This is a genomic window from Colwellia sp. MB02u-10 (assembly GCF_014077185.1).
Classification (GTDB): domain Bacteria; phylum Pseudomonadota; class Gammaproteobacteria; order Enterobacterales; family Alteromonadaceae; genus Cognaticolwellia.
This window is the reverse complement of sequence record NZ_JACGVK010000075.1, coordinates 1-57,671: the sequence shown is the minus strand read 5'-3', so window position 1 is coordinate 57,671 and position 57,671 is coordinate 1. Positions and strand designations below refer to the sequence as shown.

The window sequence follows — 57,671 nt, the reverse complement described above, 5'->3', positions numbered from 1 at the left end:
ACATTAACATTTACTACAACCAATGATAATAATAGTCTGTTTTCAACCCAACCAACAATTGCAGCTAATGGAACATTAACCTATACAGCAGCTGCAAATGTCTATGGAAGTGCAACCGTTACTGTAAAACTACAAGACAATGGTGGTACAGGTAATAGTGGTGATGATACAACAACACAAATTTTTACTATCACTTTAGATTCTGTAAACGATACGCCGACACTGTCAGATTATACCGAGGTGACTAATGTAGCCGAAAACACATTAACCGGTTCAATTTCACTAGCAGATGTCGGTAAAGCTGATGTAGATACCAGCGATACACATTCATTCGTCGCGCTTACCAATGTGGCAACGACAGTCACCGATACTAATACAGTGGGTATAGGTGCAATCACCGTCTCTATGGATGCAGCGGGTGCATACACATTAACGGGCGCAGGCACTGAAAAGCTAGGCGCAGGTGAAAGTGCGACGGTCACGTTTGATGTTCAAGTTATCGATAATTCAGGCAGTGGAAACGCGACGTCAGTTGCAAAAACCATTACCTTAACCATTACTGGTACTAACGACCAGCCGACAATAGCAGGGCCTCTATCAACAATCGTGACCGACCCTATCACTGCTACAACAGATTATGTCCGTGAGACTGATTTTACCAGTTTTGTTGGTATGGCCATAGATAGTGTAACGGGCAAGGTATATGTTTCTGAGGGGCTTAATAGTAATAATACGGCAGTAAATGTCTATGACAATGTTCAAGACTTTGAAAGTGCTAGTCTATCTGGAACTATTAACCTTTCGAGTGGCGATATATTCGGCACATATTTTACCGCTGTTGATGGTGTTATCATTGGCCATAGCTCTAGCGGCACTTCACTTTCATCTTGGAATGCTCAAACTGGCGCACTAATAGATACCGCTTCTATACCTAATATTGACACGGGTGGCTTTAATTGGGGTGGCTATTCTGCTCTAAATACTTTTCAAAGTGATGCAGGTGTATTTGTATTAGGGTCTGGTACCAATAGTGGTGAGTGGGTTGTTACAGAGCTTAATGCATCGAACTTAAGTGTGGTTTCTCAAAGTACATTCAGCGCGGGTACTCTCGGTTATGCTTTTCTGGTAGGTGAAAACCTCTATCTTGGTGATTCATATTCCTCCAATCATATAAGCAAAGCATTTAATGTTACAGACGGTACACTTGACGATGTTGATATAACGTTATCCATTAGTGGCGTTTCGTATCTAAGTAATATGGTATATGACTCTGCTACCGATAGTCTTTATATCTCTAACAAGAATGGAACTAACCTACTAGAAGTTGAAAATATTTCAGCAGTATTATTTGAAGCATCTCCAGCGCTAATTGCTGAAAATAGCTTGAGTGGTTCAATTTCACTTGCAGATGTCGCTATCACTGATCTCGACACCAATGATTCACATGCGTTCGTTGTGCTTGAAGATGCAACAATGACTGTTGTTGATACCAACGCTGTGGGTATTGGTGCCATCACCGTATCAATGGATGCGGCGGGTAACTACACACTAGTCGGTGCCGGCATCGAGAAGCTTGGTGCAGGCGACAGTGCAACCGCAAGCTTCGATGTTCAAGTGGTCGACGATTCTGGTGCAGACAATGCGACGTCACTGGCACAAACCATTACCCTAATTATTGATGGATCTAATGACGCATCAGTTGCAGTAGTAGATACAGGTGCAGTAAATGAAAACTCAAGCGTAACAGTAGATGTATTAGCAAATGATACAGATATAGACAATGGAGCTACATTTACACTCGATACAGTATCGGCTCCAGTAAATAAAGGAACAGTTTCAATCGTTGCAAACAAATTAGTATTTGTAGCAAACGCAACTGACTTTGATTACTTGGCATTAGGTGTTACAGAAGATGTAATAGTTACTTACACCATGAGTGATGAGAGTGGAGCTACTTCAACATCAACATCAACGATTACCGTGATCGGGAACAATGATACGCCCACCATCTCTGCTTACACAGAAGCCGACAATGTTGCAGAAAACACCTTAACAGGCTCAATCTCTACAACGGATGTAGGTACAACAGACATTGATACCAACGATACCCATTCATTCGTCGCGCTGACCAATGTGGCAACGACAGTCACCGATACTAATACAGTGGGTATTGGTGCAATCACCGTCTCTATGGATGCAGCGGGTGCATACACCTTAACGGGCGCAGGCATTGAAAAGCTAGGCGCTGGTGAAAGTGCAGTCGTATTATTTAACGTACAAGTTAAAGATAATTCAACGTCAGGAGATGCTACCTCAGTTGCCAAAACAGTGACCTTAACCATTGATGGCAGTAACGATACGCCGGAAATTTCAGGTTACGCCGAGGTGACTAATGTAGCCGAAAATGTATTAACCGGTTCAATTTCACTCGCCGATGTCGGTCAAACCGATGTAGATACAAGCGATACACATGCGTTTATAGCGTTTACCGATGCAGCAACCACAGTAGTCGATACAAATAGTGTCGAAATAGGCGCCATTACTGTGTCGATGACAGACACTGGTGCGTACACATTAACGGGCGCAGGCATTGAAAAGCTAGGCGCTGGTGAAAGTGCAGTCGTATCATTTAACGTACAAGTTAAAGATGATTCAACGTCAGGAGATGCTACCTCAGTTGCCAAAACAGTGACCTTAACCATTGATGGCAGTAACGATATGCCGACACTGTCAGATTATACCGAGGTGACTAATGTAGCCGAAAACACATTAACCGGTTCAATTTCACTCGCCGATGTCGGTAAAACCGATGTAGATACAAGCGATACACATGCATTTGTCGTACTTGCCGATGTGGCAACGACAGTAACCGATACTAATACAGTGGGTATAGGTGCAATCACCGTCTCTATGGATGCAGCGGGTGCATACACATTAACGGGCGCAGGGATAGAGAAGCTCGGTACGGGTAAAAGTGCAGTCGTATCATTTAACGTACAAGTTAAAGATGATTCAACGTCAGGAAATGCCAGCTCAGTTGCCAAAACAGTGACGTTAACCATTGATGGCAGTAACGATATGCCGACACTGTCAGATTATACCGAGGTGACTAATGTAGCCGAAAATGTATTAACCGGTTCAATTTCACTCACGGATGTCGGTAAAACCGATGTAGATACAAGCGATACACATGCGTTTATAGCGTTTACCGATGCAGCAACCACCATAGTCGATACAAATAGTGTTGGAATAGGCGCCATTACTGTGTCGATGACAGAGACTGGTGCGTATACCTTAACGGGCGCAGGCATTGAAAAGCTAGGCGCTGGTGAAAGTGCAGTCGTATCATTTAACGTACAAGTTAAAGATGATTCAGCGTCAGGAGATGCCACCTCAGTTGCCAAAACAGTGACCTTAACCATTGATGGCAGTAACGATATGCCGACACTGTCAGATTATACCGAGGTGACTAATGTAGCCGAAAACACATTAACCGGTTCAATTTCACTCGCGGATGTCGGTAAAGCCGATGTAGATACAAGCGATTCACATGCGTTTATAGCGTTTACCGATGCAGCAACCACCATAGTCGATACAAATAGTGTCGAAATAGGCGCGATTACTGTGTCGATGACAGACACTGGTGCGTACACATTAACGGGCGCAGGCATTGAAAAGCTAGGTACGGGTGAAAGTGCAGTCGTATCATTTAACGTACAAGTTAAAGATGATTCAGCGTTAGGAGATGCCACCTCAGTTGCCAAAACAGTGACATTAACCATTGATGGCAGTAACGATACACCGACACTGTCAGATTATACCGAGGTGACTAATGTAGCCGAAAACACATTAACCGGTTCAATTTCACTCGCCGATGTCGGTAAAACCGATGTAGATACAAGCGATACACATGCGTTTATAGCGTTTACCGATGCAGCAACCACAGTAGTCGATACAAATAGTGTTGGAATAGGCACTATTACTGTTTCTATGACAGAGACTGGTGTGTATACCTTAACGGGCGCAGGCATAGAGAAACTAGGTACGGGTAAAAGTGCAGTCGTATCATTTAACGTACAAGTTAAAGATGATTCAACGTCAGGAAATGCCAGCTCAGTTGCCAAAACAGTGACATTAACCATTGATGGCAGTAACAATACGCCAGCGATACAAATAGTCGACGTAGCCGGTACAATCCTTGAAGGTACTACATTAACGGATAGTGGCTCAGTCACCTTTACCGATGTAGATTTAACCGATAGAGCAGTAGCAACAGAGGCAACAGCGATCGTTACCGCGTTGAATCAAGATGGTACGAAAGCGTTAACATTAACCGCACAACAACAAGCCGATATTGAAGCTGCATTTACTATTACTAATGTAGATACAAATACCCATGATGGCACGGTAACTTGGGATTACACCATCACTGAAGGTCAATTAGATTTCTTAGGTAAAGGTGAGGTGGTCACGGCTGTCTTTACACTTACCGTCACCGATGATGAGGGGGCAATAGATACACAAGATGTCACCATTATTATTACAGGAACAAACGATACCCCTGAGATACAAATAGTCAACGTAGCAGGAGCAATCCTTGAAGGTACTACCTTAACGGATAGTGGCTCAGTCACCTTTACCGATGTAGATTTAACCGATAGAGCAGTAGCAACAGAGGCAACAGCGATCGTTACCGCGTTGAATCAAGATGGTACGAAAGTATTAACATTAAGTGCACAACAACAAGCCGATATTGAAGCTGCATTTACTATTACTAATGTAGATACAAATACCCATGATGGCACGGTTGCTTGGGATTACACCATCACTGAAGGTCAATTAGATTTCTTAGGTGAAGGTGAAGTGGTCACGGTTGTCTTTACACTTACCGTCATAGATGATGAAGGGGCAATAGATACACAAGATGTCACCATTACTATTACAGGAACAAACGATACCCCTGAGATACAAATAGTCGACGTTGCAGGTGCAATCCTTGAAGGTACTACCTTAACGGATAGTGGCTCAGTCACCTTTAGCGATGTCGATTTAACCGATACATCAGTAGCAACAGAGGCTCTATCAGTAAGTGCTTTAGCTCAAAATGGTACTGATGCATTAACGTTAACAGCACAACAACAAGCCGATATTGAAGCAGCATTTAGTATTACTAATCCAGAATCAAACACCCATAATGGAACGGTTACCTGGGGTTATACTATCACTGAAGGTGAATTAGATTTCTTAGGTGAGGGTGAAGTGGTCACGGCTGTCTTTACACTTACCGTCACGGATGATGAAGGCGCAACAGATACACAAGATGTCACCATTATCATTACCGGCTCAAACGATACCCCTGAGATACAAATAGTCGACGTAGTAGGCGCAATTCTTGAGGGTACTACCTTAACGGATACTGGCTTAGTCACTTTTACTGATGTAGATTTAACTGATACACCAGTAGCAACAGAGCTTACAAAATCAGTTACGGCACTTAATCAAGATGGTGAAACAACACTTATTTTATCAGAGCAACAACAAGCCGATATTGAAGCCGCGTTTACTATTACTAATGTAGATACAAATACCCATGATGGCACGGTAACTTGGGATTATACCATCACTGAAGGTCAATTAGATTTCTTAGGTAAGGGTGAAGTGGTCACGGCTGTCTTTACACTTACCGTCACAGATGATGAGGGGGCAATAGATACACAAGATGTCACCATTACTATTACAGGAACAAACGATACCCCTGAGATACAAATAGTCGACGTAGCGGGTACAATCCTTGAAGGTACTACCTTAACGGATAGTGGCTCAGTCACCTTTAGCGATGTCGATTTAACCGATAGAGCAGTAGCAACAGAGGCAACGGCGACCGTTACCGCGTTGAATCAAGATGGTACGACAGTATTAACATTAAGTGCACAACAACAAGCCGATATTGAAGCTGCATTTACTATTACTAATGTAGATACAAATACCCATGATGGCACGGTTGCTTGGGATTACACCATTACTGAAGGTCAATTAGATTTCTTGGCCGAGGGAGAGGCAGTTACCGCGGTATTTACGCTTACTGTAACGGATGATGAAGGCGCAACAGCGACACAAGATGTGGTTATTACGCTAACAGGTAGCAATGATAAAATAGTCGCTTCAACGGACAATATTGATGCACTAGAGCAATCATTTGGTACTGACTTCACTATGGACATATCAACACAGTTTAGTGATATTGATTTAACTGATGAGATGACTTTCACAATTTCTGGCTTACCAAATGGCTTGGTATATGATCAAGATAGTGGTGTTATTTCAGGTAGATTAAACGATATAGGTAACTTTGCCATTGTTATCAGCGTGGATGATGGAGAAGCGCTAACAACAAAAACATTTGAGTTAGAAATTCTTGCTCCGGCAGAAGCCGTTGCGCCAACCATAGAGGTTGAAGTTGCAGAAACAACAGAAATTATAGAACAGCCATTTGACTTAGCAAGAGGATCATCAGGAGAGGACTTAATTCAAGATGCTTCTCAGAAATCAGCAGGAAGCGGCTCACAAGATAATGCAAACAATGCTGAAAATAACGAATCTTTGGCTATTTTGACGTCTCCTGGCAACAAGGACGTTATCAGTTATGATACTGATAACTCTGATAACTCGGTAGTAACTGCTGATGTAACAGTAAGTGTCGATGCAAATGGTCAACTTAGTTTTGATGATACCGTTGAGGCTATCGATTTTAAACTTCAAAATATCAGCTTCACATCAAATACAATCACCGTTGATATTAGTGATGAGCATGATTCTAAAGAGGAGGTTTTTTATCAAGGAAGTTATGGTGGTGGTAAAGCGTTACCATCAGGTTTAAGCATAAATGCTGAAACAGGTCAGATTACGGGGACTATTCCCGAAGATATGGTGGATGAAGAAGGAAATATTCAATTAGAAGTCTCTGCTTATAATGAAACAACAAAGGAGACAACAGTTTTAAAAATTAAAATAAATGTTAATGAAGTAAAAAATGCTGTTACACCTACCGCTGAAGTAGTGTATATACCTCTGAATGATCAATTAGAGATGCAAAGTGAGAATATAAATAACTATGGTCATGAGTTATCTAAACTGTTTGCCGTGTAGCTAGCATAAAAAATAGTGAGTGTATAAAATCGAGCATATTATCCAACTGAATTTCACCTAGATAATATGTTCTAAAATTTATTTTTTGTTCTAAACGGCAGAAGGAAGTTTAAAGTTTGAAAAATATTGCGCAGTTATTGCAGCTTGAAGAGAATTGTCGCAATTGTGATAGTGCAAAAGAATTAGGTTACATCATAGTAAATGAGACAAGAGATCTGATCTCTTATGATCAAGCTGCTCTTATATCACCCGATATAAGAGCGAAGTTGAGAGTACAAGAAATTTCTGATATTTCTGTCGTAGAAACGACATCTCCCTTTACTCAGTGGATTGAGGGTGTAGCAAATCACTTGCTTGACTTAGAAGATTCATCATCTTTACATGTCGTTAATATACAAAGCGATTTAACGCTTGCACAGCAAACTGAACTTAAAGATTTTAGTCCGTCGAATATATTATGGATCCCTTTAACAACTAAAAAAGAGATAGACGTTGAGTTTTATTTGATGCTGTTTAAAAACAGTTTATGGAGTGATAATGAAAAGTCGCTTTTAAAACATCTTGCCTCGTCATACAGTTATTTTTTATATTCATTACATAAATCTAGTTTTAATATATGGCTAAAAAACAGATCTTTTAACAGTAAGTATGTAAAAGTCGCATTAGCATTAATACTATTGCTAATGTTCGTCCCGATAAACTTAACCGTTTTGGCGCCTTTAGAAGTTAAGGCTAAAAACCCTCTTGTTATAACCTCACCATTAAATGGTGCTGTAGATAAAGTTAACGTATTCCCTGATCAAGTGGTAAAAAAAGGTGCTTTGATTGTTAAACTAAAAGATACCGAGTTTAACAATAACTATATTATTGCAAAAAGAACCCTCGAAGTTGCAAAAGCCCAACTTCATACGACGAAGCAAAATAGCTTTGTCGATTACAGTAAAAAAAGCCAAATTGCGACTATTGAATCAGAGGTACGGTTAAAAGAAGCTGAGATGGAGTTTGCAAAGTATGAGTTTGAAAAAACTAATATTTATGCAGAAGAGTCGGGAACGGTAGTTATCAATGATCCAAATGAGTGGGTTGGTAAATCAGTTGTTGTTGGGGAAAGAATTCTACTGATAGCGGATCAAAAAAGCATACAGCTTAAAATAATGCTGCCCGTAAGTGATGCCATCTTTTTAAATAAGGGGGCATTGGTAAAGATTTTCTTTGATAACGACCCTTTAAATACATGGAGCGGTAAAATATCTCAAATATATTATGAGCCTGAATTAACGCCTCAAACGGTTTTGTCTTATAAAATCATCGCTGATTTTGATAAAATTGATGAAAATGGATATATTCCTAAAATAGGTTTACGGGGAACTGCAAAAATATACTCAGAGAAGGTGACTCTGTTCTTTTATTTGTTTAAAAAACCTATTACGACAATAAGACAGTGGGTTGGTTGGTGATGAACCAAGAAAGTGAGAAAAAACTGCCCAAGTTAAGACAAGATTTAAAAATACTTCAAACCTCGGCGGGAGAAGATGGATCGAAAAGATGGCTTCTGTTTGACCCAATACAAAATAAATACTTCACTATTGCTCTGGATACTTTTGAGCTTATTTCTAAATGGAATGAAAACAAAACGGGCAGTGAATTTCTGGCTGATTTGCAAAAAGAGGGCTACGAATTTGACCAAGCGAGTCTAGATACTTTTATTCACTTTATAGTCGCAAGCGGTTTGACGGTTACTGACAACCACGAGGGTGTTTTAAGATTAGTAAATACGTCTGAATTGGCTAAAAAAAATATTTTTAAGTGGTTGATACATAATTATCTTTTTATAAGAATTCCTGTTTTCAAACCCGATAAATGGTTGAGTGATAATTTACGTTTTGTGCACTTTTTTTATAGCAATCTTTGGCGAAATATTGTCCTTTTCTTAGGGGGCATAGGCATTATTTTGGTGTTAAGAAATTGGGATACTTATGTTTCTACATTTCAACATTTTTTTTCCAAAGAGGGTTTGTTTTTTTACTTTATCACTCTCTTATTTATTAAGAGTTTTCATGAGTTAGGGCACGCATTTACGGCCAAAAAATATGGATGCAAAGTTCCCTCTATCGGGGTCGCATTTTTGGTGTTATTTCCTGTTTTATATACCGACACGTCCGACTCTTGGAAACTAAAATCAAAAAACAAACGTCTTAAGATTGTTTTTGCTGGTATAAAAGTTGAATTGTATTTAGCAATGCTTGCAACTTTTCTGTGGTCATTTACCCCTGATGGAATCATAAATAGCATACTATTTATGATTGCAACGACAAGTTGGATAACGTCGATACTTTTAAATATCAGTCCATTTTTGAAATTTGATGGCTATTACGCTTTATCAGATTGGAGCGAAAGTGAAAATCTGCAACCACGGTCTTTTGCAATGGCTAAATGGTATATAAGAGGTCTTGTTTTAGGGCTACAAGAAGAAGCACCGGAGTATTTAAGCAGTAAAAAAAGAAATTTTTTTATTATTTATGCAATATTAACGTCTATATATAGATTCTTTCTGTTTCTTGGTATTGCTGTTTTAGTTTATTATTTTGCATTTAAAGTCTTGGGGATCATCCTCTTTTTAGTTGAGATTATTTGGTTTATCTTATTGCCTATCTATAAGGAGTTGAAAATCTGGTGGAATAAAAAAGAGAAAATTACTCTGAATAAAAATAATAAAATATCTTTAGTCGTTATCTTAATGATGACTTTTATTTTCTTTGTTCCTTGGAATGCTAAAATAAATTTGCCGGCTATATTGCAAGTTGAAAATTATACGAATATCTATGCGAACAAAGAGTCACAAATAGTATCTATTAACTTCAAAAGTGGTGACCGTGTGAATAAAGGTGATGTGTTACTTTTATTAGAGTCACCAAACTTATCTCTCTCTATTGAAAAATGTAAACAAGAAATTGAGACGATTAAATTGGAGCTAAAAAAACAGGCGGGTTCAAAAGATATACTCGCAAAAATATTCTTACTTGAAGAGAATTTAATACGTAAAGAGAAAGAGTTAGAAGGGTTCCTTGGCGTTAATGCAAAGCTAACTGTAGTTGCTCCTTTTGACGGGTATATATACTTCAATGATACTTATGGTGTAAACCAATGGGTTAACCCTAAAGAGCCTATATTATCAATATACGATCCGAACAAGCTTAAAATAAGAGCCTTTTGCCCTGAAGAAAGAGTTCGAGATGTAGATATTAACTCAGCTTCATATTTTATATCGAATCTTAGTGAAGTTGATACTATCGATGTTGATATTAACTCTATTTCCGAAGTATCAACACCTTATTTAAGATATCCAGAGTTAAGCTCTGAATATGGCGGAGATATAGCGACAAGGCATGATTTTAATAAACGAATGTATAGTGAAAAGGCTTATTATCAAATAAATGCGGCGGTATTGAACAGTAATCGAATCTTTAAAATCAGAACAAAAGGCACGCTTGTTGTAAGCGGTGTAAGAAGAAGTATTGCTAAAATATTTTTACTTAAATTTGTCTCAGTTTTAATAAGAGAAAGTGGCTTTTAGACTTTTTGAAAACCTCTAAAACCGCGGCCCTTCATAATGTAGGGTTCAGCTGGAATTAGAAACGCCTTTAGGCAGGGAATAGTGTTACGTAACAATAGTGCTTTAAGTTGATATTTAACATCTTTTAAGTCTTTCATACCTGTTTCACGTGCTTGGGATAAATCGTGGAAATAAATAAGTTGCTAAACGAAAAAATAACAGTTTAAGTGGAGCATTGGTTTGTGTAATTGCTATAGAAATGTTGTTTTCGGGCCAAAATGATGTGATTGGTTCTGGATATGCAATTGCGCTTCAATATGGAATAATCTTTGTTGCAGAAGCAATTATTGGGTTATTTATATACGATGAAAAGAGCACATAATAGGCGCTTAAGCGGGCGTTAGACCTTCAGGAGTAAAAATGAACATTGTTGTAAATCGAGCGAAATTTGAAAATGTAAATGAAGTTAGTGCATTGTTTAATTCATATCGTGTTTTTTATAGTCAAAAGAGTAATTTAGATTTAGCAAAAGAGTTTATATCTGAAAGAATCAATAATAGTGAATCTGTTATATTTTATGCAATAGATAACACAGGCACTTATTTAGGTTTTACACAGCTTTATCCAAATTTTTCTTCTGTTTCAGCGAAGCGCAGTTGGGTTTTAAATGATCTTTATGTTTCTGAGTCGGCAAGACGGTTAGGCGTAGGAAAAAAATTAATGGAAGCCGCCAAATTTTTTGCAGAAAGCACGAATGCTAAGGGGATCGCTCTTCAAACAGCAGAAGACAATGTAAATGCTCAAACTTTGTATGAATCTTTGGGTTATAAAAAAGGTAGCGGCTTTTTTAGTTATTTTTTAAGTCTGCAACAGGCCTAACAATAAATTAAACAAGGACACAAAACAGTTGGCTTTTGCTCTTTCGTCGCTAGTTCTAGTCAACTATTTTATTGCCTCTTAACGAGGGGGTAGTCATTATTAAGGATATCTCAAATTATGGAAACTATTTCAAACTCGGGTTCGTATTTCGTTGGCTGGGGAACTTTGGCATTAATAAACGCTGGCTTAGCTCAAGGAAAAGGTCGTAAAGGGTTAAATTGGTTCCTTATATCGTTATTACTTGGACCTATTGCCACACTACTTCTAGTTGTAATGGAAGACTTACGTAGGTCTCAAAACTACTAATAAGAACATCAAATGTAAAATACAGTTGGCTGTTTTCACTTATGTAAGTGTTAGTTTTTTCAAAGTGTCTGGGTGCTTAAAAGGATTTTAGATGATGCATAAAATAGTAATTTTACTTTTAATATTAAGCTGTACTAGTTGTGTGGTATTACCTGAAAAGGATTACACACAAAAATACCAATGCGCACTATCAACAGAGATGAAAGTTTTAAAACTAGTAAATCTAACTGATGGAGATACTAGTTTTTACGAGTGGAATGATGAGATGTTGGCAATTATCAGTATACCCACATCGGCTATAATTTCAGCCAGCTATGTCTTGGTTAATAATATCTACCATATAGGTGAAAAACAGATAAAGTGTCACAAACCAAAAACTAGTAAGGCAATCAAGCAGGACAATGATCTCCCCCCGCTATAACGGACACCAAAATCTAACTAAAGATGAGATGTTCTATGCCCAAGTTGAACAATCCAAGACGAACTTGGCAGTATTCAAATGAAAAAATATACGGGTTCGTTATTTAATACTAATACTAGATATTAATTATTGACTTTAAAGCGGCCGACTAAATTTGTTAAATCTTTGGATAAAACAAGTAAGTCATTCGATCCATCGGCCAATGTATCAGCTGTATTAACAATACCTTTTGCCGATTGATTAATGCCACTAATATCGTCATTGATCAAGTCCGTTGAACTGCACTGTTGATCTGCGGCTTGAGTAATACGTGAGATATTTTCCTTCATTTGTCCAACTAAAGAACTGATTTCGTTAAATGATTGATTCGCTTGTTCAATTTTTTCGATAGTCTGTTTCGATTGTCCGACATTCACGGCCATTTGTTGAGAAACAACACGTGTTTTATCCAGCAAGTTCATCAATACAGCATCAATTTCTTCGGTAGCGCCTCGCGAGCGTTGCGCTAATGTTCTCACTTCATCTGCGACCACAGCAAAGCCTCGCCCTTGCTCACCAGCTCTCGCCGCTTCAATGGCCGCATTAAGTGCTAACAGATTAGTTTGTTCAGCAATGCTTCTGATAACATCTAATATTTTAGTAATATTCTCACTTTCCAGTTCAAGTGACTTCATCGATTGAGATGATTCACTTAACGATTTATTTAATGAACTCACTTCACTTACTGTGACAGAAATTAACGAAATTCCTTTTTTTGAGTACTCTTCAGTTTTCATAATAGTCGTTGAACTTTCTTGGCAGTCGTTTGATGTTTGATGTGCGATATCTGTCATTGTTGCGATAAGGTTATTGACATTATCTATTGATTGTTCTTGTTTATGGCTGACTGCTTTTACATCAGCGATTTGTATACCCGATTCATTAGCCGCCACATTTAATGTTGATGCACAGGTTTTAATATCAACAACAAGCTGATGAATCGAGTCTAAGAATTGATTAAACCATTGAGCTAATTCACTGACTTCATCTTGACCAATAATCTCTAGTCGCTTAGTTAAGTTTCCATCACCTTGTGCGATATCACGCAAACCTTCAGCCACACGGTTAATGGGTTGAACAATACGATTGGCTAACCAAAATCCCATGGCAATAAATAATGTCACCATGATTAAGGCAATCAGGGTAATGGTCTGACTCATACTATATGCAGGCGCTAAAATTTCATCGCTATGGATGACGCCAACAAAACGCCACTTTAGTTCTTTTGAATAATAACTGGCAACATCAACATCTTCACCTAAATGCTCGGTAGAAAAATGATCTTGATCTGGATTTTTTTGTAATATGGAAAATAATGATGATGAAAGATCTTTAATATTTTTGAAGTTATTCTCTGGTGTTTTGGCATCAGCTAATACGGTTCCTGATTCATCAATAAGAATGAGATAGCCGCTTTCACCTAGTTTTGTATTACTCAATATATCTGTTAATGTTGAAAGGGTAACATCTAGACCTTGTACGCCTATGATGTCGCCTTGCTTATTTTTGACCACTAACGCAGACGTTACTACAGGTTTCCCTATAACATCTTGATATGCTTCAGTAATAATTGGAACGTTGGGAGAGGCTAGTGCCTGTTTATACCAAGGACGTTGTCTTGGATCATAACCTCCAAGCACTTCTAATGGATACTGAACAAAGCCACCTTCTTTGGTGCCTGTGTATACGTAAAGTAAATCAGGGTGTGATGAACCAAAATCTTCATACAGCTTATATAAATTTAATTCTTCGACAGAATCATTTTTTGGCTCCATCATATGATCAGAGTCAATATAAGTATGCGTATTATCAGGAAGTTGGGCTGTCAATTTATTTTGAGCTAAAAATTTTACGTTAGCTTTGATTTGTTGAAAGAAGAGTTGAAAGCCGTTGTCTACTTGTCTTAACTCATCCTGAGTGCGTTCTACAAAGCTAGTTGAAGACTTAGAGATCGTCATTGATATGCTGACAATCGCAATAGCAATAATAGGCAAAATAACCGTAGCGGCAAAACTCAACGTTAGTTTAGAGCGAATATTCATAAAAAGTCGTTAAATAATCGTAAATGTAGCCATAATATAACTGAGAGTGGCGCTAAGGCCAAGACCCTTTTTACAGGCGTTTTTTATATCGATTCAACAGGATAAAATCATGGTGAGTAATTAAGTGGCGCTCGATTTTTTAAATTCACTCATTCCAGCTCAGAACCTTTAACAACTTTGGCGACCCAAGTGTTTGTCATGCAAGCTACTCAAGAAGGACAAATAACAGTTTGGGGTTTTCGTGCTTCACATATTAGCAAGAAATTTTTAGCTCCTTTTTTTAGCTCCTTTTTTTAGCTCCTTAGCGGGGCAACAGGAAAATGTCTATATTAAACAGAGGATGATATGAAAATAATAAACACTTGGCTGTTTGTATTGCATTCAACATTTTAGCCAAGCATTTTATTGTTGTTTAGTAAGGTATTGTGCATTCAGGGTGACTGGGGAATAGGAAGTGGCTATGAAAGAATCAGATTGGAAAGTGTTCACTAAGCTCAAGGATAAGGCAATTGAAAAATACTGCACTTTAGTTATATATAGTACTGGGAGAATCACAAGAAGTCATTTTAGATCAAAAAAATAATGTACATAACCGGTACTTTTTATTATATAAATCACTTCAAAATAGAGATAAGCAGATGGCGATACTTTTTGATGGGCATAGTAGGTCAAAAGCATGAATACAACTTATGTTAATTCGTAGGGAAGGGCTTGTTGATGAAGTTTTACTTGCTAAATTATCAGATAAACTTCGTAACGAAACAGATCCTGAAAAGCATGATTGGTAAAATTATTAACGAGAAAATATACAAGAATAGGTAACAGTTAACGAGGTTTCGCTAGACAATTTTAACCAAGCATTATTTAGACTATTATCTGATGGTTGTTAATTACCTGTTTATTTTCAATGGTTAAAGTAGAAAAGCCACGGCGTTATTAAATTTTAAAAGACGATTTTTTTAAAAACTGATCTATAATTTTTTAAACGGATATTGTGTAGCTTGTGCCGTTAAACATGACTAATATTAACGTGTAAATGTTAGTCATGTCTGTTGAGGCTAATCCTAGCCTTCGCCGTGCTTTAGGTAATACTTTTGCTAGTATGTATTACTTTAAAATCAGCAAGTTCATCTTTATTAACCATGAGTCGCTCTATCACCCCAAATCTCTTTTAAACGTTGATCTCGACCACAGCGCCAACGATAAGCGTTATATCGTATAGGGCTATTTTTATAAAAATCTTGATGGTAGCTTTCATTACCTTTAATAGGATAAAAAGTACTAGTGGTTAATATAGGTGTAACAACGGTTTGATTAGGAAACTCTGCTATCACTGCTTTTTTTGATTGTTCAGCTAATGTTCGTTCTTGCTCGTTAGCAACAAAGATGGCACTTAGGTAGCTTGGCCCTTTATCACAAAATTGACCTCTTGCATCAAAAGGATCAATATTTACCCAATAATGATCTAATATATCTTGGTAGCTCACTTTTTCTGGGTCGTAGGTTATTTCTACTGCTTCATAATGGCCTCGATGATCACCTTGATAAGTTGGATTTTTTATCTTACCGCCAGTAAAGCCTGAGACAACATCTGTAACGCCAGGTAATTTTTCAAAATCTGATTCCATACACCAGAAACAACCACCCGCTAAAATTGCTTTATCTGCGTTGGCTAATGATGCATAAAAAAGCACCGAAATTGATAAAACTAATCCTAATATTTTTGTCATAAAAATCTCGCATTGATGTGGTGAATGAATAAATAGTTATGCAGATATAATTAAAGACCTACTATTAATAAAAATTATTTCACTTATGAATAAACTCAACAGGCGCAATAGCGATGAGCTTTGAAGTAAAGGTTGCCAACACGTTAAATACTTTTTGTATTTATCTCCCCTAGTGCTTCATCGCTATCAAGAGATTTTTTCAATAGAGCAGTAGGTAAATTAGCCAGTAAACACCGACAAGCCGGTATGCAATTTTTGGCGTATGTTGTACTGGTTTTAGTAGTGAGTATTGTGTATTTTAAAGTAGCTTAACCACTAAAACATAAAAATATAATGTGCTGTTCTTACTCAAGGCGACACTTTAGCTAGCTATTGTATTACTTATTTTATTCGCTATTATTTGAGCCTTGGTATTATTAGCTCGAGAACCCTATCACTATAGCGTATCCTGTTGGCTGTTGAGCTTATTATTGTTGTTTATGAATATTAAAGTAAAGAATTTGCCGGTATCTGAAATCTTATGTTCAAACTGTCAGGCATGTTGTTGTAGTTTAGAAGTTAGAATTATTTCAGATACTGGTGTGCCACATCACCATATATATGTTGATGCGTATGGGCATGAATCAATGCGGCGCTTAGATGATGGTAAATGTTCAGCCCTTAATCGAGATACATTAATGTGTTCAATCTATGAAAACAGACCATGGGTTTGTCGTGAATTTGAGATGGGCTCAGATGAATGTATAGATGAAAGAAATGAGAAGCTGTAGTATTTATTAATATCAGAACAGTTAACCTTTCACGCCAAATAGACTTTTTTAAAAGGACAAAACATCGCTTTTGGCCTTTCTTCCTTATTACCCCAGTGAGCTGAAAACAGTAGCATTAATCTTAATAAGGCCTTGCGTTGGATATTTTATCTAAAAAGGTGGATTTTCAGGCTCCTTTTGTTACTTTTAAATGCTGTTATTTATAATTATATGAATGGGTTAGCGGTTAGCTCTACGCCTATTTTATCTTGGAAAATGTTGCTTTTAATTCGATATTACTAACACGAGTATTATGGTGAATAGTTGTTAATCATTTTATTTGTTTCAAATCCTTAGTGCGATAAGGTTTCAGTTTAAGGTGGAGTTGTATGTTAAAAAAAGAGAGTACAGGACTTATTGTTATTGATGTTCAGGGTAAACTTGCCCGCATGGTTTATGATAGTGAGGAGCTAGTTGCTAATTGTGGCAAGCTGATTAAAGGTGCACAGGCACTTGGTTTACCCATTATTTGGCTTGAACAAAATCCGGCAAAACTTGGTGCTACAGTTGCTGAACTTAGCGCTTTATTAGCCGAGCAAACGCCAACGCTTAAGTTTACTTTTGATGCCTGTGAAACGCCTTTGTTTATCGAGCAAGTTAAAGCAGCTAATATTGATAACTGGCTTGTTTGTGGTATTGAAGCCCATATTTGTGTTTATCAAACAGCGCTACACTTACAACAGTTGGGCTACAAGGTGCAACTCGTTAGTGATTGTGTGTCTTCACGTACACTAGCCAATAAACACTTAGCAATAAATAAACTCGATAATCGAGGTATAGCTATTTCAGGCTTAGAAATGTGCTTATATGAACTTGTTAAAGATTGTCGTGCTGATGAGTTTAAAGAAATTTTAGCTTTAATTAGATGAGTAAATTTCAAGCAGTAACAACTTGTTGTTGCTATTAAACTCCTTAAAAAATAAAAAATAAAAAATCAAGATGAAAAGTAATGACCAGTGCTAACGAATTACTTTTCATTATTACAGCCAGTTAATCCTGAGTATTAGCGCAAAATAATAGCATTTATAACTGGCCTATAGCTTTCTGCTTTTAAGTACACACAGTCACAAGAAACTTTACTGTGTTACTCCTGCTAGTCTGCGTCAGTAGATAACTTCATAAGATAAAAAAATTACAATATTGTTAACTTATTTTGTAGCTATACAGCAAGGATTACTTTAAATTATTTAAGGTCATCAATATAAAGATACTGTTAAATAGTTATTGTCCAACTTGATTCAGGCCATACCAAGTCGTTAATTTAATTAGCATAAAATATTATTTCATAGGAAAGAATTAGCATGAAACTAGAATCTATTGCCTTACATGAAGGCTATAAATCAGAAGCAACAACCAAGTCTGCCGCCGTGCCTATTTACCAAACAACTTCTTATACTTTTGATAATACGCAGCATGGGGCCGATCTATTTGACTTAAAAGTTCCTGGCAATATTTACACCCGCATTATGAATCCAACCACAGATGTGCTGGAAAAACGTATTGCTGCAATGGAAGGAGGCATTGGCGCTTTATGTGTTGCTTCTGGTATGGCGGCTATTACTTACGCGGTTCAATGCCTTTGTGAAGTGGGCGATAATATCGTTAGCACAAGTGAATTGTATGGCGGTACGTACAACTTTTTTGCTCATTCTTTGCCCAGACAAGGTGTTGAGGCTAGGATGATTTCACATGACGATTTTGCAGCCTTTGACAAAGCTATCGACGAAAAAACTAAAGCAGTATTTTGTGAATCTATTGGTAATCCGGCAGGCAATATAGTTGATATTACTCGTTTGGCAGAAATAGCACACAAACACGGTGTGCCATTGATTGTTGATAACACGGTTGCTACGCCCTATTTATGCCGACCTTTTGAGTTAGGTGCTGATATTGTTGTACATTCGCTGACTAAATATATTGCCGGTCATGGTACTTCGATTGGTGGTGTGATTGTCGATTCAGGAAAATTTGATTGGGTGGCAAACAAAGCGCGTTTCCCGGTCATGAATGAACCTGATCCTTCGTATCATAACGTTGTTTACACTGAAGCTATGGGTGCTGCTGCTTATATTGGCCGTTGTCGCGTAGTGCCGTTAAGAAATACTGGCGCGGCGTTATCACCAATGAATGCTTTTCAAATTTTACAAGGGCTTGAAACTCTTGGTTTGCGTATGGACCGTCATTGCGAAAATGCGGAAAAACTTGCCACCTACCTTCAACAACATAAAAAAGTTAAATGGGTCAACTATGCGGCATTGCCTGATAGTCCTTATTTTAATAGCTGTAAAAAAATTACCAATGGTAAAGCCTCAGGTATTTTGAGTTTTGGGGTTGAAGGGGGAATTGAAGCCTGTGCACGTTTTATTGACGCACTTGAAATGATTTTACGACTAGTCAATATTGGTGATGCAAAATCATTGGCCTGTCATCCAGCGTCAACCACGCACCGACAGTTGAATGAGCAAGAATTAGCCTCAGCGGGTGTTAGTGCTGATTTGATCCGAATTTCTGTTGGTATTGAACACATCGACGATATTATTGCTGATGTTAGTCAAGCGTTAGAAAAGGCATAAACAAAGCTTACTTGCCCTTGAAAGAGGGCATTGTTGTGTGTTTTGATGCACGTTTTTAACATATGGTGGCCTTCAAAGTGCAGGACGTTGCTTAACAAACGCTGTGATAAAAATCAAAATAAAAATTAACAAGTAATTTAGCTTATGAAAATACAAAATCAGCTTTCTTACTTTAATACCTTACTGTAAAGGGCGTTTATAACTAGTACCTTATCGATTTTTTGTACCTATACTTTAGCTAATGTTTTGAATTATTGTGCTTTTATAATAAGCTCAAACCTACATTTTGAAAGCGAATGAGTTAAAACTATGCTCTACTTTGACAATATGCTGTGAGTTATTTTTACTCATCTACGCCTTACTCAGTTATAAAGCCTCTTGAATAGGCCTTAGTAAAAGGAGAATTGTTTTGAATATCAATATAACATTTGTGGGTGAATTAATATTTTACTCAATGTTTATCGTAGGTGGTTTAAGTTATTATTTAGGTAAACGTAAAACGTCGAACCCTAAGATAGCGACACTAATAGGTGTAGTTTTGTGTATTACTCCGCCTCTGAACTTAGTGTACTTAATTGTTTTAATGCTAAAAAACAACATAGTCGTCAATAAAAATCTTAAAACTACTATATAACGCCAAAACTTCAGAGCAGGCTACTAATAACGGCTAGTTAACTTTTTAGCTCTTTAACGGGTAAGTTCAACGCACGTTATATTGTGTTTCTGCTGCTTTTATTTTGATGGCATTTAGGTTTTTTTATCAATTAGGCGCTCAATTAGGCGAACAATTAGGTAATCAATTTTAGTTATTAATAGCACCATTAATAAGGTTATTAAGTTTAATAGGGAAATGACATGAAACAGGGAAGTAACATGAAACTGACTTTTATTATTATTGTTTTAGCGATTGCGGGTTGCTCTTCAGTGCGACTAAATTCTAATGCTGATACTTACCTGGTCAATCAAATAGAAAATCATATGCGTAAAAATGCGGTTAAAAGATATACCTACAATGAAGTATGGAAACTAGGCGCAGCGCAGGTCGGCTACGTTGAGTCTGACTATTGCCAACTAGACTTTAGGGATCATAAGATTGACCAAAATACATTGATTTCATCGTTAGAGATTAAAACGCAAAAATTGGGTGGTAATGCTTTAGTGTTTGATTCGTGCTTAGTCAATAGCAATATGGCTAGCTGCCATATTTATACAAAATGTAAGGGGATGGCGTACAATATTTCTTATTAATTCAACATCTTATTAATCTAACACCATAAAAATCTCTGGTAATAAAAGTTACCATGTTTATTGTTATAGCTTTCATTATACCGGTGCAGTTCGCACCTCCTAGCAGGTAAGTTTAGCTTTAGCCCGTCAAGTTGGCGGTATAAGTTCTACTTTTTAGTTAAGCTTATAGCTTGAAATTTTTTTACTGACTCAATTTTCTTGAGGCTTACGGTTAGTCGTATCCTATATTAGATGACTTATTGTCGACAGTAACGCCAAAACCAAAACCAAAAGATATACTGCAAACAGCGTTAATTACAATATTTGAGTAATACATCTTTGGTATTTAATAGCTTAAGGATTAATTAATTTGACATACGCTGGCTTTGAGTAGCGTATAATACCAACCTCATTAATTATCTGATCATTTTTACTGGTTAAAATAACCCACTACTGCGTTATTTATTTAATAATTAGCACAACTCGTTATTAAAATAAATGTCTTATATTTGGCCATTTTTCCTGCGTATAAAGTAGACCACCTAATTAATGAAATTGGTATGATTTTTCACGTTCTCAAAATTTTATAAATGTATTAGGTAAATATGACAGATAAAAAACTGATAAGTATTTTAAATACCTCAGCTAATCAAGAAGTTTTTTTTGGCCCACAAGGCTTTAAGCAGGTAGCAACTCAAAACGAATTAAATGAGGCACAGCTTGGTTTTGGCATGAGTGAATTAGGTCAAGCAGCCAACAGTGATGAGGTATCCAGCGAAGAAAAAGGCTGTTGGCAAACCTCATGGCAGGTCTTTGCCCGAGATACCGAACTAGGTGATCCGTATTTTGTTGACACCAATCAAGCCAAATTACCCGTTTATACTGGATTTTTAGCTGAAGCAGGTTGGGAAGTAGAGCTAGTAGCAACGAGTTTAGTGAGTTATATCGCTTGTATGCAGTTGCTGTTTGATCATGGTCAACAAACCCAAGCACAATTTTTCCCAGACCCCAGTAGTGTGATTGATGAAGCCATATTGCAGCAGTTACAGCAACAATTGATTGAAATTTCGGGTGGTCAGAAATTCTGGCAACTATTTATGCAATGTTACCTTGATTGGCTTATTGAAGATTAGAAAATTCATTTGATTTTTGTTCGTAATAAGGTTTTTACTCACTATAATTTTAATTATTACTTATTTATTGTCTGAAATCATATGTTATATAATGTGATTTATATCTGTAACCATTTGTTTTAAAAGATTTATGTTGTTATTTCGCTGTTTATCCTAGTAAAAGATAAAATAGTGGTATGACCAGTGCTCGGATCTGTGTATACTCAATATCACTTGTGCAGTAATGCAAAAAATTATTATTAAAAGTGGTAGGAGTTAAGCATGCTAAGTTATAAAGCACCGATAGCAGACATCAAATTTTTGTTTGAAGATGTATTCAAGTATTACGATCATTACAAAAAGTATCCTGAATTTGAAGAAGCAACGCCTGATTTGGTCGATGCTATCTTAGAAGAGTGTGCAAAATTTAGTGAAAATGAACTGCTACCTATTAACCAAAGCGGTGATGAAGAAGGTTGTACCTTTGATAATGGTGTTGTAACAACGCCTAAAGGCTTTAAAGAAGCTTATCAAAAATTTGTTGAAGGTGGTTGGCCTAGTTTGTCACATGCTGTTGAGCACGGTGGCCAGGGCTTACCGTCATCATTAGGCATGGTAATGTCTGAATTGATGGGCACAGCTAACTGGTCTTGGGCCATGTATCCGGGCTTGAGTCATGGTGCGATGAATACTATTGATACTCATGGTACTGATGAGCAAAAAACACTTTACCTTACACGCCTTATTGAAGGGTCGTGGACCGGCACTATGTGTTTAACTGAACCGCAATGTGGTACAGATTTAGGACAAGTTAAAACCAAAGCTGAGCCAAATGGTGATGGTACCTATAACCTTACCGGCACTAAGATTTTTATCTCAGCCGGCGAACATGACTTAACCGATAATATTATTCATATTGTATTAGCCAGAGTGCCGGGTGCACCTGCAGGTACTAAGGGTATTTCACTCTTTATTGTGCCTAAAATGCAAACGGATGAGCAAGGCGTTATGGGTGAGTTCAATAATGTTTCTTGTGGCTCTATAGAACATAAAATGGGTATTAAAGGCTCATCAACAGCAGTACTTAATTTTGATAATGCCAAAGGGGTGTTAATTGGCCCTGAAAATAAAGGCTTAGAATGTATGTTCACCTTTATGAATACCGCACGTGTCGGCACGGCATTACAAGGTGTTTGTGCCGCTGAATTGGCTTACCAGAACTCATTGATTTACGCGAAAGAGCGTTTGTCTATGCGTTCATTAACTGGTACAAAACATGCCGATAAAGTCGCTGATCCTATTATTTGTCATCCTGACGTACGCAAAATGCTAATGACCCAAAAAGCGATTAGTGAAGGCGGCCGTGCGATGATCTATTACACCGCAAAAATTGTTGATGATATAGATAATGCTAAAACTGAAGAAGATCGTAAAAAAGCCGATAATCGTTTAGGTTTTATCACACCCATTTTAAAAGCTTTTTTAACTGAATTAGGTTCAGAAAGTGCCAATCATGGTCTGCAAATCTTTGGTGGTCATGGTTTCATTAAAGAATGGGGCATGGAACAAATTGTGCGTGACACACGTATTGCAACACTTTATGAAGGCACAACTGGTATTCAAGCGCTAGATTTATTAGGCCGTAAAGTACTGATGACACGTGGAAAATCGTTAAATGCCTTTGCTAAAGAAATACTGACCTTCTGTAAAGATCACAGCATGATATCGAGCAATCCACATAAACGTCAAATGAACAAGTTTATCTGGCCGTTAAGTACATCGGTAGCAAAATGGCAACAATATACTATTCGCTTAGGCCTTAAAGCTAAAAAAGATCGTGACGTTATTGGTTCTGCTTCAGTAGACTTTTTAATGTACTCAGGTTACATCGTTATGGCTTATTTTTGGGCGCAAATGGCGCAAGCTGCGTATGAAAAATTAGCGACTGATGTTGAAAACAGAGATTTTTATCGTGCAAAAATTAAAACTGCTGAATTTTACTTTGAACGCTTATTACCACGTACTAAGTCATTAGCGGTCACTATGATGGCTGATCCTAAAACCTTAATGCAGTTAGATGAAGAGTTATTATCTTTCTTGTAAGCAATAAGTTTTAGCTATATTTTTGCTGAGATTTTTGTCTAGGTTTTTATGTAAAATTTAACCTAGATAATAAAATACAAAGGCCATATTTCATGAGGAATATGGCCTTTTTTGATTCTGTCAGCAAACGTCAGTTTTGTTGTGAATTTTTTATTTTTTAGTGTATCTGCCTATGGACTTTAAATATATGTTTGGCTAAAACGGTGATGGAAACCGTTGCAATACCTGCTTAATATCTTCCAGTACATCAGGGGTCAGTGGTTGCTTAAAAGCCGCAATATTTTCTGTCAATTGTGGCATATTGGTTGCGCCAATAATGGTTGAAGTTACCCCATGTACTTGCTTACACCAAGCTAAAGCCAAGTGAGCTGGCGAAATATTATGCTTTTTGGCAATGTCGACGTAGGCCTGCACCGCAGCAGCAGTATTTGCTGTATCTCTAAAAAGACCATTGCGTTGCATAAAGGTAAAGCGACTACCTGCTGGGCGTTGGCCATTGAGATATTTACCGGTCAGTAACCCTGTTGCCAGTGGCGACCAAGGTAAATAGGCGATATCTTCATTGACACAATTTTCAATTAAATACGGCCAATCTTTTGTATGTAACAAACTAAATTCATTTTGTATTGATACCATACGCGGCAAGTTATGTTCAGCACTTAAACGTAAGTACTGGTTAATGCCCCAAGGTGTATCATCGGATAGTCCGCAATAACGAATTTTACCCGCTTTAACGCAACTATCTAAGCCTTGTAATATGTCTAACATTTCTTCATTTTGTTGTTCAACATTAACCTGTGGATAGTTAATGTCATTTGGCCAGTGCCGACCAAAGTGTGGAGACTGACGATTAGGCCAGTGTAACTGGTAAAGATCGATATAATCGGTTTGTAAGCGTTTTAATGATGCTTCAACGGCGGCAATAACACTGGCACCTGATATATTACTGCCATCACGAATGTAGGAGAATCCGGGACCCGCAATTTTTGATGCTAACACAATGTTTTTACGACGTGATGGATTAGCACCAAGCCAATGGCCAATTATTTCCTCAGTTTTGCCATAAGTTTCTGCACTAGGTGGTACGGCGTACATTTCAGCCGTATCAACAAAGTTGATACCTTGTGATTGAGCATAATCGAGTTGGGCATTAGCATCGTTTTGATTATTTTGTAATCCCCAGGTCATACTGCCTAAACAAATAGGTGAAATCTCTAATGAGCTACTGCCTAATCGAACATATTTCATTTTATTAACCTTTTATGCTTTGTGTAAATATCGAATGCTAAATGCAAAATTTATAGTGCTGTGTCACGGTTAAAATTAAAAATAATTTTATGGCACAAACTCAAGGCGGCAATTGATAATAATAGCTTGTGCCCGTATGGGTATTTTCAGTGGCTAATATTACCAATACTAGATTATCAATACTAGATTAAATCATAGGCATGAGGCTAATATAAATAGTAGAAAAATACCTGGCAGACTCTTGCTGGGCACTTAATGTGTAGATGTTTTTTTACCTAGCTAATTCAGAAAAGCTTGGCTATTTAGGGTTAGTTGCATTGTTATTAGTGCTTTATGGCAATAATAATAGCCAATATTTGTCTTGTCACTATTGGTTGAAATTGCAATTTAATACTGATGTAGGCTGACATCAACCTAATCAATTGTTGAACAAAAAAAGCCCCTTATTGCTGTTGGCAGTAAGGGGCTTTAGAACTATATTTTGACTTAAAAACTAACCCGCTTTTAAGTCATCAGAGTCAAAGTCATCGACATCAATAGTCGCTTTACGCGAAATTTCTGTCGCGGTGAGTAATGCGGCTTCTTTTTCAGTGATAATATTCGCCGCTAAGCCTTTTGCAGCAACAAGATCAAGTTGATAAAATGGCAGGCGCTGACCAAGTTCACGACAAATTTTCTCAAAAATAGGTTCACAAGCAATGATATCTTCAAGCGTTTGTTCTAATTGCCCTAAAATATTGCCTGGTTCACGTGTAAGGTATTGACCTTTTCCTAAGCGTGTACGCGTTTCATTAGGGTACTGTAGTAAGGCCGCCACTTTATGATCGGTTATATCTGACGGTTTTTTCAACCAACAGCCGAGCGGTAAAATGATCAGTCGCAATACTTTCGCCACTATCCGATTGGGGAAGTTATTAATGAGTGCGTCAATCGCTTGTTGAATATTGTATAGACTGTCTTCTAAGGCCCATTGTACTAGGGGTAAGTCAGCGCTTTGGCGACCTTCATCGTTGTAACGTTTAAGGGTGGCAGACGCTAAGTATAAATAGCTTAAAATATCACCCAGTCGTGCTGAAATACGCTCTTTACGTTTTAAATCTCCGCCTAACGTTAACATAGCAATGTCAGATAGCATGGCTAAGTTTGAGCTAAAACGGGTCATTAGTTGGTAATAACGTCTAGTTTCATCGTTAAAAGGTGCGCTAAGGGCATAACTGCCGGTAAAAGAAAACCAAACACTACGGCAAATATTACTAATCGCAAAGCCAATATGACCAAATAAGGCATGATCAAAATCATTCAGTGCTTGTGTTTTATCTTCATTATTTGCCGCCGATAATTCAGCCAATACATAAGGGTGGCAGCGAATAGCACCTTGACCATAAATAATCATACTGCGAGTCAGTATATTTGCACCCTCAACAGTAATAGCAACAGGGGCACCCTGGTAGGCACGGGCAAGATAATTACTAGGGCCCATACAAATACCTTTGCCACCATGAATATCCATAGCATCAGCGACACATGTGCGCATTTTTTCGGTCAGGTGATATTTAACAATCGCAGACACCACACTGGGTTTTTCGCCCATATCAATTGCGCCTGTCGACATAGTCGTTACTGCATCCATTAAGTAGGCATTACCCCCTATGCGTGCTAAGGGTTCTTCGACACCTTCCATTTTACCGATAGCTATTTTAAATTGGCGACGAATACGACTGTAAGCGCCCGTTGCTAATGCTAGCGACTTGATACCGCCGGTACTATTTGAAGGTAAGGTAATGGCGCGACCCACAGATAAACATTCAACCAGCATACGCCAGCCTTGTCCTGCCATTTCAGGACCACCTATGATGAAACTTAATGGTACGAAAACGTCATTACCCTGGGTTGGACCATTTTGAAACGGCACGTTGAGTGGAAAATGACGACGACCGGTAATAACACCTTCGATATCTGTAGGTATTAATGCACAGGTAATGCCTAAGTCTTCTTCTTCACCTAACAGGTGGTCAGGGTCTTGTAATTTAAATGCTAAACCTAATACTGTTGCAACAGGGGCTAAGGTGATGTAACGCTTATCCCATGTTAAACGCATGCCAAGCACTTCTTCACCCTCGAACTTACCACGACAAACAATGCCGAAGTCAGGAATCGCACCTGCATCAGAACCCGCTTCTGGGCTCGTTAGTGCAAAACAAGGAATTTCATCGCCTTTAACTAGTCGCGGTAAATAATAATCTTGTTGCTCTTGGGTGCCATAATGTTGCAATAATTCACCCGGACCGAGTGAATTAGGTACGCCAACGGTAGACGATAAAACGGTACTGACACTGGAAAGCTTTTGTAAGACACAAGATTGAGCATAGGCGCAAAATTCTAGACCACCGTATTGCTTTTTAATGATCATCGCAAAAAATTTATTATCTTTAAGGTATTGCCATACTTCGGGTGTTAAATCGGCAAGTTCATGGGTTGTTTGCCAATCATCAGTCATACGACAAACTTCTTCTACTGGACCATCTAAAAACGCTTGTTCTTCTGCGCTTAATCTTGGTTTAGGGTAGTTATGAAGTTTTTTCCAGTCGGGTGTGCCGCGAAATAGTTCCGCTTCAAACCAGGTAGTACCGGCGTCAATAGCTTCTTGCTCAGTTTTTGACATTTCGGGCATAATGCCCCGAAAAATAGCCAGTAAAGGACTAGAAATATACTGTTTTCGCACATCAGCAATATTTAATGGCAAGGCAATAATGACAAAAATTAGCCAACCGAAGAAAGCGATCACATCGAAAAAAGTTCCGACGATCATCAGTAAGGTAAATGCTATGGTAAATGTTGAGAGTGAGGCGCGTGAATAAGCCATAAACCCGCATAATGCTATAGCAATGAGTATCCAAGTTAAGTAGTCCACATATTTCCCTTAATGTTGATATTTTGGCCAACGTTGGTAAAGTCAAACCAGAGTTTATAGTCAGACCAGAACTTAAGGTCAGACCAGCGTAATAGTTTAAGCTTAATTCGTCTGCTAGATAATTTCAAATTATTTTCGTTACTTACGGCCTTTACTAGGATTATTTGCCGTAAAGAATTAAAATGGTATTACTTACTGACTATAACAAAGTAAAATGGTCAAGTAAGCTTGATTAATTTGAGTTTACATAATAGATTATTTTTATTTTTTTACTGATACCTCAACGGCTAACACGGTAATTTTCTGGTGTTAGTTTCATCAATTTTTGTTTTTATTGGTTTTATTTTATGTGTGAATTAATGGCCATGAGTGCCAATGTACCTACGGATATTTGTTTTAGCTTTAGTGGTTTAATGCAGCGGGGCGGTAATACTGGGCCCCATAAAGATGGCTGGGGTATTACTTTTTATGAAGGTAAGGGTTGTCGCAGTTTTAAAGACCCGCTACCGAGTGCACATTCACCTATTGCTCAGTTGGTGACTGATTACCCGATCAAAAGTGAAACAGTGATCTGTCATATACGACAGGCAAATTCTGGCAATGTATCTTTGGTTAATACCCACCCATTTGTTCGCCCTATGTGGGGTAAAAATTGGACTTACGCGCACAATGGTCAATTAGCTGATTTTAAATCTACGTTAGCGACAAAGTATCATTTACCTATTGGAGAAACCGATAGTGAACAGGCTTTTTGTTGGATATTAGATCAACTGTTACAAGAGTTTGACGGTGATCAGCCTAATGCTGAAGTATTATTTCATTATATTATTGGGCTATGTAAGCAAATCAATGAGTTAGGTGTATTCAATTTATTGTTAACCGATGGTGATTTTTTATTGGTGTATTGTACCAATAATTTACATTGGCTAACCCGACGTGCGCCGTTTGGTAAAGCAAGTTTGATTGATGCAGAAATGGTGGTGAATTTTGATCAAGAAACCACCGAAAATGACATTGTTACTCTTATCGCGACTCAACCATTAACTGACGATGAAACATGGCAAAAAATGCAAGTAGGCGAAGGTTTATTATTTTGTAAAGGCCAGCTAATTTTTGAAAGTAAACCAGATTAATGAAAGCTTAAAGGTGGTTAAGCAAAGTGACTTTTAACTGAGTCACTTTTAATTTAACCACCTTTAATTTAATCATTTTTAATTCAGTTACTCTTACACTTTTATTTAATCACTTTACGATAACTGATTGAAAAATTATTAGAAGTTTACTGAGGTTTAATTATTTGCTTGAAGCGGTCGCTGCATCGCTGTTGGTCACTGACTTTAATTGTACTTCAAATTGCTCAACATCAGCTTTAATTTGATAAAGTTTGACTAACAGGTAATCTAACTCGGGTGCAAACCAAGCGTAGGTGATACGCTTTTTCTCAACAACTTCACGTTTAAGTCTAATGGTTTTTACCAAGCCATAAGGTAACATTAGCTCTTCTTCACCGTCGTATTGGTAAACGTAATTTTTGATTGAACCTGACGTTTTAATCACAGGGTAAACAAAATGCTCTTGTTCGGGATTAGTGATCATATTGAGACGAAGCTGCAGATGGTAACTAAGCGAGTCTTGAATGTTCTCAGGGAAGTCTATGTTTTTTGTTTGCTGTTTCTTCTCATCAATAGCGCTATTATTTGCTATGTCATAACGCCATTTATAATATTTGTCAGAGCCAGTGCCTTCGCGTTTGTATTCATAACTTGTTGGCGTTACTTTATAGTCTTCAAGCTGAACAATAGAGCTTTCTGCACGACTATCTGAGAAAATTAACCATTCAATTTCTGTCTGATAACTGTATTTCGCTAAGCCATTATTTAAATAGCTTAACTTACGTGTGGCTTCACCAACAGCTTTGTTGCTTCGCAAAATAGTATATTGAGCATTAAATGCAGGGATCACTACACTATTTTCTTTGTCTGCTGCCATGACATTAAAAGTGAGACTAGACAAAAGTAAAGGAATATAAGGTAATGATTTCAACATGGTAAACTCTCTAAATTAAATACTATTCTTCGCTAGCATACCCCGAAATAGGTAAGATTACACCATCAAATAATGCATATTCTTCTGTCATAGTTACGCGCTTAGTACAACACCAATTAACCACCATAGGATAAATACGATGTTCTTGTTGATGTACACGCTGAGCAAGTTCATCGGCGTTGTCTTCTGGAAAAACAGGGACTTTTGCTTGTAAAATTACCGGCCCACCATCAAGTTCTTCAGTAACAAAATGTACACTCACACCGTGTTCAATATCACCGGCGTCAATGGCGCGTTGATGGGTATATAAACCTTGATACTTGGGTAATAGAGAAGGGTGGATATTGATCAAGCGACCTTGAAATTTTTGTACAAATTTAGCGGTTAAAATACGCATAAAACCGGCTAGCACAATCAAATCAGGCTGATAATTGTTAATTTCGGCGACCAAGGCACTATCGTAACTTTCTCGGTTATCAAAGTCTTTGTGTGAAAGCACAGAGGTTGCTATGTTAGCATCTTGTGCTCGCGTTAAACCATATGCGTCAGCTTTGTTAGACACTACAGCGACGATTTCGCCACCATAGTTGTCTTGCTTACAGGCATCAATAATTGCTTGTAAGTTTGTGCCGCCGCCGGAAATAAGTACTACAATTCGGCTTCGCATCAATGATTAACCTTTGTTGATAATAACTTGTTCTTGGCCTGCTTGTAGATCAGCAATTTCACCAATATGCCAAGCGTTTTCACCTTGCGCGTTAAGAATGTCGATGCTTTGTGCTAATTGCTCAGCAGGTACTACGAGGATCATACCAACGCCACAGTTAAATGTGCGATACATTTCATGTTCACTGATATTGCCATTTTCTTGCAACCAATTAAAGATGGCTGGCCATTGCCAGCTATTGCCGTCAACAATGGCTTGAGCGCTCTCTGGTAAAACACGTGGAATGTTCTCCCAAAAGCCGCCACCAGTAATATGTGACAAGGCGTGCACATCAACATGCTTAAGCAGTTCTAAAACTGATTTAACATAAATTTTTGTTGGCGCTAAAAGGTGATCAGCTAATGGTTTTCCATCAAGTAAATCATCGGTGTTGGTGTTATTTACTTCTAATACTTTGCGTACCAAAGAGAAACCATTTGAGTGAGCACCAGAAGAGCCAAGCGCAACAAGTTGATCACCTGCGGCTACTTTAGTGCCATCAATTAAACGTGATTTTTCAGCAACACCAACACAAAAACCAGCGATATCGTAGTCGCCTTTGTGGTACATGCCTGGCATTTCAGCGGTTTCACCACCGACTAATGCACAACCCGCTTGTACACAACCTTCTGCGATACCTTCAACAACAGCTGAAGCAACGGCAACATCAAGTTTTGCTGTAGCATAATAGTCAAGGAAGAATAGTGGCTCAGCACCTTGCACGATTAAATCGTTTACACACATAGCCACTAAGTCGATACCGACAGTGTCATGCTTTTTTAAATCTATTGCTAAACGCAATTTTGTACCAACGCCATCCGTTCCGGCAACAAGTACGGGCTCTTTATAGCCAGTAGGAAGTTGACAGACAGAGCCAAAACCACCTAGACCCCCCATAACTTCTGGACGAGTAGTGCGTTTTACGGCACCTTTAATATTTTCAACTAGGGCATTACCTGCATCTATATCAACGCCAGCATCTTTATAATTTAAAGACTGTTTTTCTTCGCTCACGGGGAAACCTCAATTATGTTGTTAGTTTGCTTGTATGATAAAGGCGCACATTCTATCAGCGCAAAGACGTGCTGAAAATCTTTAAAATAATTTATTTTTTATAAGTGATAAAAATCAGCAACATTATGATAAGATCTTCATTATGAAACACATGATGAAACACATGTTAATGCTAAATATGTTCAGAAATTGTCTGATATTCTTATGCCTTGTATTACCGCTTAAAATTAGCGCTATCGAGGTCGAAAACTTGTACAGCGCAAAAGTTGCTGTAGCGTCACAATCAAATGGCGATCGTAATCAAGCACTTAAAAATGCCTTGCGGGCAATTTTAGTCAAGGTGGGCGGTAATGATATTGATCATCCGCTTATTACCCAGGCAATAAATAACTACAGTATGTATGTTACGCAATATCAATATATTCGTACTAATAATGAAGTATTGCTCAATGTTTCCTTTAACGAAGCCAAGATCAATCAATTGTTTAAAGCCAGCGACTTGCCGATCTGGGGACAATTAAGACCACAAGTGATGGTCTGGTTGGTTGAGGAAGATGGCTTTAAACGCAAGATAATTTCTGCAACATCGAATTCGTTGTTACCCCGTGTTATTGATGATTTTTCCCAGTTGCGTGGTTTACCATTAGTCATGCCAATAATGGACTTAACTGACCTTAATGCTTTGACATTAACTGATGTTTGGGGGCGTTTTTCAAAACCAGTAGCACAAGCATCTGCGCGTTATATGGCAGAAGCTGTAGTGGTGATTAGAATCTCAAATTCAAGCTTAGTTGCCACCCACAATGATCTTTTAGACTGTCCTCAGTGCCAAGTTAATAGTTTAGCAGTAGACTGGAGTTTAATGACCGACGCGCAAAATGAGCACGTACAAATGTTTAGCGAACAATACTTAGGTAATAACGTTGATGAGTTATTAACCGCTGCTTTGTCTGATATCACCGATATTATTTATCAGCAATATGCTTTATCAACAACTAACAGTAACGAGTTTGAAATAGATGTTGCCAATATCGCCTCATTAGTAGACTTGATTGCGGTGTCAGATTTTTTTGAAGAATTGTCTGCTGTACAATCAGTACAATTGATCAGTGCGAAAGGTACTAATCGACGCTTTAAATTGTCGTTAATTGGCTCACAACAAGCTTTGCTTGCTTCATTAAAATTGAGTGAACAGCTCAATCGTTATGTTGACCCCCTCGCTGCGCCTGAGGGCATAGAACAAGTGCCGGTATTTTATTGGGGTAAAAAGTGAAGAAAGTTTCGCAACTCACTCTGTCTGTGCAATTACCTGACGATGAAACTTTCGCGAGTTTTAAAAGCGAGAGCAACCAAATGGTTGTGCAGCAGTTAACGCACTTTCTCGACCACATAGGTGATGAAAATAAACAAGTACACAGTTTATTTTTGTTTGGTTTAACCGATGTCGGTAAAAGTCACTTGTTACATGCCAGTTGTGCCTATGCTGACACATTAGGCATAACCTCGTTGTGTTTGTCGTTTTCTGAGCTTACTCAACTTTCGGTTGATGTACTTGACGGTTTAGAAAATATTGATCTAGTCTGTCTAGACGATATTCAATTGATCGCGGGTAATAATATCTGGCAACAAGGCGTGTTTGATTTATATAACCGTATGGTTGAGCAAAACAAATGCTTGATTATTACCGGTGATCAAAGCGCTGCACAGTTAAATATTAGTTTGCCTGATTTGGTGTCTCGGCTAAGCTGGGGCTTAACGGAACAATTAAAACCCTTATCAGATAAAGAGAAGTCATTTGCTTTGCAATACCGTGCACAACAACGGGGTTTAACGATGAATGATGACGTGGCGAGATTTTTAATTAATCGTTTATCCCGCGATATGACCAGCTTAATTGCCGCATTAGAACAGCTTGATCAGGCGTCAATCAGAGAGCAGCGTCGCATTACTATTCCCTTTATTAAAGATGTATTATTTTAGATCACTAATGATTTAAAAATAGTGACTTATAACTAGTCATTTCAATTATCCGTTTAATTTAATCTTTTTAATTCATTTAGTTAAAGCCAAAAAAGCCAAATGACTTATGCTTGAGCTCATGTGGAACTTCAAATAAAGTGAGGATTTAGTTAAATAGTTTCAGGGCTGTAACTAGGTTAGAAAAATTAATCGTATGTTTTGTGTGAAAATTTCTGAGCAATTTTAAAAAACTTCACAAGCGGCTAGAAAATAGAGACAACTTTTTTCACACTCCTGAGATTAGCAGATCGTTATGGCTAACGCCCGCTTCAAGCTTATACCTGCCAGTGGGACTCCATTTCAGGTAGCTAAGTAATGCCACGAAGAGGACACTAAGTAATATAGTAAAAACACTGATTCGGATTATATTTTTTATCGATAACGTCCGCAAAAATAGGCAAGTATAATCAAGCATGACCTAAATAAAAACAGTTGCAGCAAAGCATCCGCCTATGATTTAGACCAAAAGATTAAGGCGAGTTTTGATGAAGAGAATTAACCATCTTAAATATAAGGCAAAGTATACTTTAGATATTAAGGAAAATAACACACATTTTATCTAAGCTCAGAAATGAAGTTTACAAAATTAAGGAATAAATATGGTTAAAAAATTGGGCTTATGGTTGCTTTTATTATCTCTACCAATTCTTACTAATGCCAGTCAAGATGTTATTTTTAACAAGCCTCTTTCACCTTTAGATCCTAGATATAAATATACGTATGAGCTAATGGAGTTAATTTTTAAAGCGACGCCTGAATATACTAGTGCTCAAGTTAAAACAACAGAAATGAATATGACCAGAAGCCGAATATTTCTTGAGTTGAAGAAAGGTAACTTACTTAATGTTGTTGCTGAAGCTCCTCAAAAGGAATGGGATAGTAATTTAATTGCTGTACCTATTCCAATTAGAAAAGGTCTTCAAGGCTTTAGGGTATTTATCATTAAAGATAAAAACCGTGAAAAGCTTGTCCAAGTCGATAGTTTACAGTCTCTAACTGCTTTGTATACAGGTTCTGGAAATGGATGGTCAACCAGACTTGCGATGGAACAGGCTGGTTTTGTTATCGTGACGGCAAGTGGTTATGAGTCGTTATTTGCGATGTTATCAAAGCAGCGTTTTACTACTTTTGGCAGAGGCATCAACGAAGCCTACCAAGAGGTAGAAAGCCATTTAGCTTTATATCCTGATCTTGTAGTTGATAACCGTATTTTATTGGAAATCCCGTTAGCTACTTATTTTTATGTTTCACCATCATTCCCCGAGATAGCAGACCGTATTAGAGTTGGGTTATTACGACTGATAGAAAGTGGTGAGTTTGATCAATTTTTCTTTCAAAAGTATTGTTCAGATATTTTAAAGGCAAATATGCCTGAAAGAATGCGGTTTAAAATTGATAACCCACAAGTATCACAAGAAAGAATGATTTCTTTAGTGGGAGAGGGATTTCTTCTTGATTCTAATAAGTCTTATCAAAAAGTTTGTCTGCCAATGACACAATAAAAATCTATTTTCTCTTTATAGTCGCTTACGCAAATGAAAAAAGCTAAGTTTGCCTGTTACCAATTAAACGAAAGAAATAATGTATTAGAAAATATAGGTTAAATAAGTTAAGGCTAACGTCAGCAATGCGCACAAAGTTCGCATTAGCAGCTTTATGATGAACGATCACTTTTGTGGCAATACGGACTATTTACAGTGATAAATTCACGACTGAAATAGGTCGTTTTTTGGCCGCTACTGTCCTTAGAGTAGTCGGTTGTATTAATTTTTAGTTTTGCTTTAAAAATTCGCTATTTCAAAAGATATCCTAACGACAAGTTGGTGCCATAAAGAAACCCTAGATGTCACAACTTAAAAAATTTAATCAGTGAATACCAAAGCTTTTCGTAAGGTTTTATAAAATGCTAAATGCATCAAGTAGTTACCGTCTATACAGACTCAGAATTATAAAGTATCCTTAATATAAGTTTTATCCAAATATATGTTAGAATGTTAGCAATATTATTATTTTAAATCATTAGGCGTATTTCATGTCAAAACACTCAATTATCGACATTTGTGTTGAACCTATAGAACTGTGTAACTTACTCAAAATTGCCAATATGGTTGACGGTGGCGGCGAAGCTAAAACCATGATCAGTGAAGGTAATGTTTCAGTAAATAATGAAGTTGTAGTTCAAAAGCGTAAAAAAATTCGCCGCGGAGATATTATCGAATGTAACGGTAAAATTATTGAGATTGCTTATAATCCCAGCAAAAAATCAGCAGAGTTTATTAGTACAGTAGTTTTAGCGAATAAAAATTCAAAAAAGAAAAAAAGAGCTAAAAGTAAAGCACGGATTATGGCATCAAAAACTGTTACTGAACCATCAATTGAAAGCTAAAAGGCCAAATTTGTAAAGCCTATTACCCTCTAGAGAATTCCGCAAAGAGTTAGAACTTGTCACAGGCCAAAGGTGAAATATGGTACTAACTACCTTTAGCTTTGCGCATCAAAAAATTATGTTTATGCGATTATGTGAATGACTATAATGGTGGCAATAGGACTATTTACAGTGATAAATTCACGACTAAAACAGGGCACTTTTTGGCAGTTAATACCCTTAGAGTAATCCGTTTTATGGTTTTTTAGTTTTGCTTTAAAATTCGCTATTTCAAAAGATTTCCTAACGACAAGTTGGCGCTATAAAGAGACCATACATGTCACAACTTGAAAATATAATCATTGAATTTCAACGCTTTTTGTAATGGCTTAGAAAATGCTAAACCAGTAAGTGTGGCTTCTGGATAAGCTACGGAGCCTGTAACAAAATCTGTTACAGGCTTCAATCCACTTAAATTTAGGGTATTAATTCTACCAATCTACCGCCGCCCGAGCGAGGTGTAGCAATCGAAATATATTTAAAGGTACGTCCCAATTAGCTGTACTACTACAGCATATATTGGTGTGAAATTAAAAATGACATTTTTATTTATGTCTAATATAGAAATATTCATTTTTAACGTTTTATCTGGTTGAAATTATGAATGATTTATCGTTCAAAAGGCATATTGAACTCGCAGCGAAACTGCATCACTAAAATCACTTTCATTACTTACCTCAAGTTGTTTAGCTTTGATATAATCGGCCATAAATTTAAGATGTTCATTCACCGTATAATTTACCCCCAATGAATATACTTGTGCTTCGCGAGACTCTTCGATTAGCTCAAACTGACTATATCGACTAGTAAACTCCCAACCAGGTGTAGTAACAGAGCCAAGTTCGCCATTTTTATATTTTCTGTTATCACCAGAGAGTTGATAGCTAAATTGTACATAACCACCTTGATAGTCATAATCAGTGTTATTAATGTCAGTTACTGTTGCCTGTTGCCATTCAGCCATGGTGGTAAATCCAGCTTGTTGCCATAAAAACTCTATGCCTTGTAAAGACGATTTGTCAGCGAGTAACTTTTCTCCTTCAATTAATGAATCAGCTAAATAAACTTCCATTTTTTCGTTTATGCGAAAGTCACTCCCGTTAAGGTCTCGTTCACTAAAAGCGACGCCTAAATGTACTAATTCATTCCCTTGCCTCCAAGGTAACCATGCTAATCGCCCAGTAACCGCAGTAGCGCTTTCACTCTCATCAGGCTGGTAATATCCTAACTGCCAATTATAAGACGCTGACCCACCAGTTACACTAACTCCTAAGGATCTACCGGGTGTCAATGCTGTGGTTACTAAGCTTCTTTCTATCATTAAGGTATCGCGAGACGATACTAATTTTTCTAAACCAAAGCCTTCTTTTTGTTGGCCTATTGTTACATCAGCCCAATCCCAACCTTGGTATTTAATATAGGCATCTTTAATTTCAGTACTATCGCCTGAAAAGTCTACTTTCAGCTTTGCTTTCCAATCATCCATTAGCTTTGTTTTAATGCTTATATTTGCACGACGAATTTTGGAAAAACGCTCAGTGCCGCTTTCATTCTCATCTTCTAAAAAACCGGATTCAAAACTGTCATGATCTAACATTAAATCACCACTAATTTTTATATCTTTCGCTAAAGTATTTGTAGCAATTAAGAAGCAAGTTATCGCGATAAATATTGTTGAGTTTTTGCCTTTATATGCCCTAATCATGGCGTTACCTTTATATGCCCTAATCATGGCGTTACCTTTATCTTGCTATTATGCTCACTTACGTACTCCTTAGGCGCACGTTGCGGAAGGTAACTGACTTTTAGTTGGGCTGTATCACGTAAAAAGTCAATATGTTCTATTGTGACCATTTCAACTTGCAAGCCGGTTCTCTCTCTTAAGTCACTAATCAATTTATGCCTATTTTCAGGTGTAATATTTTCGATTCGTTCATAGCAGATACTCTTCTCTTCATAGCTAGTACCGAAAATGTTTGAATCGACTACGAAAGCTAATAAGCAAATAACACCATTCAATGTTATTAAGTCAACGAGATTCATTTGACCAATGGAAGTTAATAAAGAAATGGCGGTCACTAAAAACAGATAAGTCATTTCTTTAATGGAAATCGACTCTGTTCGGTATCTAAGCATAGTGAAAACCGCAAATAGTCCAAAGAAAAATTCCATTGACATATCAACACCATGAAGCAAGTAGGTAATAATAAAAATACCAACACCAAATAAAATAAATGAGCCAGCAACTGTGGAGTTTTTACTAACACGAAAATAACAGGCGTAACACAGCACTATTAACGACAGCAGGTTAATTAAAAAACGGGAAATAAAAAGTGTATCTAATTCGGTCATGTTAATTACTCTTATAAAATGAAATGAAATGAAATGGCTTGGTTTTGATTGTATTTTTCTAATTGCGACAAAATAGGTTTAAATCGATTTGTCTTTATTGACGAGTTATATAAAAGAGCACAGCCAATGCAATACTTGCTGAAAGCACTAGGAAATATATTATTTGCGCTCATTAATTGGTAGAAAGGCGACCGCTTAGATTTTTTGACTTGCTTTAGCTCGGCAATAAAAAAACCGGGTAGCGTAACTTTGTTATTTCCTCTTCTATTTTGATACCAAAGATCAAAATCAAGTGTTAACCGTTCAGCTTGTGCTTCATTAGCAAGGGCTATACGTTGGTATCCACTTTGCTGGCTAATGTCTAAATTATTTGATGTAGTCCCCATTTGTTCCTGAATAAACTGTGAACATAAAGCGTGTTCACCTGTTTGCCCTGACAGTTTAATGCGAGTTTTAATGGTTCGTTTTTGATTGTTTTTAAGTTTAACTTCTAAAAATGCTGTATTCGTATCAAGGTAGTGTCTACGCCTTACTTTATAGCGATTTAACTTACCATTATGATGTGCACGATAAAGTGCCATATCAGGCGTATCAAAATACTGATTATGATAATGTGAAGTTCTTTTACCGTTTATTTCAAGGATGCTATAAAAGCTATTTAGTTGAAGAAGTAAGTCAGGTAAAAATGAGATGGGTAATATAAATTTGCTATCCACTCGGTTCATCAGTTTGGCATTATTAAGGTCATTTAAACCATGACTACTGAATTCATTTAATACCTTGCTTAACGACTTGTCGGTAACGGTATTTGTTTGTTCTAATCTCGATTTACCATGTACAAATGGTTTTTTTAGCAAACCTGACTCAGACCTATGAATCAGAAAGTTGTTCATTGGATCATCATAAGTTGATGGTGATTGATTCATCATATTTGTTTCTCTATAGCAGTAAGTGGCAATGATGAGTTTATTGGCAAAATTAGATAACTTCTTTTTTGCCAATAAACAAATAACTTGAGCTTTATGGCGGTGGGCCACCGGCATTACCACTACAAAAACCGCTACCATTACCAGCCGTAGGTAAATCACCTTGTAATTGCTGAGTCATATTATTTACGCGATATTCCATAAATTCAGTTAAGCCATAAAAGCGATCTACCGTTGTACTTAAATTACGTTCAAAGTCGTCATAGCTGTAAAAGCTACTAGGATCATTTGCAACATGCTCACTAATTAAGTCGGCAATACTGGCTATACGAGCACTAAATTCATCACTTGATAACGGACCATCAATGAGTTGCCATAAATAATCATGATAAATGGCTAAGTTTTCTTGCTTACTAAATGCATTAGCGATCATAGGTCTCTCCGAAAGAGGGCCTATAATCGGTTCATCTATATAAAGCTCTCTGACGTCGACACCATTGCAACCCTGAGAAAACGAGCCAAATGCTTCATTAAGATCCCAAGGTAATAAACTAAATTCACCGTCTTGTTCATAGAGATAGTAATTATGGGCCAACGAACCGTGGTAGCTGTCTAGATTTGACAATGCAACACTGACTGACATGTATCTGAGTAAGTTATCAACATCAATAATATCGGTTGCACCTTCATCCATCATGGCAACAAAATTAATAAAAGCACCGTTATCTGTGGTTTCTTCGTTTGTTTGTAAATTTATATCACTGTAGCTCTCAATATCGCCATTTATCCAAAGTAGATCACTGCCAACGCCATCGGGTTTATAAAGATCACCATTTGAATTGGAAAAATTGTTTTCTAAAAACTCACCATCTATGGCTTCAACCATGAGGTAAAAACCAAATAGCTCACCGTTTATATAAACATTGACATAGGCATGTTCAGGAGTGGCTACGCCCATTTCGTTAAGTAGATCATAAGCAATCACTTCACGCATGTAGGAAGGGTCGTTGAAAGAGTTTTGCAGGGTGAATTTTTTCAACCCAAAGAATTTTTGACCATCAACATACTCATTTATATCAATTTTAAAGCTGTATCTATCGCTAGTTGAATTGGCAACACTACTTAAACTTGAATTACCCTTTGTTCTAATGGCAACACTTTCTAACGTTACGCCATTAAATGTGATACTTGCATCATGATATTCTTCTGCAAGCGGGTTAGCTAAAATATCTTGCCAATTTTCAGTGGTAATTGTAATCGCTAAATCATGAACAACTGTAGAACTAAAAGCCGTGGCTAATTGATTTTCAGTGGCTTGGGTTGGCATTAAAAAGTCCTTATCCCAACTATTGGATAAATTACTTGCAGCACTTAAACCGTAACTAAAACCAGCTGATACATCACTGTCATCCCAATCCAGGTAATCAACAGTTTCATTGTTGAATATCAGGCTTAATTCATCTGTTTTACCTAGTTTAAACGGTACAGCATAGTTATTATCAGAATCTACGTTGGCAAAAATCACCACAAATTCACCAGGTACTAAGGTAATATCAGGCAAACTCGCCGGTTCAATATCATCGCTTTCATCAATCACTTGATAACTAGCTAACGCAATGTTTTCACTAGAGTTGTTGTATAACTCAAACCAGTCATCACCTCCATTAATATCATTGGCAACTATTTCGCTAATCACTAGCGAACTATGAGGCGAACGTTGATTCGTTGTTGCAGATGTAGGTGAAAGGGTGGTTGTTGCATCGCTACCATCAGGAAAATGCCCATAACTGTAGCCAATAAGTGCTTGCCCTTTATTCCAGGTTAGTTGGTCAACTAAATCGTCTCCTTGATACAAGCTGACTTGATCACTCGCACCGAGTTTGAAATTCACTGTCTCTAATTCAGTAACAACATCAGTAGTGGCATAAATACGATAAAACTCGCCAGAAGCTAAGGTTACATTAGGTAAACTCATCAATTCGTCATTGTCATCGGCGATGGTATAGTCACTTAGGTTTACTGAATAAGTACCGGTAACAAATAGCTCTATCCAGTCATATCCCCCACCGCTATCTTTGGCGACAATTTCATTGATACGTAGTGATGAATTTTCATTGAGTGTTAAATCACGTACTACTATTTCAGTTTCTGTTGCTTCTTGATTCGGTGCTCCCTTTGTTGGCGACAATGTTTGTGCACTGCCTGTTCCGTCAATAAATAACCCGTAACTAGCGCCTTCTGGAGCATTCCCTTCATTCCAGTCAAGTTCATCTACTTGTTCATCATTTTTAAATAAGGTAACTGCATCATCACTACCTAGTTTAAAGGTAACGTAATAACCGTCTTCAGGTGGCGTATCAGTTTCATCAATTGCTTGAATTACTATAAATTCACCTTCAGCAAGTGACGCATCAGGTAGTGCTTGAGGAATATGGTCACTGTTATCATCTACTATGCTGTAATTTGCTAACTCTACCGTCCCTTCAAGCGCATATAATTCAATCCAATCGTTACCACCATCGGCAGCATCAGCAACAATTTCATTGATAACTAGCGATGATGACGATAGGCTTATGGTATCTGTGTCTGTGTCTGTATCAGTATCAGTATCAGAAGAGTCAGTAGATCCTCCACAACCAACAATCATACTGCTACTTATTAGCAGTGAGCATAATAAAAGGGGGGTGTATTTCATAAATTCATCTCAAATTAGTATTAATTGAGATGCTAATTTATAAAAGAAGTGTGCAAACAATGTGCATAAAATGAGGAACATGTAAGTTGCGACAACTTAATGACTTCATGAGTAAATTTAATACTCTTTAATGTGGATCTGGTATAAAGAAAAGAGCCACTTTTTCTTAAAAAAACGGCTCTCGAAGATTAATTTGTCATCCTTAAATTCTATGCCGAAGTGTTTATAATAGACTCGTCATCGTCCATGCCAAATTTTTCAAAAACCTGAGTCAAAATTGATTGTTTATCTTCATCACTCAATACACTTTCACTACTTGTTGCTAATTTTTCATCTAAAAGCTCTGTCAAATAATCGACAATTGAGCTTATTTCTTCAGTACTTTGCTTAGGTGGAGGGGGAGGCATACTACCTTTGTCAGCAACATTTGCAAGTTCTCCCACTGTTTTTGCATCAAAACCAAAATCTGACATTGCTTTTTCAAGCGCTGCTCCTGGTTGAACGCCTGCCTCAGAGAAAGCTGCGATGATACTCTGTGCATCTTCTTCATTGAGGCTTTCAGCATCTAATTCTGACAAAGTTTCAGATATAAGCAGTTGTTGATCTTCTGTTAAATTTTTATCTGTCCGTGGCTGTGCTGGTATTGACATGTTTGAATTTATTGAATTAATCATGGTGACTTCCTTTCACATGTTTAGGAGATGGGGGCTTGTGGTTGTCAAATTCGTCTTGACTTATTACACCATTATTATCGGTGTCTATAAGGTTAAAAACGGTTTTATGGTCATCATTTGGAAGCTTATGTGATGAAAATTCATCAAAATCAACCTCTCCATCGGTATTCGTATCTATTGACTCAAAACTGGGGGGCGGATGTGCACCTTCTTTATTCGGCAAAGGATTACTTGCCTGAACAGAACTCGCTGCGCCAAGAAATAGCGCAATAGCCATTATTGACTTGGTATAAACATTCATAGAAATTTCCTGTTCCTTTAATTTTCAAGACAAGCGTAACAATAGAAATTGCAAAGAATGTGCACAAATTAAGGAAGTTTGTAGGTATAAGATTCTATAAAACTAAGCGATAGCCCATGCCGTAAACTGATTCTATCCAATCCTTACCATCACTTATACACACGAGTTTCTTACGTAATTTTTTTATGTGGCTATCAATCGTTCGATTATTAACAATACGGTGATCTGAATACATATTCTCCATAAGCTGATCTCGCGTAAAAATACGATCAGGTTTATCTACTAAAGGCTTCAATAATTGAAATTCTACCGACGTTAACTTTACTTCTTGATGGTTAAAAGTAACGGTAAAACGATGCTCATCAAGGTGTAAATTATTAAGGCTAGTACTCACACTATGAATGCGTCGTAATACCGCTTTAACTCTAGCAACAACTTCCCTAAAACTAAAAGGCTTACAAATATAATCATCTGCACCTAATTCTAGTCCCAATAGCCGATCAATTTCATCAGCTTTTGCGGTAACCATTAAAATAGGTACATTTGAAAATTGGCGGATTTCTTTACATAAATCAATGCCATTTTTACCTGGTAACATAATATCGAGTAAAATGACGTTTGGATTATGCTCTTTGACCCATGATGTAACTTCATCACCGTGATGAATTACATGTGGAATAAAATCTGCGTTCTTAAAGTAGTCAGATAACAAATTTGCAAGCTTAACTTCATCTTCTACGATCAACATTGAATTTATCATATTAATTCTCTAATAATTTTAATTTGGCTAGTGCGAAAAAACTTAGGCTATAGGCAGTTTAATCACAATTGCTAAGCCGCCTAAACTGGCGTGTTCTGCCGTGATCTTACCTTGATGGGCAGTGACAATGTGGCGACAAATAGACAAACCTAGACCCGAACCACCAGTTTTACGATTTCGAGAGTTTTCAACACGGTATAAGTGTTCAAATAGGTTGTCTAAATGCATATTATCTACACCGGCTCCATCATCTTCAAAAGTTATCAACGCTAAGGGCTCTGCTGATTTTTTGTCAACACGTAAAGATATGTTGAGTTCAGTACCGTTTGAATACTTAATAGCATTATTAACTATATTTTCAAACAATTGGTACAGCCGCGTTTTATCAGCATAAACTGCTATATTTTCGTCGGTAAACTCTAAGTTAAGTTTCATTCCTGCATCAGACAAATAGAAACGATATTTTTCCATTTCACTTTGTAATAACTCGGCTAAATCTTCATGCTGTTTACGATAACGCATACCACCAATATCAGCAGACGTAAGCTGTTGTAAATCTTCTATAAGTCGTTTGAGGTGCTGTAACTCGTCGTTAGCTGAGGAAATATTACTTTTAGTTAATGGCCTAATGTCATCGAGCATAGCCTCAAGTTCGCCACTTAAAATAGCAATAGGTGTACGAAGTTCATGAGATATATTGGCTAACCATCGCTTCCTAGCCGTTTCATTTTCCGACAAAGTAACGGCTAATTCGTTATAATCTCGACTCAATTCACCCAGTTCATCTTTTCGTTTTAAATGAATAGGTTGTTTATAGTTACCTTGTGTTAATTTGTGTACACCTCGCGTAATTAATTTAATAGGTTCAACCACATGCCTTGCTAGTGGTAAGGCAACTAAAGTGACTAAGCTCATTAAAAGCATGGCGATAAGCCATGAATATTCTTGTTGCTGTTCAATAAAATCTAATTCGTACCCTTGTGTTAATTGATCGCGTTTAGTGACAGCCAAAAAACCAACAGTTTTATCATTAACGACTATTTTTGTTTTACTGAACTCCAAACCTTTAAAAACCATACCTGCAATAAGTGTTTTATTACTATCAAGCAAGGCATAATGTGCTGAACTATCAGACAGGCGGGGTGGTGGCGGTAGGTGTTTACCTTTGGGAGATTCATTTCTTAATTTATCATGTCTTGGCCGCGGGCCAGGAGGTTTATGTTGCTGAGAAGAGAAAAAAGGTGGCCTGTTTAAAAATTCACTCTCCAAAAGATGATCTGCAATTAAGCGGTGTAGTTTATTTTGCTGACCATACCATCCTTGCCAATCACCATTTTTTTTGTATTCTTCAGTGAGCTTCTTCACGATAGGAACAAGTGTCTGCTTCTCCTTAGTATTTACATATTCAATCATGCCTTTGCCAATACTCCACTGTATGAGCAAAACTAACATTAAAACTAATGCCAGGCTAAAACCAAAAAATATCAAAAAAAACTTCTTTTGAATATTCATATAATAAACGTCAACCTCAATATAATTCAAAATTTCTGAGGTAATAATAACAAAGAAATGTGCAAGTAATGTGCATAATAAATGCTGATTCAGATCTAATAACCTCAATAACCTAGGCTGAGCTAATTTGCTAATTTTTTATCATTTTTGAAAGTTGATTAAATATGAACACTAGGTTCGAATTTACGCATATGTACATAACATAAATAACATCATTTTAAGTTAAATCAAATCAACACTATATTGAGACTAAAAGTTTAAAAGTATTCTCATTATTTATTATTCGTTAATTTTTACAATTACTTATGCTCAAACCTAGCTAAGTTTACATTGGGCTGACCCGGCTTTGCTTAGGTTCAGCTACAGTTAAGCCTAGTTAAGTTTACGCTTAATTACGTTTAGGGATTGGCTTTTCATAAAACATTGGGCCGTTAGCATTGAATTTGTTAGCTTTTGAATTAGTTAACTGGACACTATCAAATACTATTTTATTCGCTTGATTTAGCTCAGGACTAATCGCTAAATTTTCTGCCCATGTTTTACCTGACTCCATCGCTATTGGTGCGGCTAAATTGTTAATAATATTGGCGGCTGAAGTAAACTCAGGCAATATACGGCGAGTAACATAGTCAACTCTGGGTTTAATATTAACGTCTCCGATACGCCCGCGTTGCCCCCAAGTCACTATGTATTGCTCTCCTGCATTTTGAGGCTGGCTAGTTACTGCAACATCTCTGTCAATATCGTAACGCGCCTTCATCATAAAACCATCGAACAACATGGCGTAGTCTTCGCGTTTACTGCTGTAATTGTAAAATTGCGGGGCACGTTCAGGGCTAAAAAAACCGGTAACGTCACTTGGATTGTAATTTTTTTCGCTGCTGGTCGCCGTTTCACCATGATAACGTACCTGCGCTAAGCTATACATTTGTGTGCCATTGAGCGGCAGTGAAGTGCTTAACAGGTCAGATTGTATGCCGGTTGATTTTAAGATCTTATCGGCGGCGTCTAGTATGCGATCATTTCGGTCTAAGTCTGCCCAGGTGCTTTGTGCAAAAAAATCATTGGCGTGTGCGAGTTCGTGATACATCAATGACGCTAAATCAAAAACACCCTCGCTCGCGTCACGAGTGATTCGTAAGTTTTCTGGATAGTAAAAGCTTGCGTAGTTATTATTTTTAACATAGCGCCATGGCATAACAAAATTTAGCTCATTGCCGAATGAGGCACGAAAGTCGGGGGCTTGATTAATGGTATCTCTTTCATCGGGGGTTAACCAAAGGTTTTCAGGGTCAAGATGAATAGCACCGGTCACTACCCAATAATATGAAGGGCGTATGTCATATGAAATAACAATGGCTGTGGTGGCACGAAGCAAGTTTTTAAAATCGTCTTGCGGATCTGAGTGTTGTAAAAACTCTTTAAACCTTTGCCCCATCCATTGATGAGAAACCACAACGCGGTCCATAATGTCATCAATAGTCGGTGTGGTGGTATCTTGTGCTATTAGTGGTAATTCATCAAAGCGACAGCTAGTGCGAAAATCAATACGATTATTATAAACACAGTTAACTAAAACATCAGCATAAGGCGAGTTTGCATTAAAAGGAAATACGCTGGCTAATCGTGAATCGTAAGCCGTGTTATCATCGCTGCTAATAGTTGCTGCATTTTCGACTAATATGGCAATAGTATCTTGTTGCTCTGTTGCGCCATCTGAAGCGCTAACTGTAAAGGTTAGCAAGCTGTCAGCGCTAACCGCAGGCGCCTTGAAAAAAACGGCACTCTGTCCCTCAGTTACTTCACTAAAAGTCACCGTTGGGCCAGAGATTTGTTGCCATACAATGCTGTTGTTTGTTAACGCGGCATTTTCTATGCTGACTCTTAAAGAAACATCAATACCTTCTAATGCTGCATGACCTAGTCTTGCTGATATTTGGCTGCGTTCATCTGAAGTAATAACGGTATGCGATAAGGTTTCACTTACGCCATTGCGGGTAAAGCTGACTTGAAAACTATATTCGCCTGCCACAGACGGTGTAAAGGCAATACCTTTGGAATGTTCGGCATGAAAAACTAGCTCACTGCCTGTGGTTTGTTGCCAACTAATATTGCTCAGCGTATCGTCAGGGTAGTAAAGAAATAACTCAATCGATTGTGCGGTTTTACTGGCGTCATCAAATGCGACTATGCCGGTTTGAGTAACAACAGGGGTGAAATCATCACTAGGTGTACTCTCTTTAGTGTTAGAGCCACTACCACCACATCCTTGTACAATCAATACAGCTAAAGTCAACGCAAGTGTGGTTACTTTGTTTGAAAATCCTTTTTGATTACTGTCAGTATTATTCATCCGTGCCTCTGTTTAAATGCTGAGTTAAATTAAAAGACCTGTTTAGGGTGAATTAACTTCATAAAAAATGCTAATGAGTTGCAATGTTAATCTGCAGACCTATTTTTAAACAATTTTAGTCTTAGAGTAAAGAAAGGAATGTGTTTATAGCTTTGTAGGTTTTAAAAACGTGGTACTAATTTACTAGGCGGAAACAAAAAAATAGCACCCGTGTAGGTATGCTCTTGTTTAGTACTAATGAGTAATGGCGTGTAGATGAAAATGCCTAGCGCTTAACTGTCTAGGCATTTATTTTTCTGTATTAATTTTATCACTATTAAGTTCGTAACCATGAATTACTGAATATGAGAGGCAGTGACACTATTCTTTCTTTTTACGAATGCTTAAACCCAGCTCTTGGCCACGATATTTTGCATAATAACTACCACCAATAAACATAACGGCGGCAAAGAAGAATTCACCTAAGGCCCATAATTTTTCATCAGCTGAAACCCATAATGTGGTTAAACTATGCAGAAAATAAATCATGACGATAAAGTTTGACCATGCGTATGTATAAGGGTTGCCTTGTACTAGCCCTTTTAATGGAAACAATAAAGGTAGAACAAACATGACTAACGTTAAAGGTACTGATAGCGCGGTGTCATCACTCATGATAATCAGCCAAAACGGCATGTAAAAAAGCAATGAGAAGTAGCCAAACAAAGTGATCTGCTTGAGTGTAGTCGTAGATAAACGTTTTTTATTGGTCATTTTTAATCATTAGCCTGCATTAGCGAAAGGACATTTTCTGGTGGACGAGCAATAATAGCACGGGCGTTATCAGTAACAATAGGGCGCTCGATGAGTTTAGGTGTGTTAGCCATAGCAGCTATTAAAGTGGCATCATCAGCATTGGTCAAGTTTTGCTCTTTAAATTCAGCTTCTTTTGTTCGCATCATTTCCCGTGGTGATAGCTTAAGTAATAATAGTAACTGTTCAATTTTTGTAATGCTAAGCGGCGTTTTTAAATATTCAACAATAGTGACATCATGTTTTTTTTCTTCAATAAGTGCTAGCGTTTGTCGGCTTTTTGAACAACGAGGGTTGTGATAAATCGTTAACATGTTTTTCTCTTAGATTGTTGTTATACAAATTAAATTTAACGGTATTTTAACTGATTTTTATAAGCGCTTAAGCTTTTCTTGTTGTTCTTGCAATTGTAATATGCGGCCCTTCATGCGTCTTTGTAGTAAAGGGTTCTCTTCAACAAAGTTGTAAGCGGTTTGTAATTCATCAACCGCTTTTGGATAAGCACCTAATAGGGCATAAACTTCGGCTTTAGTAGCGTGCATAAGCGCTTTTTTATCTTGTTTTCTATACACTTCTGATAATAAATCATTGGCAATAAAGTTTTTTGGGCTCAGTACTAAAAAATCTTGTAACAGTGTTTCTGCCTTACTGTATTGTTCAGCCTCATTTAAAACGTTCGCGTAGTTTAATGTCACTACTTGGTTGTTTGGCATTAAAAGATTTAACTCGCTAAGCATAGTAATAGCTTTGTCAAAAGCTTTTACGGCAATATAAGCATCGGCTAGGGCATCAACATAAAATAGGTTTTTTTTGTCGTTGCGCAATAATGTTTCAAGTTGACTAATAGCGCTTTGATAATTTTTATTTTCATATTGGGAAAGTGCAAGACCGTATTGTGCTGCAGCCTCTATAGCATAGCGTTTTTTATCTAAACTTTGCTGAAAGTTAATGACATTATCTTTCGCGTTTCCTTCATATCTTGCCATAATGCGGGCTTTAGCTAACTCAAATTCTAAACTGGGAGCTAAGGGGCGTGGTGAATAATTTTGCGCCCTTATTCTGGCGTCTGAAATTCTAGACTCAGGCAAAGGATGAGTTAACAACATGGCTGGCGGCTTCGAGGTGTAACGGTATTTCTCTGCCATAGTGGCAAAAAAATCAGGGGCACCTTGGGGATTAAAACCACTATTAGCGAGCAACATAATGCCCACTCTATCGGCTTCTTGCTCGTTGCCGCGGGTATAATTTATCCCCGCTTGTTGTGATGCTGCCATTGTAGTACTCAGTGCAGCCATACCTACGGTAGGATTTATCAAGGTGAGTAACACGCCTGAAATCATACCGGCCATGGTTAAAGGTTGTGATTTGTTTTGTGCTTCTAATCGTCTTGCCAAGTGTCGTTGGGTCACATGTGATATTTCGTGAGCAACCACTGAGGCGAGTTCACTTTCGGTGCTAGCGGTAGTTATCAGGCCACTATGAATGGCAATATGGCCACCAAAAAAAGCAAAGGCATTTAACTCTTGGTTACGTATGACAAAAAATTCAAAACTATAGTTTACGTCTTTGGCGTTTCGCACCATGCGGTTGCCTAAGTCATTAATATATTCTGTTAATACAGGGTCGTTTAATATCGGTTGAGACGCCCGAATTTGACGCATCATTTCGCCGCCAATTTGACGCTCTTTTTCGATGGATAAAACACTGACACCCGCTGAGCCAATTTCGGGCAGTTTATTTTTATTAGTCTCACTCTTTGCGGCAAATGCACTGCTAGTAATTGATGAGACTAAAGCAAGTGAAATAATGAGTGGCTTTAATTTAAACAAATTTAATTTTCCATATTGTCAGGTTTATCAACATTATCTTTATGCGTTTTGCTGAGATTGTGAATGCTTACGGTAAATTTCTTGACAAAACTCAGCGATTGTATAGCCTTCGATATCAGTAATATCAAACGATTGCTGTAGTAATAATATCAACTCTTTAACACGTTTGTTGGCGTAACGAATAAGGGCATAATCTGCGACATCGCCCTTTTGAAAGGTGTAGACAATAAAAGGAGTTAATGAGTTCAATCTAAACAACATTTGCATCGTTTCAGGCCTCCAGGTTACAAATGGGCACAGTGGATGGTTAAATTGCGCTTGTAGCACACGTTCATTATTGATTATGGGATAACAATGTAATTCATAATGTTGTTCATTCATATGATGATGAAGCGAGATTTTTGGCTTACCTGTTATTACTTTACCCATAATATCGTTTTGCTGATCTACCATATTGATATTCCAGTTACGTTTGTCTAGTAACTGTTTAAATGCATTATCAAAACCATGCGTTAACATGCCATCAATATCACTAATTGAATTCGTTGCTAACTGATAAATAGTCGGTATATCACCCCAGTTTATCTTTTTTTTGTAGGTGTTGATTTCTTTAAGACTGGAATTATTAGAAAGCTCGCTCATTTAACCTCTTTAATTTATTAGAATACACTAAAAGAATTTACAAATGTCATTGTAATCAATTGTCGCAAATTAGATAATCAAACTAAAGCACTACGCATATTTTTATTTATGACTTACGAATACGATGCTACACAAGATAAATGCCCAGTACCTTTGGTAAATTTACGCTTGTTACTTAGAAAGTTAACCCCTATTGATAGTTGTTTGATACGCATTTGCGATAATGGTTCTAAAAAAGATATTCCTAAATTGTTAACGAAACAAGGGTTCTATTTCGAACAGCGTAATGTTGATAAATATATTGTTGAATTAATAATAAGAATGGAAAAGTAAATATTATGGTTTCTCTGTTTAGCGATTGGTACAAAAGAAATTTCTCGGACCCGAGTGCGGTAACCTTAATGGTTATTTTAATTTGTACTTTTTTGTTTGTTTATTTTTTCAGTAGTTTATTAATGCCGGTATTTGTTGCCGTTGCCATTGCGTTTTTATTAGATTTACCAGTGAATAAACTCTCGCAGCTGGGATTATCTAGGGTACTGGCTGTGATTATTGTTGTTTCTGTTTTTGTTGGTTTAACCTTAATCGGCATATTGGGACTGATGCCGGTTATTTGGCAGCAAAGTAGCAATTTACTGCAAGAAGTGCCGCAAATGCTCGGGAAAGGACAAACTTATTTACTCGCATTACCAGCACAATATCCAGATTTGGTCAGTAATGAACAAATTGCCCATGTAATAACCTTAGTTAATGATAAGCTAATTGAATGGGGACAAATGGCGCTCAAGGCATCGCTTAATTCAATTTCTAATGTTGTCGCCTTGTTGATTTATCTTATTTTAGTGCCATTAATGGTGTTTTTCTTTCTGAAAGATAAAAACGTGCTCTTTACTAGCTTACGCCAATTTCTGCCAAAAGATCGTCGTATGGCAAAACAAGTAGGTATAGAAATGAATCAGCAAATCATGAATTATATTCGTGGTAAATTGATTGAAATTATTATTATTGGCACAGCATCAACCATAGCTTTTATTGCTTTAGGACTTAATTATCCGGTATTACTTGGGGTATTAGTGGGATTATCGGTACTTGTGCCTTATGTTGGCGCGACGATTGTTACATTGCCTGTTTTGCTCGTTGCTTTGTTCCAATTTGGTACCAGTGCTGAATTTGGTTATGTGATGATAGCGTACGGCATTATCCAAGCGCTTGATGGCAACTTGCTGGTGCCTTTGCTTTTTTCTGAAGCGGTAAACCTTCACCCAGTAACGATTATTATTGCTGTGATATTATTTGGTGGCTTATGGGGTTTCTGGGGCGTATTTTTCGCTATTCCATTAGCAACGCTTGTTAAAGCCGTGCTGAATGCTTGGTCAACAACGACTCAGCATGAGGTAATAAAAGCCAGTTAGCTCGTTATCCATTTATTAAAGCCTAGTTGTTTAGGCTTTAGTTTTTGACTTTGACTTTGACTTTAACGTAGCTTTTAGCTTAATGGAGTGGTTCAACATTTATTGATTAGTGTTGAATTTTCACATCAATTGTATATTTATTTTTTTTCTCACCTTTGAATATGAATACCAACCCTTTACTTTTTACTTGTTAGAGCGCTTTAAGGCGGGTGACTAATTGAGAGCACTTTTGTTAAGCTCTTTAACTCATTGTAGTTATCACACGTTGATTAATTTAAATCTAAATGCTTATTTTACGTTAGTTGTAAGATAGTGCAGTGTGATTTTTTATTATTGTAAATAAAATAACTTAGGTTAATTAATGCTAAGTTATCAAAATAAAATTTATAAGCCTGATGATTTTTATATTATAATAGAATAAGGGTCGATAAGGTGTTCTATAAATAACACCGTTATCTAATGAAAATAAATTGAGTAGCAATGTTTTGAATAACATAAATAGAAAGTCCACTTTACAACCTGGTGAAGTAGCACTGGTTGGCTCAGGTCCAGGTGACGCAGAATTATTAACTATTCGTGCCTTACGTTTTATTGAGCAGGCAGAGGTTGCCATTTATGATCGTTTAGTCAGTGATGAAATTATGGCGCTTTTACCGCCAAATTGTGAACGTTTATATGTCGGTAAAGAACAAGCAAAGCATTGTGTGCCACAAGATAAAATTAATGAATTGTTGGTGACATATGCACAACAAGGTCGAAAAGTATTACGCTTAAAAGGTGGCGACCCGTTTATATTTGGTCGCGGTGGTGAAGAAGCTGAGTTTTTATTAAAAAATGGTATTAGCTGTCATCTTTGTCCGGGTATTACGGCGGCATCAGGTTGCACAACTTATGCGGGCATTCCTTTAACACACAGAGGTGTAGCGCAAGGCTGTACCTTTATTACCGGCCATATTCAAAATGACGGCCAACTTAATTTACCTTGGCAAAGCTTGAGTTGTAGTAGTCAAACCGTGGTGTTTTATATGGGCATTAACACCTTGTCGAGTATCACTGAGCAATTAATTAAGCATGGCCGTGACAAAAACACACCGGCAGCGCTGATACGCAAAGGCACTCAACCGGAACAACAAATTTTTCGTGGTAAATTATCTTCGCTTGCTGATTTAGCGGCTGAGCATAAAGTTACACCGCCTACTTTAATCGTTATTGGCGATGTTGTTAACCAGTTAACCGATATCGCGTTAACAACACCAGGTTTCTTAGATGCAAAAAACTATCAGCAACAGTTACCATTATCAGCAGAGCAGAGTTGATATTTTGAGCATGTTAACACTTATTAAAGACGGTAAATTAATGAGATAAGCCATGAAAGGGCAGTTAATTTATTGATATTAAAAAGGCTTAACAAGTTTGTTGTTAAGCCTTTTTTGCGATTAATTTGCTTGTTTAAGCCGTTATAATTTATAAATTATAGCTTGTTTAATAAATCAAGAACGACTTGATGATGATCTTTAGTTTTGAACTTGTTAAAAACATGACTAATACCAACTTCATTAATTAACTTTCCACTTTTATCCAGTCTCTAGAGCAAAGTTTTATCACCCTAGATATGTCTGAAATAAAAATATTCCAGGCTCGAGTACATTCATTAACAATATCTTCATATCCACTAAAACATCTGTTCGCTAATTCATTTTACCTCAGCCATTGCCATACTTGCTCAATAAGATTTAGTTCAGGGGAATAGGGTGAACTTTATGATTGATAAGTTATCAAATTTTTCGGTTAAATGGGCTTGATGCCAAGCCGCACCATCCACAATTATCACGGCGTATCGTCCTTTGGGCTCTTTTTGGGCAATCAATGATAAGTTTTTTTCCATCACATCCATATTCATGATTGGCGCGATTAATGCCTCGGTGTCTCCTGTTGCCTAGAGCCTTGTCGTTGTATTTTTTTCCCTGAGGCGGATGAAAATGGAAACATTATTGCTGCTGTAGGCTACCGTTTTGGTAAACGAATACGTCACTGGCAATTGGAAGTCATATATTGGCAAAAGCCAACAACTGAAAGTTATGTTCATAATAGTTTAGCATTTGTAAAGGAGGTGATTTATGGAAAAGCCTGCCACTAGCGTATATGGCGTTGTACTCGTTTTTACCTTGAGCTTTGTCTAGCCAAAGGGGATAAGGAAGACACCATTCAAAATAAAAAAGTAGGATTGGCTCAATTTTTCATTTGGTGTTTGACACAAGGCGTGTATTTCATCGACCAGATCACACTAGATTTGATGGATGATTATTAATAGTTATCGAAAACCACTAGATGGTAAACCGATGACTGTAGTTAGCAAGCGTGGTTATCTTACTTACGTGAAAACTTTTGTTGAGAAGCTGTTTGTTAAAGGACTTATTAACAGTAATACGCTTCAATATATTGAGTTGCCAAAAATTGGTCGCCCATTACCGAAAGCAATATTCACTCAAATTGAGATCAAAAGGTATTAGATCAATCTTTAGTGTTTGGTTTCACTGGTATGCGTGATCGAGCAATTTTAGAAACTTTCTTTGCGACGGGCATTTGACGTACTGAACTTGCTAATTTAGACATTGAAGATGTCGATCTAAATGAGCAGCAAGTTTGAGTCCGAAAAGGTAAAGGAGATCGTGAGCGTATCGTTCCTATTAGCAGTCGTAGTTGTGAGTGGATAGCATTCTACCTGAGTAAAGTGAGACCTCGCATCTCTTTTATTCATTCTGGTAGTGCATTGTTTTTAGCAAATAATGGCAAACGTTTTAAACCTAATAAGTTGTCAGATATGGTATCTCGCTATGTGAAATTAGCTGGTATTAAACGTGCAGGCTCTTGTTATTTGTTTCGCCATGCGACGTCTATGTTGGATAACGGTGCTGATATACGTCAGGTTCAAGAAATGTTGGGGCATGCTGATATTTCAACAACGCAAATCTACACTAATGTCTCGCGATTTAAGTTGGCTGAGGTTTATGGTAAATCTCACCCGTCGGCTTTGAGTGATGAGAGTATCTTTTAAACAAGCTAAAGGGTAATGCGTTTGCATTACTCTTTTTTTTGTAATGATAATTGGTAATGGATTACTATGACACTCACCAATAAATAATCAAAAATCACGTCGAGGCATTCATTATAATCATATTTCACGACTAATAATTGTTTTTCACGCAGTTGATTTAAATTTTCAGTCATAATATAGTTGATAATCATTATTCATGAAGCGATACTTTATATAATCATTTTTCATGGGTGATAATCGTTTTCATGGTAAATCATCATTTTTAGGTTGGTAATATGGTATTAGCTAAACGCGTAAATTTTTTTGATGAAGAAGTATACCCAGAGCCTGAGGCAGAGTTGGTTGGATATGCTTGGCTTATCAATGAATTCCAACTAAGAGTTCCTGCTCCTAATGCTATTTGTGCAATTGTTCCAGCTAAAAATGCTAAGCGCAGTAAAGGAAGGTGGTTAATATGGGGAAGCCGTTATCAGCCTGAATCCCATTGGTTTGCACAATTAACATTTGCGTTGAAATACGAAGGTGTTGATTTAGCTATTATGAGAAGTTTATTTGGCGCTTTGGCAACAGAAGACATTACCGCCTTAATTGAAAATGAAATAACAGGTGCTTATAGCCGTAGAATTTGGTTTTTCTATGAATGGCTTACTGCGCAAGTACTACCCATTGAGGATATTACTACAGGAAACTATGTTGACGCGCTAAATGAAGAACTACAATTTGGCTGCGCCAAAACCAAAGTCTCACGCCAACGAATAAATAACAACTTACCTGGTGTTAATGGGTTTTGTCCTTTAATTAAAAAAACAGAGAAGCTTGTTCAGTATATTGGGGAGAATTTAGACGAAAAAGCGGTAAAAAACATAGGAGCTGTTCACAGTGATTTACTTTCAAGAGCCGCTGCTTTTCTGTTGCTTTCAGATTCTAAGGCTTCGTATACCATTGAAGGAGAATCGCCTCCTCATAATCGTATAGAGCGATGGGGGAAAATCATCGGTCAAGCAGGCATGCAACCATTAACCGTAGATGAGATAGAACGTTTGCAAGAAGTCGTAATTCCTGATCGTCGATTTATCCTGCCGGGAATTCGTTGCGTTGGCGGTTTTGTAGGTGAGCATGATCGTGTGACCAACATACCAATACCTAAGCATATATCTGCAAAGCCAGAAGATCTAGATGAATTGCTCGCTGCTTATCTAAGTGCTTATGAACTAATGAAAGGTTCAGGATTTCATTCTGTTTTAGCTGCTGCAATCATTGCTTTTTCGTTTGTGATTATTCATCCGTTAGAAGATGGTAATGGACGAATTCATCGCTACTTAATTCATCATGTATTAGCTGAAAGTGGCTTCACGCCTAAAGGCGTAATTTTCCCGGTTTCTGCGGTAATTCTAGAAAAGATAGAAGAGTACAAAACCGTGTTAGAGCAGTTTACACAGCCTCGTTTAAAGTATGTTGAATGGCAGCCAACTGAAGACAACAATGTTCATGTAATAAATGAAACGGCTGACTTGTATCGATATGGTGATATGACGTGCCAAGTAGAGTTTTTGTTTGAGTGTGTAAAAGAGACAGTAAACACCGTTCTTCCTGAGGAAGTTCTTTATCTCGAAAGATACGATGAGATTTGGAACTATGTAAATAATCGATTCGACATGCCTCAGAAGAGTTTAAGTTTACTACTTAATTTTTTGCGTCAGAGTAATGGTCAATTATCGAAGAGGGCCAAAAATAAGGAGTTCTCTGCACTAACTGATGTCGAAGTAAAAGAAATAGAAAGTAAATATCAAGAAGTGTTTGAGGTTGATTAAACTTAACCATTAATAGAATAAAGAGTTAGTAAGCATATGAGAGAACAATACTGCTTACTAACTGTTCATTAAATATGCTAAACTTAATGCGATTAAGTGACGAATTGATGATGTTTTTTAAAATACAGACCCTGTAACAAAATCTGTGTAACTGCCTATTATTAATACCCATGTAGGGTTAAGGATAGGCAGACTATGAATAAGAAAGCACTCGAAGCGTTCGGTAAGCAAGCGGCTAAATCAATTAA

General features: G+C 37.4%; 41 protein-coding genes and 2 pseudogenes (1 of these 43 running past the window's edge). 21 read left to right on the top strand and 22 right to left on the bottom strand.

The window, feature by feature from the left end; all coding sequences use genetic code 11:
* The 5 genes from H4J59_RS03165 to H4J59_RS03145 all read left to right on the top strand — a co-directional run.
* A protein-coding gene (locus H4J59_RS03165) for a VCBS domain-containing protein (protein ID WP_182236737.1) crosses the window boundary here: on the top strand, positions 1-7,146 show its 3' portion. It extends 1,839 nt beyond the left edge of the window; the window shows 7,146 of its 8,985 coding nt (coding positions 1,840-8,985); the start codon falls outside the window, past its left edge; the stop codon is at positions 7,144-7,146.
* A 116-nt stretch (positions 7,147-7,262) separates the two neighbouring features.
* A complete protein-coding gene (locus tag H4J59_RS03160; protein WP_182236736.1) occupies positions 7,263-8,603 on the top strand; it encodes an efflux RND transporter periplasmic adaptor subunit in 1,341 nt (446 codons plus the stop codon).
* Positions 8,603-10,720 carry an HlyD family efflux transporter periplasmic adaptor subunit gene (locus H4J59_RS03155; RefSeq protein ID WP_182236734.1) on the top strand — a complete coding sequence of 706 codons (2,118 nt, stop codon included), beginning with the start codon at positions 8,603-8,605 and terminating at the stop codon, positions 10,718-10,720. Before H4J59_RS03160 ends, H4J59_RS03155 begins: the two co-directional genes overlap by 1 nt.
* 399 nt (positions 10,721-11,119) lie before the next feature.
* Positions 11,120-11,578, top strand: coding sequence for an N-acetyltransferase (locus H4J59_RS03150; RefSeq protein ID WP_182236732.1), 459 nt, complete (start codon positions 11,120-11,122; stop codon positions 11,576-11,578).
* A 397-nt stretch (positions 11,579-11,975) separates the two neighbouring features.
* Complete coding sequence (locus H4J59_RS03145) at positions 11,976-12,305, top strand: hypothetical protein (protein ID WP_182236730.1); 330 nt, start codon at positions 11,976-11,978, stop codon at positions 12,303-12,305.
* A 122-nt stretch (positions 12,306-12,427) separates the two neighbouring features.
* On the opposite strand, the gene H4J59_RS03140 is transcribed toward H4J59_RS03145, so the two are convergent.
* A complete protein-coding gene (locus H4J59_RS03140; RefSeq protein ID WP_182236728.1) occupies positions 12,428-14,386 on the bottom strand; it encodes a methyl-accepting chemotaxis protein in 1,959 nt (652 codons plus the stop codon).
* A gap of 1,136 nt (positions 14,387-15,522) precedes the next feature.
* Positions 15,523-16,116 (bottom strand): peptide-methionine (S)-S-oxide reductase MsrA, encoded by a 594-nt coding sequence (gene msrA / locus H4J59_RS03135; RefSeq protein ID WP_182236726.1) that lies wholly within the window; start codon positions 16,114-16,116, stop codon positions 15,523-15,525.
* A gap of 479 nt (positions 16,117-16,595) precedes the next feature.
* On the opposite strand from msrA, the gene H4J59_RS03130 reads away from it, so the two are divergent.
* From H4J59_RS03130 to H4J59_RS03105, 6 genes are all read left to right on the top strand, one after another.
* Complete coding sequence (locus tag H4J59_RS03130) at positions 16,596-16,886, top strand: YkgJ family cysteine cluster protein (protein WP_182192545.1); 291 nt, start codon at positions 16,596-16,598, stop codon at positions 16,884-16,886.
* 368 nt (positions 16,887-17,254) lie between these two features.
* Complete coding sequence (locus tag H4J59_RS03125; RefSeq protein ID WP_182236724.1) at positions 17,255-17,794, top strand: isochorismatase family protein; 540 nt, start codon at positions 17,255-17,257, stop codon at positions 17,792-17,794.
* A 432-nt stretch (positions 17,795-18,226) separates the two neighbouring features.
* A complete protein-coding gene (locus H4J59_RS03120) occupies positions 18,227-19,498 on the top strand; it encodes an O-acetylhomoserine aminocarboxypropyltransferase/cysteine synthase family protein (protein WP_182192543.1) in 1,272 nt (423 codons plus the stop codon).
* 873 nt (positions 19,499-20,371) lie between these two features.
* On the top strand, positions 20,372-20,746 hold the full coding sequence (locus H4J59_RS03115) for a hypothetical protein (protein ID WP_182236722.1): 375 nt from the start codon (positions 20,372-20,374) through the stop codon (positions 20,744-20,746).
* A gap of 584 nt (positions 20,747-21,330) precedes the next feature.
* A complete protein-coding gene (locus H4J59_RS03110; RefSeq protein ID WP_182236720.1) occupies positions 21,331-21,858 on the top strand; it encodes a hypothetical protein in 528 nt (175 codons plus the stop codon).
* Positions 21,859-22,119: 261 nt separating this feature from the next.
* Entirely contained in the window at positions 22,120-23,940 is a 1,821-nt protein-coding gene (locus H4J59_RS03105) for an acyl-CoA dehydrogenase C-terminal domain-containing protein (RefSeq protein ID WP_182236718.1), read from the top strand.
* 195 nt (positions 23,941-24,135) lie between these two features.
* On the opposite strand, the gene H4J59_RS03100 is transcribed toward H4J59_RS03105, so the two are convergent.
* Positions 24,136-25,188 carry an aldo/keto reductase gene (locus tag H4J59_RS03100; protein WP_182236716.1) on the bottom strand — a complete coding sequence of 351 codons (1,053 nt, stop codon included), beginning with the start codon at positions 25,186-25,188 and terminating at the stop codon, positions 24,136-24,138.
* A gap of 493 nt (positions 25,189-25,681) precedes the next feature.
* Positions 25,682-28,099: an acyl-CoA dehydrogenase FadE gene (fadE, locus tag H4J59_RS03095; protein ID WP_182236715.1), complete on the bottom strand. Its 2,418-nt coding sequence runs from the start codon at positions 28,097-28,099 to the stop codon at positions 25,682-25,684.
* A 347-nt stretch (positions 28,100-28,446) separates the two neighbouring features.
* Between fadE and H4J59_RS03090 the strand changes: the two genes are divergently transcribed.
* Positions 28,447-29,232, top strand: a complete 786-nt coding sequence (locus H4J59_RS03090) for a class II glutamine amidotransferase (RefSeq protein WP_182236713.1) — start codon at positions 28,447-28,449, stop codon at positions 29,230-29,232.
* Positions 29,233-29,392: 160 nt separating this feature from the next.
* On the opposite strand, the gene H4J59_RS03085 is transcribed toward H4J59_RS03090, so the two are convergent.
* From H4J59_RS03085 to purM, 3 genes are read right to left on the bottom strand one after another with little or no spacing between them, the layout of a single operon-like run.
* Entirely contained in the window at positions 29,393-30,145 is a 753-nt protein-coding gene (locus H4J59_RS03085; protein WP_182236711.1) for a DUF3108 domain-containing protein, read from the bottom strand.
* A gap of 22 nt (positions 30,146-30,167) precedes the next feature.
* Entirely contained in the window at positions 30,168-30,815 is a 648-nt protein-coding gene (gene purN, locus H4J59_RS03080) for a phosphoribosylglycinamide formyltransferase (RefSeq protein WP_220469705.1), read from the bottom strand.
* A gap of 3 nt (positions 30,816-30,818) precedes the next feature.
* On the bottom strand, positions 30,819-31,865 hold the full coding sequence (gene purM / locus H4J59_RS03075; protein ID WP_182236707.1) for a phosphoribosylformylglycinamidine cyclo-ligase: 1,047 nt from the start codon (positions 31,863-31,865) through the stop codon (positions 30,819-30,821).
* A gap of 151 nt (positions 31,866-32,016) precedes the next feature.
* Here purM and H4J59_RS03070 point away from each other — a divergent pair, with 151 nt between their 5' ends.
* The 4 genes from H4J59_RS03070 (at position 32,017) to H4J59_RS03055 (ending at position 36,270) form a co-directional block, all read left to right on the top strand.
* Positions 32,017-33,138 (top strand): DUF2066 domain-containing protein, encoded by a 1,122-nt coding sequence (locus H4J59_RS03070; protein WP_182236705.1) that lies wholly within the window; start codon positions 32,017-32,019, stop codon positions 33,136-33,138.
* Positions 33,135-33,845 (top strand): DnaA regulatory inactivator Hda, encoded by a 711-nt coding sequence (hda, locus tag H4J59_RS03065; protein WP_182234718.1) that lies wholly within the window; start codon positions 33,135-33,137, stop codon positions 33,843-33,845. Before H4J59_RS03070 ends, hda begins: the two co-directional genes overlap by 4 nt.
* A gap of 638 nt (positions 33,846-34,483) precedes the next feature.
* Positions 34,484-35,386, top strand: coding sequence for a hypothetical protein (locus tag H4J59_RS03060; protein ID WP_182236703.1), 903 nt, complete (start codon positions 34,484-34,486; stop codon positions 35,384-35,386).
* Between the two features lie 530 nt (positions 35,387-35,916).
* Entirely contained in the window at positions 35,917-36,270 is a 354-nt protein-coding gene (locus tag H4J59_RS03055) for an RNA-binding S4 domain-containing protein (RefSeq protein ID WP_182236701.1), read from the top strand.
* Positions 36,271-36,925: 655 nt separating this feature from the next.
* Here H4J59_RS03055 and H4J59_RS03050 read toward each other — a convergent pair.
* The 13 genes from H4J59_RS03050 to H4J59_RS02990 form a co-directional block, all read right to left on the bottom strand.
* On the bottom strand, positions 36,926-38,041 hold the full coding sequence (locus H4J59_RS03050; protein WP_259369373.1) for an OprO/OprP family phosphate-selective porin: 1,116 nt from the start codon (positions 38,039-38,041) through the stop codon (positions 36,926-36,928).
* On the bottom strand, positions 38,038-38,661 hold the full coding sequence (locus H4J59_RS03045) for a DUF4956 domain-containing protein (protein WP_182236699.1): 624 nt from the start codon (positions 38,659-38,661) through the stop codon (positions 38,038-38,040). Before H4J59_RS03045 ends, H4J59_RS03050 begins: the two co-directional genes overlap by 4 nt.
* An 11-nt stretch (positions 38,662-38,672) precedes the next feature.
* Positions 38,673-39,590, bottom strand: coding sequence for a polyphosphate polymerase domain-containing protein (locus H4J59_RS03040; protein ID WP_259369371.1), 918 nt, complete (start codon positions 39,588-39,590; stop codon positions 38,673-38,675).
* Between the two features lie 91 nt (positions 39,591-39,681).
* The gene (locus tag H4J59_RS03035; protein WP_182236697.1) at positions 39,682-42,282 is read right to left on the bottom strand and encodes a CotH kinase family protein; all 2,601 of its coding nucleotides are present in this window, start codon (positions 42,280-42,282) and stop codon (positions 39,682-39,684) included.
* A 209-nt stretch (positions 42,283-42,491) separates the two neighbouring features.
* Positions 42,492-42,956, bottom strand: a complete 465-nt coding sequence (locus H4J59_RS03030) for a hypothetical protein (RefSeq protein WP_182236695.1) — start codon at positions 42,954-42,956, stop codon at positions 42,492-42,494.
* On the bottom strand, positions 42,949-43,257 hold the full coding sequence (locus H4J59_RS03025; RefSeq protein WP_182236693.1) for an EF-hand domain-containing protein: 309 nt from the start codon (positions 43,255-43,257) through the stop codon (positions 42,949-42,951). The genes H4J59_RS03030 and H4J59_RS03025 overlap by 8 nt, the downstream gene beginning before the upstream one ends.
* Positions 43,258-43,351: 94 nt before the next feature.
* Positions 43,352-44,017, bottom strand: a complete 666-nt coding sequence (locus H4J59_RS03020) for a response regulator (protein WP_182236692.1) — start codon at positions 44,015-44,017, stop codon at positions 43,352-43,354.
* A gap of 42 nt (positions 44,018-44,059) precedes the next feature.
* Positions 44,060-45,469, bottom strand: a complete 1,410-nt coding sequence (locus H4J59_RS03015) for an ATP-binding protein (RefSeq protein ID WP_259369369.1) — start codon at positions 45,467-45,469, stop codon at positions 44,060-44,062.
* Between the two features lie 448 nt (positions 45,470-45,917).
* Positions 45,918-47,882, bottom strand: coding sequence for a hypothetical protein (locus H4J59_RS03010; RefSeq protein WP_182236688.1), 1,965 nt, complete (start codon positions 47,880-47,882; stop codon positions 45,918-45,920).
* Positions 47,883-48,242: 360 nt separating this feature from the next.
* Positions 48,243-48,635 (bottom strand): DUF2069 domain-containing protein, encoded by a 393-nt coding sequence (locus H4J59_RS03005; protein WP_182136863.1) that lies wholly within the window; start codon positions 48,633-48,635, stop codon positions 48,243-48,245.
* 2 nt (positions 48,636-48,637) lie between these two features.
* On the bottom strand, positions 48,638-48,988 hold the full coding sequence (gene arsC, locus H4J59_RS03000) for an arsenate reductase (glutaredoxin) (RefSeq protein WP_182236686.1): 351 nt from the start codon (positions 48,986-48,988) through the stop codon (positions 48,638-48,640).
* Positions 48,989-49,045: 57 nt separating this feature from the next.
* Positions 49,046-50,503, bottom strand: a complete 1,458-nt coding sequence (locus tag H4J59_RS02995) for a M48 family metalloprotease (RefSeq protein WP_182236684.1) — start codon at positions 50,501-50,503, stop codon at positions 49,046-49,048.
* A 39-nt stretch (positions 50,504-50,542) separates the two neighbouring features.
* Positions 50,543-51,145, bottom strand: coding sequence for a hypothetical protein (locus H4J59_RS02990; protein ID WP_182236682.1), 603 nt, complete (start codon positions 51,143-51,145; stop codon positions 50,543-50,545).
* Between the two features lie 108 nt (positions 51,146-51,253).
* Between H4J59_RS02990 and H4J59_RS02985 the strand changes: the two genes are divergently transcribed.
* From H4J59_RS02985 to cobA, 3 genes are all read left to right on the top strand, one after another.
* On the top strand, positions 51,254-51,478 hold the full coding sequence (locus H4J59_RS02985; RefSeq protein ID WP_182190543.1) for a sulfurtransferase TusA family protein: 225 nt from the start codon (positions 51,254-51,256) through the stop codon (positions 51,476-51,478).
* Between the two features lie 5 nt (positions 51,479-51,483).
* On the top strand, positions 51,484-52,557 hold the full coding sequence (locus tag H4J59_RS02980) for an AI-2E family transporter (protein ID WP_182236680.1): 1,074 nt from the start codon (positions 51,484-51,486) through the stop codon (positions 52,555-52,557).
* Between the two features lie 485 nt (positions 52,558-53,042).
* A complete protein-coding gene (gene cobA, locus H4J59_RS02975; protein WP_220469704.1) occupies positions 53,043-53,873 on the top strand; it encodes a uroporphyrinogen-III C-methyltransferase in 831 nt (276 codons plus the stop codon).
* 155 nt (positions 53,874-54,028) lie between these two features.
* On the opposite strand, the pseudogene H4J59_RS19290 reads toward cobA, so the two are convergent.
* Positions 54,029-54,121 (bottom strand): annotated as a pseudogene (locus tag H4J59_RS19290) (thioredoxin-dependent thiol peroxidase); the annotation flags it as partial.
* Positions 54,118-54,493, bottom strand: a pseudogene (locus tag H4J59_RS19285) (transposase); the annotation flags it as partial. The pseudogenes H4J59_RS19290 and H4J59_RS19285, both read right to left, overlap by 4 nt.
* Positions 54,494-55,234: 741 nt before the next feature.
* On the opposite strand from H4J59_RS19285, the gene H4J59_RS19280 reads away from it, so the two are divergent.
* Both H4J59_RS19280 and H4J59_RS02960 read left to right on the top strand, forming a co-directional pair.
* Positions 55,235-55,612 (top strand): tyrosine-type recombinase/integrase, encoded by a 378-nt coding sequence (locus H4J59_RS19280; protein WP_310733155.1) that lies wholly within the window; start codon positions 55,235-55,237, stop codon positions 55,610-55,612.
* 275 nt (positions 55,613-55,887) lie between these two features.
* Entirely contained in the window at positions 55,888-57,423 is a 1,536-nt protein-coding gene (locus tag H4J59_RS02960; protein WP_182236676.1) for a Fic family protein, read from the top strand.
* Positions 57,424-57,671 lie beyond the last annotated feature (248 nt).

Bases quoted from the DNA above. Each gene is read 5' to 3' on its own strand.
- H4J59_RS03155 (WP_182236734.1), top strand. From the start codon at position 8,603: ATGAACCAAGAAAGTGAGAAAAAACTGCCCAAGTTAAGACAAGATTTA.
- H4J59_RS03150 (WP_182236732.1), top strand. From the start codon at position 11,120: ATGAACATTGTTGTAAATCGAGCGAAATTTGAAAATGTAAATGAAGTT.
- H4J59_RS03145 (WP_182236730.1), top strand. From the start codon at position 11,976: ATGATGCATAAAATAGTAATTTTACTTTTAATATTAAGCTGTACTAGT.
- H4J59_RS03140 (WP_182236728.1), bottom strand. From the start codon at position 14,386: ATGAATATTCGCTCTAAACTAACGTTGAGTTTTGCCGCTACGGTTATT.
- msrA (WP_182236726.1), bottom strand. From the start codon at position 16,116: ATGACAAAAATATTAGGATTAGTTTTATCAATTTCGGTGCTTTTTTAT.
- H4J59_RS03130 (WP_182192545.1), top strand. From the start codon at position 16,596: ATGAATATTAAAGTAAAGAATTTGCCGGTATCTGAAATCTTATGTTCA.
- H4J59_RS03125 (WP_182236724.1), top strand. From the start codon at position 17,255: ATGTTAAAAAAAGAGAGTACAGGACTTATTGTTATTGATGTTCAGGGT.
- H4J59_RS03120 (WP_182192543.1), top strand. From the start codon at position 18,227: ATGAAACTAGAATCTATTGCCTTACATGAAGGCTATAAATCAGAAGCA.
- H4J59_RS03115 (WP_182236722.1), top strand. From the start codon at position 20,372: ATGAAACTGACTTTTATTATTATTGTTTTAGCGATTGCGGGTTGCTCT.
- H4J59_RS03110 (WP_182236720.1), top strand. From the start codon at position 21,331: ATGACAGATAAAAAACTGATAAGTATTTTAAATACCTCAGCTAATCAA.
- H4J59_RS03105 (WP_182236718.1), top strand. From the start codon at position 22,120: ATGCTAAGTTATAAAGCACCGATAGCAGACATCAAATTTTTGTTTGAA.
- H4J59_RS03100 (WP_182236716.1), bottom strand. From the start codon at position 25,188: ATGAAATATGTTCGATTAGGCAGTAGCTCATTAGAGATTTCACCTATT.
- H4J59_RS03090 (WP_182236713.1), top strand. From the start codon at position 28,447: ATGTGTGAATTAATGGCCATGAGTGCCAATGTACCTACGGATATTTGT.
- H4J59_RS03085 (WP_182236711.1), bottom strand. From the start codon at position 30,145: ATGTTGAAATCATTACCTTATATTCCTTTACTTTTGTCTAGTCTCACT.
- H4J59_RS03070 (WP_182236705.1), top strand. From the start codon at position 32,017: ATGATGAAACACATGTTAATGCTAAATATGTTCAGAAATTGTCTGATA.
- H4J59_RS03060 (WP_182236703.1), top strand. From the start codon at position 34,484: ATGGTTAAAAAATTGGGCTTATGGTTGCTTTTATTATCTCTACCAATT.
- H4J59_RS03055 (WP_182236701.1), top strand. From the start codon at position 35,917: ATGTCAAAACACTCAATTATCGACATTTGTGTTGAACCTATAGAACTG.
- H4J59_RS03050 (WP_259369373.1), bottom strand. From the start codon at position 38,041: ATGATTAGGGCATATAAAGGTAACGCCATGATTAGGGCATATAAAGGC.
- H4J59_RS03045 (WP_182236699.1), bottom strand. From the start codon at position 38,661: ATGACCGAATTAGATACACTTTTTATTTCCCGTTTTTTAATTAACCTG.
- H4J59_RS03040 (WP_259369371.1), bottom strand. From the start codon at position 39,590: ATGATGAATCAATCACCATCAACTTATGATGATCCAATGAACAACTTT.
- H4J59_RS03035 (WP_182236697.1), bottom strand. From the start codon at position 42,282: ATGAAATACACCCCCCTTTTATTATGCTCACTGCTAATAAGTAGCAGT.
- H4J59_RS03030 (WP_182236695.1), bottom strand. From the start codon at position 42,956: ATGATTAATTCAATAAATTCAAACATGTCAATACCAGCACAGCCACGG.
- H4J59_RS03025 (WP_182236693.1), bottom strand. From the start codon at position 43,257: ATGAATGTTTATACCAAGTCAATAATGGCTATTGCGCTATTTCTTGGC.
- H4J59_RS03020 (WP_182236692.1), bottom strand. From the start codon at position 44,017: ATGATAAATTCAATGTTGATCGTAGAAGATGAAGTTAAGCTTGCAAAT.
- H4J59_RS03015 (WP_259369369.1), bottom strand. From the start codon at position 45,469: ATGTTAGTTTTGCTCATACAGTGGAGTATTGGCAAAGGCATGATTGAA.
- H4J59_RS03010 (WP_182236688.1), bottom strand. From the start codon at position 47,882: ATGAATAATACTGACAGTAATCAAAAAGGATTTTCAAACAAAGTAACC.
- H4J59_RS03005 (WP_182136863.1), bottom strand. From the start codon at position 48,635: ATGACCAATAAAAAACGTTTATCTACGACTACACTCAAGCAGATCACT.
- arsC (WP_182236686.1), bottom strand. From the start codon at position 48,988: ATGTTAACGATTTATCACAACCCTCGTTGTTCAAAAAGCCGACAAACG.
- H4J59_RS02990 (WP_182236682.1), bottom strand. From the start codon at position 51,145: ATGAGCGAGCTTTCTAATAATTCCAGTCTTAAAGAAATCAACACCTAC.
- H4J59_RS02985 (WP_182190543.1), top strand. From the start codon at position 51,254: ATGACTTACGAATACGATGCTACACAAGATAAATGCCCAGTACCTTTG.
- H4J59_RS02980 (WP_182236680.1), top strand. From the start codon at position 51,484: ATGGTTTCTCTGTTTAGCGATTGGTACAAAAGAAATTTCTCGGACCCG.
- H4J59_RS02960 (WP_182236676.1), top strand. From the start codon at position 55,888: ATGGTATTAGCTAAACGCGTAAATTTTTTTGATGAAGAAGTATACCCA.